The sequence below is a fragment of the Candidatus Hydrogenedentota bacterium genome, from assembly GCA_019695095.1.
In the GTDB taxonomy this organism is placed as follows: domain Bacteria; phylum Hydrogenedentota; class Hydrogenedentia; order Hydrogenedentales; family SLHB01; genus JAIBAQ01.
Window position 1 is genome coordinate 1 of the sequence record JAIBAQ010000015.1, and the last position, 57,671, is coordinate 57,671.

Below are 57,671 nucleotides of genomic sequence, written 5' to 3' on the forward strand. Positions count from 1 at the left end.
GCTTCGTCAATGCCGTCTCCCCATGAAACAAACAAGCCGTCAGGCCAAAACCCAACGGCTTGTTCTTAAACAACTTATATGGTGGGCGGTACTGGACTTGAACCAGTGACCCCTTGCATGTCAAGCAAGTACTCTAACCACCTGAGCTAACCGCCCTCGAAACAAAATGAGTGTAGCAAACGATGCGAAAGCTTGTCAAAGCGGCTGCGCCGGTTCACTCGCGGCAGGCGTCTCCCCACGCAGTGAAGTCATGAGGCCGCCAAAGAAATTGGAGAGCCAAACGCGAGCATCGTCCACCAGCGTATACGTGATCGGCACAATAAACAGCGTTAGGAAAGTCGCGGAGGTCAATCCGCCGATCAGGGCCCGGCCAAGACTGGTGAACGACACCTCCGTCTCGACTCCTCCACCGCCCATCGCCAAGGGAACGCAACCAAGAATCGTCGTCAAAGCGGTCATCATTACCGGGCGGAACCGATCGTGACCCGCGCTAAGCACGGCCTCCGCCCGTGGGACGCCCCGCGCCCGAAGTTGGTTGATATAGTCGACAAGCACAATCCCATTGTTGACGACCACGCCCACCATCAGAATCATACCGATCATCCCCACGATGTCGATCGGGGTATCGGTCAGGTACAGGAGCCACACGGTTCCAACTCCTGCGAGCGGCAAGGTGGAAAGTATTGAGATGGGCAGCAGGTACGACTCGAACAACGCCCCCATCACCAGATAGACCAGTATTGCCGCCATGACCAACGAGGTCAGGAAACTGCTCATATTGGTTTCAAGGTTCATGAGTTCGTCGCCAAACTCGATGCTGTACCCTTGAGGCAGTTGGAAACTCGCCAACAGCGCCTTCAGGCCGGTCATCGCGCGCCCCATGTCGGTGCCTCGGAGTTTCGCGTTCAGAGTCACAACGTTCTTGCCGTTCACGCGGCTAATAGCCTTGGGACTCCTTTCTTTCACGAAGTCGACCACCCGGTTGATGGGAAGCTGCTCACCGGTCTTGCCGAACAGGCTCACGTTCTCTAGATTGCTCTTGGACTTTCTGTCCTCTTCCTGAAACTGGGCCCACACCGGTATCTCCCGGCCTCCCTGTTTCAAGTACGAGAGGCGCACGCCACGCAAAGCGAAGTCAACGGTTTGCGCGATTGTCATAGGCGTAAGGCCATACACGTCTGCGAGCGTCGTGTTGACGTTCAACTGAATCTCGTGCTGCGTTATGCTGATGTCCGTATTGACTTCGGCCACTTGCGGGATATTGGATAGCATGAGAGACTTCAGATTCTCGGCGCATTTCTCTAGCACTTCGGAATCGCTGCCGCGCACCTGCAACGTAAACGATCGCGCAGCCGTTTCGTTGGCTTCGGCAACCGCATACCGAATCTCGCCACCCGGCAGCTTCTGGGGCAAACGCTGCCTAAGTATGTCCAACACTTGATCGGTCGTGTAGGGAAGGGTCTCGCCCGGCGCGAGGTCCTCTTGAGTGAGCAAATAGACATCGAAATCGCCGCCGCCGGACGAATAGCGCGAAAAAATGTTCTTGATACCCAATTCTTTGCGCATCGTATCAACCGCTTCGCGGATACTGTTGAATGTGGCTCGAGCTCCCTCAAGATTGAATCCCTGATCGAGGATAATCGAAACCTCTATGCGGCGGCTATCCACGGAAGGATCGCCCTGTCGATTCAATTTGTACATAGGTATCAGCGTAATGAGCGAAACGGCAACCACAATCGACATCGTTGCAAGACGCCAGCGCTGGGTCCAAGCCAGAGTGGCTCCGTACGCATGCACAATGGCACGTAATGGGTGCAAACGCGGAAGATGCATGTAGTTGGTGGATGTTCGCCGCGACGTAGTGTCTGCATCGCCACCGCTATCCACCGCATTCTTGCCTCGGAAAAGGCGCCGCCAGGCAGCCATCCGCCCGCCCCGGTGAAGATCCATCTTGCTGGCCGCAAGGGGAATCAACGTAAGCGCAATCAGCAGGCTCGCGAGAAGGGACACCGTGATCGGCCCAAAAAACTGCTTCATATATGTGGACATCTCGCCGGCGTCGAGATAAAACATCGGTATGCCTACCACGATCGTCGTCAGCGTGGAGGCCGTTATGGCCATGGCCACTTCCATCGTGCCAAGTTTTGCGCTCTCTGCCGGACTGTAGCCCAATTGCTGATGCCGGTAGATGTCCTCAATCACCACAATTGCATTGTCAACCAACATACCGAGCGCGACGATAAACGAGATCATCGTAACAAGGTTCAACGTCATTCCTGAGAGGAACAGGTAGACCAACCCGAAAACAACGGAAGTCGGAATCGACAACGCCACAATGATCGTCGGGCGTATGCGCCACATAAAGAGAAAGAGAATTATCACGGCTAGCGCAGCGCCCAATTCGCCGGATTGAACCAATCCATTCAGCGCGGCCACAATCGTGTCGGACTGATTGAAGAACGTGAACACCTGAGCACCCCCAAAATCGGGATCGTCCTTCAGCTTGTTCAGTTCCGCTTCCACCGCCTGGCATGTGCTGATGGTATTCGCTTCGGCTTCCTTCAGAATGACCAGCAACGTGCCCGGTTTGCCGTCAATGGAGTAATCGGATTCGCGTTCCCTCGCGCGATAACCTACGCGCGCTACGTCGCGCAGCCGCACGGCATTGGGACCAATCACCAATTCGCCCAATTCTTCAGGCGCGATGAACTCGCCCAGCGCTCGCACGATGTACTTGGAATCACCCTCGACCATGTTGCCAACGGTGAGATTCAGACTGCTTTGCCGCAGCGCGCTGACAATTTCGAATAGACTCAACGAACGGCTGCCCAGGGCATCCTGGTCAAACTCGATCAAGACTTCCTTTTCGGGAGTCCCGTAGACCGTTACGTCCGCGACGCCCTCCAAACGCTGAAGCCGAGGCCTCAGCAGCGTTCGCACCCGATAGACAAGCTCCTCGTCATCCATGCCGCCGTATATGGAGAAGACCATGATCGGCAACGTATTGGCATTGAAACGACGGATCGAGATTTGATCGATCTCCGATGGCAAGGTCAGCTTGAGACGCTCTATTCGGTCCCGCACTTCAGCCGTCGCCGCGGTCATATCGGCGTTCATTTCAAAAAGCAATTGCACCCGGCAACCATTCGAATCGCTCGTCGAACTGATCCGCTTCAGATGCGATACCGTGCGAAACTCTCCCTCCGCCGGGATCGCAACTTCCTTCTCCGCCTGCTCGGGCGAGGCACCGATGTAGGGAATCTGCACGAATATGAAGGGGAAATCGAGCGGAGGCAGGAACTCGATCGGAGTGCGATAGCGCGCAATCACCCCGAGCCCCATGACCGTTATCGCCACAACCCATACCGTGATTGGGCGGCGCAACGCAATTTCCGGGAGCGTCAACCTCATGCGATCGTGCTCCGCTTGCGGCTACCGAAGAGATAAAACACCATCGGGATAATTACCAGGGTAAGAATGGTTGAGCACGTCAGGCCCGCAATGATCGTGATCGCCATGGGCCTGCGAATTTCATCGCCCTCACCCGAAGCCATCGACATCGGCAACAGACCCAACACGGTGGTAAGCGTCGTCATGAGAATTGGGCGCATGCGCACACGGCCAGCCTCTACGATGGCCTCGATCCGCTCCATGCCCCGGCTCATCAGTAGATTCGTATAGTCCACCAAGACGATGGCATTGTTCACCACGATGCCCGCGAGACAGATTGCTCCGATGTACACCAGGATGCTCAAGTCCACATGCATGGCAACCAGCGTATAGATTACACCGATAGAACCAAGCGGAACGCTCACCATCACCAGGGCGGGATCGCGAATAGACTCAAACTGACATGCCATAACGGCGTAGACTAGAAACACTGCCAGCCACAGGGCAAATTCAAGGCTCTGGAGAGAAACCTGAAGCTCTCGATTCTGACCACCCGCTATGATTTGATAATCCGACGGCATTGCCACTTTCTGAGTGCGTGCAATCACATCGTCCATCACGGCTCCCAGATCCCGCCCTTCCACGTTACCGGTCACCACAGCGACTTGGCGCTGATCAATTCGCCGGATCTCACTTGGACCTGGCTGAACTTGGATGCTAGCCACCGCCTCGAGCGGAATAGGAGGCAGACCTTCGTTCACGGCCAGCTTGCGAAGGTCATCGACACTGTTCAGCAAGTTCTGATCCGCCTGAACACGAACTTTGATCTTTTCACCACGCCGGCTGAACTCCGTGGGCAAATCGCCCTGCAACTCTGCGCGAAGCCGCATTGCAACGGTCTCTGGCGTGATTCCCTTCGCCGCGAGCAAATCCCGGTCCATTTGAATGATGATCTCGGGGTACCCTTCGCGCATATTCAACTCAAGGTCCTTAATACCCGCAACATCCCGAATCGAATTGACGACTTCGTCTCCGATACGTTTCAATTCCCGATAGTCGTCTCCGCGAATCTGCAACTCAACGGCCGTCTTAAAGCTGAAAAGCGACGGCAAAGTGAATACGGCCTTGTCAGACGCGAGCAGGCGAGCATTGACCTGGGAACGCAAGCGCTCGGTAATCTCATCCTGCCGCGCAACGTCCTCCTTCGGGTTCTTCAACGTCAACGAAAACTCCGCGACATTTTCCCCTCTGTCGGCCGAAGTACTTGTATCTTCCTGCCCGATTTCAACGGAAACCGACCCTATCTCCGGAATCGCCATAGCGAGTTGCTCAATTTCGTTTGCGCGCCTCGCTGTTTCCTCCAAACGTGTTCCCGCGGGAGTGATTAACTGAATACCAAACTCGCCCTGCTTCATAGGCGGAATCAGTTCGCGACCCATGGTGGGCACTAAAGAAGCCGAATGCACTGCTAATATGGCGACGATAGCCAGCACGGCCGGACTGAATCGTAATGCGCGCCGCATGAAGACGGTGTAGGACCCGCGCATCAAATCGAATCCGCGATTGAAGAGCTCCAGCGGAATCCAGAACACAAAATGGAACACCTTGCCAACGAGCCACGACGTACCGACAACGATGATTGATACGAACAGCAGAAGCGTGGAAAAAAACTGCTGAGCAAAACCGAGCAGACACTGAATCACAAACAGCAGTGTCACCAGAATGAGCGGTACAATCGCAACCACCATCCTGACCGCCACGCCAATGCCTCCACCTGAACCAAATACCCACGTAGCGAGCGGTCCGTAGTTGTCCTTGGCCTGCTGCAACAGCCATTCGGCTACCCCGAGCGCAGAGTAGGGCACCATCATGATCAAAGCGGACAAGCCGCTCTGCCCGGTTTCGGCACAAGTCCGCCTGTACGCGTTCGTCACCCAGATGACGTTATTCTCACGCAAAAGCGTGGGCTTGGATCTTGATGCAATCATGGGTGTCAAATACAGCGCGACGAAGAGTGAAGCCATGAGCGAATAGGTTACAACCAGGGCATGGTCCTGAAAGAGCTGGCCGGCTACTCCTTGCACGAAAGCAATGGGCAGGAATACCGCCACGCTCGTCAAGGTCGAAGCCGTGACGGCGCCCGCAACTTCCCGCGCGCCGCGGTCAGCCGCATCCACGACTCCATCCCCTTCTTCTCCACACCGGAATATGCTCTCGAGCACAACGATAGAGTTGTCGACGAGCATGCCGACGCCCATCGCCAAACCACCCAACGACATGATGTTCAGGGTCATGTTCTGAACAAACATGGGGATGAAGGTTGCCACCACGGACAAAGGTATCGACAACCCAATAATCATCGTCGATTTGAGTTCGCGCAGAAAGAAGTACAGCACGATGATCGCCAGGAAACCGCCAGATACCGCGCTGCTCTGCACTTCACGGATTGCAGAAATAATGAAACGAGACTGATCGCTGATGGCATGCGCCGTGACTTCTTTCGGGAGCTTCTCAAGAAGCGTGCGCTTCTGCCTCATCTGCTGCGCAAACTGAATCGCTGCCAGTTCCGGCGGCAAATTAGAATCCGAAGGCGGCTTGTTCATCCACTCGGTGATCCTCTCGAGCATGTTCTTCTCGCGAGGAAAACCGAACAAGTCCTTCACCGTGTTGCACACGCGAACCGTGTTTGCATCGCCCCACTTGTAGATCTGAAGCTCGACCGCCTCGACGCCGTTGATTCGCACCACAGACTTCTGTTCGGTCTTGCCGATCGTAACATTGCCGATCTCTTTCAGCCGAATCTGTTTGCCCGTGGGAGTACTGAGGATACTACTCTCTATGTCCTGAAGGCTTTCCCACTCGTTGCGGGTGCGCACAAGGTATTCAGTCTTGCCTTCGCGCAGGCTGCCTCCGGAAAGATTGATGTTCTGCTGGCGCAATTGCTCCGCCACAAGTTCGACCGAAAGCCCCAGACTCTTCAGCCGATCGGCATCGATTTCTACTTTAACTTCTTCTTCTCGCCCGCCTTTCACGGAGACTTGTGCAATACCCGATTCCGCTTCGAGGTCTCCTTTGACATACCGCTCCGCCGCTTCGCGGATTTCGGTCAACTGCCGCTCATTCTCGATCGCACGTTGCTTCGGATCCTGGATTCCGCTCAGATCGCGCCCAACCAAACCAACACGAAACACGGGGTCGAGCGTCGGATCATACCGAAGAATAACGGGCTTCTCAGTGACTTCCCTCGGCGGATCGAACAAATCCAACCGGTCACGGACGTCCTGTTGCGCCAGGTTCATATCCGTGCCCCAGTTGAACTCCATCACGATTTCGGAAAGCCCAGGCGACGAAACGCTGCTCACCTCCACGAGTCCGCTGACAATGCTCAACGTTTCTTCAAGCGGCCGTGTGACGAGTTTCTCGATATCTTCGGGGGCCGCGCCTTCGTATTCCGTCCGTACCGTTAAAGTCGGATACGAAATATCCGGCATGAGGTTGATGGGAAGGTCCTGGAACGACTTCCAGCCGAATACAAGCGTGCTCACGAAAATCATCGCCATCGTAACGGGGCGGCGAATGGGCAAGCTGTAGTGTTTTGCTTCAGGAACGACGCTCGGGTCAGACATTCACATGCATCCCATTGTCGATTGGTTCTCAGACTTCCGCAATCGTTATTCGCACACGAACAAGGAGTGGCATCGCAAGTAGGCGGGAAAGGCGAGATTCATTCGTGCAAGACTTCAGCAGTCACGGTCCTCGGCTGCTTCGGCGCCATCTCCCCCGCGGTCTCAACAACTACTCGGCGCCGGCGTCCTTCTTCTCTTTCTCGGTCTTTCGCTCGGCCTCGGCTTCCTTGAGCGCCTCATCCGCGCTCAGCCCTGCTTTGGCCATCAACTCTCCATCCATCGTCGTGACTTTGACCTCGGAACCGGACTTGAGCGTCTGCTGGCCCAGTGTGACGATCATGGAATCGTCCTTCACGCCCGAAACGACTTCGATGAGATCCTTGTCTTCCAGCCCGGTTTCGATTTCCACTCGATTCGCCAGAAGCACGGGCTCGCCCTGAGCCGCCGCGGCGGCGGAAGCATCCTCTGCTTTCTTCTCAACGATAAACAGATACTTGCGCGCATTCTCTTCAACGACGGCGTCTTTGGGGACGCGCAACACGTTGGGACGCGTCTCCAAAACCAGCTGCACGCGCGCAAACGCGGCATCACGCAGTTTCGCCATCGTCGCCGAATCAAAGTCAAGGGTGACCTTCACGGTACCCGTCTCGGCTTCAACGCTCGGGTTAATGCGACGCACCTTCGCTTCAAACTCTTGGTCGCCCGCGGCATCCACCTCTACGCGCGCAACCTGCCCAACTTTAATGCGGCCCACATCCTTCTCAGGCGGCTGAATGGTCAGCATGTAGGAATTCGGATCCACCACTTCAAATGCCGGAGACCCTGACGAAACCAATTGACCGCGCTGTACAAGCTTCTTTGTAATGATTCCATTGATGGGCGACCGGATCGTCGTGTCGTCCAACTGCACCTGCAACTGGTTCACGCTTGCCAACTGCTGCTCATACGCATAACGCGCATTGTCGAATTCAACCGGAGCCGACAGCCCTTCGCTTACAAGTTGCTTCGAACGATCGTAATCACTCTTCAATTTCTGCAACTGCGCCTTGGCAGAACGCATCTGAGCGCTCAGTTCCGCTTTATCCAGTTCGGCCAACACGTCTCCCGCGCTAACCTTATCCCCCTCTTCAACGTTGACGCTAAGGCACTTGCCTACGCCTTCCGAGGTGACCTGGACACGCTTTTCGGCCTCTACGCGTGACGTCGTGTCGAAATACTGCGCCATGTCGCCTCGCGTCGGCGCGGACACCTCGACGGGAATAGCGACTTTGTTCTCCGAAGTCTCGGTCTTAGCCGCGGCCGTGCTCGACTCGGTATTGCCTGAACACCCCACAACTACAAATGCTGCCAGGACCACTCCAAGCACACTCAACGCTTGGAAAGGTCTCAGACAACTCAAATCCACCATAACGCGTTTCATATCAGCTCCTTACGCGAAAAAGCAGCAAGAGAATACACTACTTCTCAATGCCTTAGACTCTGTTCAGCTTGCGCAGGTTTCCACAAAAAAACAGTCCGCGAAAAAAATGGGCAATTACCCCGAATTCCGACTCGCAGCCAGCACCCCTGCCTCCTGGAGAAAGAGTACGCGCACAATAACGTTTCATCACAACCGAAGCCGCGCCCTGCCCCTCTCAAAAGGCCAATTGTACACAATACCCGATTTTCACGAAAAAGTCACATTGCGCCAACCCCTGCAACCTTGCGGCTCTGCTGCGCCGTGCTCGCTGGTGTGTACCCTCATTCGTCCTTGCTGTCCTTGCTGTCCTTGATGTCCTTGCTGTCCGTGCTAGTCCGTGTCGGTCCGTGTCGGTCCGTATCGGTCCGTGCAAAGCGCGAAGCGAAGCCGGCGACCAGATTGACCACGCCCCCAAAGAGTCGAATACCAAGTAGAAACGCGGCATTTCGCCGGAAGTACTGATGATGGTAGACGAGCGCGATGAACTCATGAAGGAGGTATACGCCCTGGGCGTCAAACGAAACGCGACCTACACGGGACCGCCGAGCCAGGCGCTCCCATCTACATACCCGAAACGGACTCCCGTGTCCTCAAAAACGATTCCCCTCCACCGGGATAACGCTCTCAACCGGCCGCCATGCCCAAGTGCTCGCAAAAAGCGGCCTCAAGATCCTGCCCCTGAGCAATTCGCGCCGGCACTCCGTTGCGCCAGTGCAAAGTTCGGACTCTTCATCGTGTGAATCCTGTTAATCATGTCCAACAATTCCGGCCATAAGAGCGCTCGTCAGCCAATTCGAGTTGCCCACCACGATACATTTCGCATAAGCTCTTCGCTTGCGCAACCGGACACGTGCACGACTTCGAGGTTATGCAAGGTGCATTTCTCACGAACACACTCTGTTCGCGGTGCATCGCTCTGTCTCTTACGGCTAGACTCGTTTTGCGCTGGTTACGAAACAGGTTTGTGTCTGTTCATGAGAAATCCAGACTATGCATAGGAACTCAATGGTTAAACCACGCGAAACGCGCAGGCAAAGCCCCACTTTAAACCTGGAGTTAAGATGAAACGTCCACTTATCGGTGTTACGAGCGATTACCTGGTTTCCGAGCGCGGAAGACCGTGGAGCAATTCGGCCTGTTTGGCGAGCTATGCAGACGCCCTTGACCTTGCCGGCGCCATACCAATGATTCTCCCCCTGGCGTCCAAGACATTCTGCGGAGACGCCTTGGCTCGATTGGATGGAATCATCCTATCCGGGGGCGACGACATTCCCGCCGAGGCGTTTGGGCAGACTGCGCACCCGAAATCGCATCCACTGCCCAAAGAACGCTGGGACAGTGAATGCATGTGGCTCAATGCCGCCCTCGACGCCAACAAACCGGTTCTGGGCATCTGTTTGGGAATGCAGACCATGTGTGTCGCAGCAGGGGCAGAGATTTTGCAGGACATCCCCGATCTGTGCCCGAACGCCTTCACGCACGGTACCCCTAGCCGAAAACACCCACATGAGATCGATCTCGTCAGCGGAACCATGCTGTCACGCTTTGCTCCAACGCCCCGCGTGTCCATCTGCTCCTCACACCACCAAGCCGTGAAGAGCGTCCCCGCACCCTATACGCTTGCCGCACTCAGCCCCGACGGCATAATAGAAGCCGTCGAGGATCCCACCCGTCCCTTCGTTGTGGGCGTGCAATGGCACCCGGAGCGAAACGACGCCCAACCCGATTGGCTCTTGACAGCCTTCGTGCAGCATTGCGCGGAAACACTCTGATTTGAAGTGCCGGTTTGTGTTTGCGGGCTGCGCTGGCCATAATGCTAAAAATGCTCTTCGCACTGAGGAACGCGTATACGTGAACAATCAAGGCCGAACCGCCCTGCGCTTCATCATTGCCTTTGGCGTGATGGTCTTCTGTGGTCTCATCCTATTTGCATATGGCCTGCGGCTTGCAACGAAGCGCGACGAAAATCAACGCGCGGCTGCCGGCGCCAAATCTCCATTTAACGGCCAGCGCGCCTATGAAGACCTGAAACGCATCGTCGCCATTGGCCCGCGCCCGCCGGGTTCGCCTCAAGCCGACCAATTGCGCGATTTTCTTCGAGAACAGCTTACGCAAATCGGCATTCCATATCGAGAACATCGTTTCGAAGCAGACACGCCCATCGGCAAAATCACGATGCTCAACCTGGTGGCCGAGATAAAAGGCTCAACACCCGGCACAATCCTGATAGGAAATCACTACGACACGAAGTACATGCCGGGCATAACGTTCGTGGGAGCCAATGACGGCGGTTCCACAACCGCATGGATGCTCGAAATGGCAAGAGCCATTGGACCTTCACGCAAAGGCCGTACGCTGTGGCTGGTGTGGTTCGACGGAGAAGAAGCCATCAAGGAATGGAGCGACACGGACGGACTCTACGGCAGCCGCGAGTTCGTGCGCGACCTCCGCCGCCGCAACGAACTCAAGTCCATCCACGCAATGATCAACGTCGACATGATTGGCGACGTCTATCTGGGAATTGTCCGAGATCCAGGTGCGCCACCCTGGCTAAGCACCCTCGTTTGGACCCAGGCCGCCGAGCTCGGGTACAGCAGCCATTTCCTGCCGACAAGCATGCCGGTCCAGGACGACCACATGCCTTTCAGGCTGGCGCAAATACCCGCCTTGGAGCTCATCGACTTTGAGTATGGGGGTTCCGCGCTGGAGCACCGCTCCAATTGGCACACGGAGCGTGACACCATCGATCGTGTGGATCCGCGCAGTTTGCAGGTCGTCGGAGACGTGCTCTATCATGCGCTTCCTACTATGGATCAACTGCTCGACGAAGGCGTGGCGGGACGATGAGTACGGGCTCAAATGCAAACACTCCTTGGCTGGAAGCCGTTTCGCCGGAGGATCTTCGGCGAATCGTCGACGCGCTCTACCGGGTTCACCGTTTTCTTGTCGTTATCACAGACCTCGACGTCTTGCTCGAACGCATCATGGAAGAAAGCAAGCACGTAGCCCAGGCCGAGGCCTGTTCCTTGCTCCTGTACGATTCCATCGCTGAAGAGCTCTACTTTGAAGTGGCCCTGGGCGAGTCCGGCGACCAACAGGCGCTGAAACGCATGGTGCGGCTCAAACTTGACCAGGGTATCGCGGGAGCCGCCGCCACGTCGCGTCAGACTATCAACGTCCCCGACGTGTACTCGGACCCCCGCTTCTATGGAGATGCTGACGCAACAAGCCATTTCAGAACCCATTCGCTCTTGGCAGTGCCTCTGGTCGACAGGGACAAGCTGGTCGGGGTCCTCGAAGTCGTGAATAAGATTGGCGGCGGCCCATTCACGGGAATCGACAGCCGCATCATGGAAATGTTTGGAGGCCTCGTGGCTTCGGCGATAGCGAACGCCCGGCTCATTGAGGAAAATCTGCGAGCCGAACGTCTCGCCGCTATTGGTCAAGCCATCGCTGGTTTGTCGCACTACACCAAAAACATCATCACCGGCATGAGCGGCAGCGTGGACCTCATTGACCAAGGTCTGGAACGGGATAACCAGGAACTCGTGAAGCGTAGTTGGCCCGTATTCAAACGCACCACAAAGCGGATTGCCAACTTCGTGGAAGATATGCTCGCGTTCTCCAAGCCCCGAACACCGATTCTCGAAACGTGCCTGATTGGCGAAATCATCGACGACGCCGTGCAGACCTTTCAGGAGACTCTGGTTCGTAAAGAAGTCAGTCTCCAAGTGGACTATTCGCAGGCGCCAATTCCTGTCCAGGTCGAACCTCAGGGCATATACCGCGTGCTGCTCAATCTGATGATCAATTCGTCGGAGGCCGTACCCAAGAAAGATGGTATCCTTCGAATCGAAGCCAGGCAGTCCGAATCGGGAGATCTCTTGCTTGAGGTAGCCGACAACGGTCCCGGAGTGCCGGACAATTTGCGCCGCAAGATCTTCGAACCGTTCTTCTCCACAAAAGGCACCCAGGGCACGGGGCTTGGTCTCGCGGTCACGCGCAAGTTGATCCGCGAACACGGCGGCGAAATCGAGATCGACAGCAGTCCCGAAGGCGGAGCGCTATTCCGTATCCGCATACCTAAGACACCCAAACCCAGAGACGAAAGAAGTCATGGCAAAGAAGCAATCCAAGAAATTTGATGCCGTAGGGTGGAAATTCTGGGCAGTGGCATTTGTGGTGCTGTTGACGCCTTCCGTCTATGGCATGTCGCAAATTGTCCGGGAGAATACCAAGTACTTCGTGATCGTCTTTATGGCGGTTCTGGCGGCGGGCGCCGCGGCAGCCCTTGTCACCTGGGCCGTCAATTCAATCATTCAACTGGTGATCAGCAGCAATCGAAAGAAACAAAAGAAGACACACCGGTAACACCGGTTGAGAAAATGCAGGTTCGCGCGATGATGGCATTGCTCTCTCGTGAGCGCGAGATATCACGGAACGTATGTTCTTCGTTGAATCGGGCTTTTCAGACGCCATGCACACAAGAACGTCCGTAGTCCGGGTGTCTCACCGGCGAAGCAAAACGCCGGAGTGGAATGCGGAGTAGCACGTTGAGGGATCAAGGGTAGTCGGATGGCGCACCATACGAAGGATTCGAGCGACTCGATGGCAGATCTTGAAGAACTGTCTAAATACGTCGCCTCGCATCCCGACGACTACACCCAACGCTGGCGGCTCGCCAAAAAGTTGTACATGGCGTGGGAATACAACGATGCCATCAAGCACCTGCTCATTCTGAAAAAGAACTGGACCCGCCGCCTCAATGTGCTTCGCTATCTTGCGGCCACCTACTACCGGCTCGGCAAATACGAAGAATCCATCACAGAGTTGAAGGAAATCCTGCAGCAGTGGCCCTCCGAAACCGCCGTGTGGGAACAACTGGCGCGCGTCTACGAAATTGCTGACCAGCCCGAATCCGCGGCGCAGGCATGGGAGCACGTCTTGCTCCTGGAACCCAATCATCCGATCGCGGGACGCGCCGTCGCGAGGCTTCGCTCATCCAGGCCGGTGACTCCCAGAGAGAACCTCCGGCTCAACGACAGCGACAGTGGGATTCATATCAATCGAGGCGTCATCTGTCCCTCGTGCGGGGCTCAGAACAGCGCGGAATTCGAACGATGCTGGCAATGCCACGGCATCCTGCAAGAGTTCTCCATGGCCGATGATGCGCCCGCAATCGTGCCCGACGTTAAGCCGGCACATTGGGGTCTGACTTTGGTGGGCGGATTGGCAACCGTTGCTGTGCTTTCCCTGGCAGTCCATTTCACCGTTGCATACTTCAAGCAGTTGGACTCGGACACTGCTCCACTGACCGTCCATGCCGTGCTTGCAACGGCCTTCTTCGTTCCGCGTCTTGTTGTGTGCGGCGTGCTGTTGTTGGTGTGGCCCATCGTGTTGCGAATCGCCGTTCGCTTGGCGCGCGCCCCAAAACCGTCAGCCACAGGATTGCTGGGGACCGGCAGCTTCCTTGCCTGCGCCTGCTACGCACTCACGTGGATTCCCACCCAGTATCTGATTGCCGTGCCCGTTCCGATGGCTATCCTGTCCTTTGCCGCTGTGATGATGATGGGCAAGTTCTCGTTGGGACAGGGTATTCGGATCTGGTTGATTCAGGGTATCGGCGCGCTTGCCACAATAGCCGCAGTCTCTATCGCACAGTTGGGTCCAGCGCCGCTTGCGGAAATCTACAGAATTTCCGCTGCTGCCAAGGCCGTGGACTCAGACGTTTCGGCAAGTACGGTCGAAGCTGGCCAAGGCTCGACGCCCCTGGTCTGGACCATTACGTGGCAATCGACGGGGTCGCGTTGGCTTGATGCTCAGGCCGCGGATGTAACGTTTACGGTTACGCCGGAACCCCAAGGCGCCGCACTAAGCGTCGGCCTGCGAAAGGATGGTCAATTCTGTCACTACGCCGATGCCCCGCCCTATCGATTCACCACGGCGGTGTCGCCGGATTCAAGCTACCAACTTGCTATAAATGGAGCGCCCGGCTCCAAAGCCAGCGTCACACTTCAGGGAGTACTGCGCCCCCGCGTTGTCCCCTGATGACCGGTCTCTCTATCCAATCTCTGCACAGTCTCCTCATCCAGCCAACGACGCGCCGAATTCAGCGCAGTCTCTCTGGATTCACCCACACTGCCCGCGAGAATCCCTCGCCATGCAGTCTCATTCTGAGGCCAGCGCCATATTGCCGCGTCGAAGTGTCCAAAAGCTGTCTGCCCATCGTGGCGCTCCACCGCTAGCAATGCCAGCGCGAGATGCACCGCGCCCGTATCGATTCCTTTAAGCGCCCGCTCAAACTGGCGGCGCGCCTCCTCCTTTCGTCCCGCATTCAGCAACGCGATCCCGTAGTGCTCGTGGGCCGTAGGCCGTTGCAGCGGCCACGCCAACGCGCGCTCGTACGCGTCAAACGGTGGTGCGCCCGTTAGATGAACGTCTTGCGCGTAACGCAGCAGACAACTACCCGGAGAAACCAGGGCGACATACCCAGCCCCCAATCCCACCGAAATGACCCCAACAAGCGCCGCGCATGCACGGCTGGGAGTAGCATATCCTGGCTCTTGTCCTACCCCATTCGTTGAACGTCGTCGCGCCAATAGCATTCCCGCCAGCAGCAACGCCGCAAGCACATGGGGCGGGCTTCGAAACGGGAATGACACACAGGCGACCGCGCCAAGCGCAACCAGCGAACCCCACTCCGGGCCTCGACATCTCAACACAATGACAATCATTACCAGCCAGATGATCGCACCCACTGCCCCGGTTTCGGCAAGAATCAAAAGGGGCTCGCAATGGGGGTCTTCAACCAGCAGTTCATTGTGCGCCAAACGTTCGCCTCCCGGCGCCCATAGCGCCTCCCCCATGTAATACGGAGAGCGATACGCAAACGTGCCTGGACCAGTCCCTACGAGCCAATGGTCCCGAATCATCCGGCGGGTCCCATCCCAGAACCAAAGACGCAGGTTGCCCCCCGAGTCCTCACGCGACATGGAATGGGACAGCCGTTCAACCGTTCGGTCGGGCGCGGCATACACAGCGGCGAAGATTGCCAACGGCGCGACTAGCCCGACGACGAAGGCCCGCTTGGGTGTTACACCACGCGCGCCCAATGCCACAATCGTTCCGGCAAGAGCTGCGCCCCACGCTCCACGCGATCCTGTCAGACCCAGTATCAGTAGAAACAGCAGCAATACGATCGCATCGACAATCCACATTCCGATGCCGGATCGCTTCTCCTCGGAATCGCCGCATTCACGAAGACCTGATGCCATCCGCCAAACAAGCAGCGGGACCAGCACGGCAAGATAAGCCCCCAGCAAATTGGAATTTCCGAACACGGAGTAAAGAGGCTGGGCTTTGCCATCGTAGGTCGGAAACCAAGCGGGAAATGCGTCGGCAACCTGCACAATGGCCGCAAACGAGACCAAGATGCCCGAGAAGATAAGCATCGCCAAGAAACGCTTGCGCCATCTCGCCTCTTTTAAAAGATCGAACGCCGCTATGGCAAAAAGGACGGACAGCACCTGAGGCCACGTTTCATAGGGGAAATCGTGAAATCGCGAATCGTCGCGAAAGATGTGCAGCCCGGTGGCGACTGCAAAGAACAAGGCCAGCAGGCTGTAGGTGCGCACACCTTCCCAGGGCAGCCGTCCACGCAGAATCGTCAACAACCCCATGCATATCAGAAGCACCCCAAGGACGGCCGCCTTGGCATCCAGAAAAGTCTCCATATGCACCGAATACGCGCAGGCCGTTCCCGCAATCGCCAGACACACGACCGCGCCGCGCGCACCATCCAGGAAAACGTTTGCACTCTTTGTTTCGAGCGAAGGCTCCATCTTTGCGCCTATTCCCTCTTCCCACTGTCTCGGAAGTTGACACATACTACACCGGTCACTACGATACCTGAATCTTGGGAGCGGCGGCTTTACGCCCGCCGCGATTCATCGTAGGGGTAGTAAGCAATGATCAGTCACCGAGCCTTTCTGCTTGTTTTCTTGTCCATTTCGACCACTGCCATGGCCTGGGACAATCCCGATCTTCATCCCCGCCCCGACTGGTCCCGTCCGTACGTCAATCTCAATGGCTCCTGGCGATTCGATTTTGACTCCAACGACGCCGGGGTGAAAGAGGCATGGTTCGAGAAACACGACTACACAAAGACCATAAACGTGCCCTATCCATGGCAAAGCAAGCTTTCGGGCATCCAGGCCGTCGATTACAACGGTGTCGCGTGGTACGAGCGCGATATCACTATCCCGGCCGATGCTGGTCCCCGCGTCTTCGTCGTTTTTGGAGCAATCGACTGGAAGGCTACGGTCTACGCAAATGGCAAAGAACTCGTCACGCATGAAGGTGGGTACGTCCCCTTTGAAGTGGAACTGACCGACGTAGCAAAGCCCGGCGAGAACGTGCGGCTGACGGTCCGCGTGGAAGATCGCTCTGAGGCGGACCTGCCCACCGGGAAACAGGTTCATTGGTACACGCAGACCGGCGGCATATGGCAGACGGTATATCTTGAATCTCGCGGAACCGCATTCTTGAGACAGACACACGTCTATCCCGATATCGATAACGCGAAGGCAGGGTTTGAAGTATCCGTAATCGCGCCAAAGGATGGTTCCTATACGCTATCCGTCACGGCAAGCCGCGACGGTCAGACTCAGTCCGCGAAGCAGAAAATCGCGTGCAAGACCGGTGAAAACTTGGCCAATGTGACCCTCGCCATTGCGAATCCAGCCCTGTGGTCGCCGGACTCCCCCAACCTCTACGACGCCGTCATCGAGCTGCTTCAAAACGGCAAGGTCGTGGATTCCGCGAAGACCTACTTCGGCATGCGCAAAGTCTCGCGAGGTACCTACGGCGGCAGCGAGTACGAGTACATCCTGCTCAACAACAAGCCCATCTACCTTCGCGGGGCATTGCATCAGTCATTCAATCCCGATGGCATACACACACACCCCGACGATGCCTATATCCGGCGCGACTACGAGAAGACAAAGGATCTGGGTCTCAACTTCCTGCGTATTCACATCAAGACCGAAGAACCCCGCGCCCTCTACTGGGCCGATAAGCTTGGTGTGCTCATCATGAGCGATGTCCCCAATTGGTGGACCAAATCCGACCGCTCTCGAGGCGCGTGGGAAGCCACCATGCGAGGCCAGATTGCCCGCGATTTCAATCACCCCGCCGTATTTTCCTGGTGTCTATTTAATGAAACGTGGGGCATTGGAGACAAGGGGTACGACAAAGACACGCAGAATTGGGTGGCCGAGAAATACCACGAAGCCAAGAAGCTTGATCCAACCAGGCTGATTGAGGACAACTCGGCCTGCAATTACGACCACGTCATTTCCGACATCAACTCCTGGCACTTCTACACGGACAACGTGCAGGATGCAAAGGACAACATCGACCAAATTGTCGCGAAGACGTTCCCCGGCTCCGATTACAACTACGCCAAGGGTTGGAAGCAAGACACTGCGCCGCTTATCAACTCGGAATACGGCGGTGTCAGCGCAGGCTCCGGAGATCGGGATATTTCGTGGGTCTTTCTCTTCCTGACCAATCTGCTCCGCAAGCACAACAAGATCTGCGGTTATGTCTACACCGAACTCGAAGACATCGAGTGGGAACACAACGGGTACATGAACTACGACCGAAGCGATAAAGTCTTCGCGTATCCCGCAGGCATCAAGGTCGCCGATTTGCAGGGCGCCGAGTACCCGGTTCTCGATTGCCCGCCGTACCAAGCCGTGAACCCCGGCGACAAGGTGAGTGTCCCCATTCTGCTCAGCCATTGGTCCGAAGACACGGGGCTTACCCTTCGCATATCCGCGGCGGGCAAGTCGACCGACGGGCAGGAATGGTCCGCCAGCATTGCTCCCGTCGAACGGCCCGTGACAGACGCAAAACCGTTTACGGTTTCACCACAGGGCACGTTTGACTTCGTCGCGCCCAAAAACAACGGCCTGATAAGCGTCGTTGCCGAAGTCCTTAAAGATGGAAAACGCATTGGCGCGAACTACTGCGTTGTGCACGTTAAGAACAGCCCGATCTGGAATGCACCTGGGTTGTACTGCGCATCGTTCCCAGTCGACGCGTTCAGCGAATATACGTTCGCCGCGCCCGGCGCAATCCCACCCAAGAACACCAGCAAGACCTTCGGTTACAAGAACGGCTCCGTTGCCTATCGCCTCAAGATGCCTTCCGATCTCAAAGTTGATGCGATCCAAGAGTGCCGCCTTGTCGCGGAACTGGGCGCACAAGCGGAAGACGAGCGCAAAGACTGGCCGCAACGCAAGCATCCTCAAGACTATCCACAGACCGATGGCAAGGCGTGGCCAACCGATATCGCAATCACGGTAAATGGCGTGGAGATCAAGACCGTTTCCGTCGACAACGATTTCGCGGATGCGGAAGGCATTATGTCGCACGTCGCCGGATTCCACCACGGATCGCACGGCCAAGTTTTTGACATCCGCATCGAGGGAGCGGCACTGGATGCGTTGAAGGCATCGCTCAAGAAGAAGAAACCCGTCGAACTACGCTTCGAGGTAAAAAGCGATGCGGCGCACGTCGGCGGACTCGCCATCTACGGCGCGAATATGGGTTCCTACCCAGCCGATCCCGCCCTGCTCTTCCAGTTGAAGCCGGGCGCGACAGTCCCTTCCAAGCAGCCTGAAATCGTGGATTCGCAAGTGAATTCCGTGATTGAAATTGTCAAGCGCGGCCCGGACGGCCACGTCTGGCAATACACAACCACCGATCCCGGCGCAGACTGGAACCAGCCCAGTTTCGATGACAGGAATTGGCAAAGCGCCCCGGCCGGTTTTGGCACAAAAGGCACCCCGGGGGCCTTGGTCGGCACCGAATGGAACACGCCGAATATCTGGTTGCGCACAGAGGTCTCCATACCCAAAGACTTTGCCAATCGGCCCATATGGCTAGACCTGCACCATGACGAAGACGCGCAGGTCTACATCAACGGGCAACTGCTGGTTGAGCGAAAGGGCTATACCAGCTCGTACGAACGGATCGTGTTGTCCGAGGGCAAAAGAGCCCTCTTCAAGGCGGGGCAGAAGAACGTTATCGCCGTGCATTGCTCCCAGACCGCAGGCGGCCAGTTCGTCGATCTGTCGCTGAGCACCGTCGGCAAAGTACGCCGCAAATAATAGTCGCTATACGCATAGGAGCGCGATGAGCAACAAGGTACGTAAAGACGAAGGATTACAGCAGGCTCAGTTTCTTGCGGCAAAACTGGATCCCGATCCGGCGCACTCCGTTCACGTCTGCGCCCTTGCTTCGCAATTGTTCGATGCCACAACTTCGGTGCATGGCCTGAACCTGCGCGAGCGCCTGCTTCTTCAGGCCGCCGCGCTACTGCACGATACAGGGCACTCCGTCGATCCGTTGATACATCACAAGAAATCGCGTGACATTATCCTCGCGTCAAAGCTCACTGGGTATACAAAGAACGAAATGCGAATCGTGGCCTGTATCGCGCGGTATCATCGGAAAGCCCATCCCAAGCCAGACCACAAAATCTATCGAGATTTGGATCCAGAAGCTCAGGAAGTCGTGCGGCGTCTCGCGGCACTGTTGCGCATCGCGGATGGGCTTGATCGTTCACACACGTCCTCCGCGCGAAGTCTGCACTTCGAGACTACTGACCTTGGATTCCGCATCGTAGTCACGCAGTGTTCGCCAAACGATACCGACCTTGGCGGCGCAAACCGCAAGCGCGGCCTCTTCGAGGAAGTATTCGGCAAGCCCGTGGAAATCGCCGGCATCAGCGCAAAGGTCGAACTCAAAGTGATTTCATGATGCATCCTATACGACACATGGCGTTAACAGTCTTCATGCTCCTCGCGGGGCTAGGCTGCGCATCAATGCATAACACGCCGGGCACGGAATTCCAGCCGCAGCTCGGCGATCTGCTTTTTCAGGATCTCGATTGCGGGCCGCTGTGTGACGCGATCGAAACCGTAACGCAGGGAGTGGACGGCGCGCATTTCTCGCACGTTGGCATGGTCAGTCGCATAGAAGGCCGCCGCGTATGGGTCATCGAAGCCGTGGGCAAGGGAGTAGTCGAGACACCTCTGCGCTCGTTTCTCAGAAGAAGTGCCGTCAAATCCGGCGAATCCAAAGTGCTCGTCGGTAGACTGGATAGCGAAACAGCGAGACTCATACCTGACGCTATCGCCGCAGCGCGCACCTATCTCGGCCGGCCATACGACAACGTCTACGTAATGGACACGGAAACGTTCTATTGCTCGGAACTGGTCTATGAGGCATTTCTTGAGGCCAATGGCGGACAGCCCGTTTTCGATCTAGCACCCATGACGTTCAAAGACCCCGTTTCGGGCGAGACTTTTCCTGCGTGGAAAGACTATTATGCGGGCCTCAAAGCATCTGTCCCTGAAGGTCAACCCGGATTGAATCCCGGCGGGATATCACGCTCGCCGCATGTGCGCATTGTTCACGCCTACGGCTCGCCCGAAGGTTGGAATGGCCGGCTGCAATGAGTCACAAAAACAAAACGTGTTCACTCGCCCACGACGCTGCTTCGAGGCTCCTCACAAATTACACGTCCGAACTGCGCAAGCATGCGAAAGCGGCTGCTTCTCACGACGTTGAAGGTGTCCATGACTTGCGCGTGGCATCGCGCCGCCTTCGTGCCGCGCTTGCCGCGCACACTCACCTCTTCAAGAAGAAAAAGCGCAAAGAGTTTCAGGCCGCTATCCGGGACGTTACGCGCAGTCTCGGCAAGGCCCGCGAACTGGATGTCTCCATCGCTGCACTCACCAAGCGGCGCAACCGGCTGCACGGCCCATCGCGTGCCGCCGCGGGCGAAGTCCTTCGATACCTGCGCGGTCTGCGCAGTGCGGAGTGCCCGCAAGTCGACCACGCGGTCGAGGTCGTCTCCGCTTCAGGTTTCGCGGAGCTCTGCAAAGCGATGCTTGAACGTTCCAAACCCGCGCACACCTGCTATATCGTAGACGCGGAAAAGACCCTTCGCGAAGAGTTCGGTGAACTGCTGCGACGCTTCAGCGCGTGGCAGCTCGAACCCAACGAGGAATCCCTGCACCAAGTCCGCATCGCGTTCAAGAAACTGCGTTATCATTGCGAAATCTTGGGCAAGCTCTACGGCGCGCGCATGACGCATTTCATCGAGGATTTGAAGGCATCTCAGGAAGTCTTGGGCGACTGGAACGATATTCGCGTCCTTCGAGACTATGTCGCCGCGGCACCTGGCTGCGACACCGAGGAGATCCTTGCTGGCCGCGAGGAGTTGGTCGCGTCGCTCAACGCCGAAGTGAATTCCTACTTTCAAGCGTTCTCCACCACCGCGCTCGACTTCTTCTCTGAAGCAGGTTGCGAGCGCGCGTCGGAGTTGTTCGCGTCGCCCAAAGAGTCGTGTTGTACGCCGGCCTTGAGCCAAGGTACGTCCGGCTGACACAATTCCCACGAGCAAACCTATCCGGAGCCACACTATGCGTCTCACAGTCATCACACTCGTGCTTGTCCTCAGTATTGGCATAGCCACTGCGGCCGCCGAGGAAGTCAAGCTTACCGTCTTGTCCTTTAACGTGCGATACGGCACGGCCAAGGACGGTGAAAACGCTTGGGAGAAGCGCAAGGACATTCTCGTCGACACCATTCGGCAAGCCAACCCGGATATCATTGGCACGCAGGAGTGCCTCGATTTTCAGGCGGACTATATCGTCGATAAGCTTCCCGAATACCGTTGGTTTGGTGTAGGACGCGAGGCGGACGGCAACGGCGAGCGAATGGCCGTTCTCTATAAGAAGGATGTCGTGAGTCCACTAGACGTCGGCAATTTTTGGCTGTCGGAGACTCCCGAAGTTCCAGGCTCCCTTTCGTGGAATTCGTCATGCACTCGCATGGTTACCTGGGCGCGCTTCTACCACCACGCGAGCAAGCGCTTCTTCGTGCATTTCAACACGCACTTCGACCACAAGAGCGAACCAGCCCGGCAAGGAGCCGCCCGCGTGCTGCTTGAACGTATCAAGCAGCTTCCCGAAAACACCCCTGTCATCGTCACCGGCGACTACAATTCCGCGGCGGGAAAATCGGTCGCGTGGACCACACTCACGGAAGGCGGACTTGCCGATGCATGGTTGGTGGCAGCGAAGCATTCCGGCCCGACCATTACCTTTGGGAGTTTCGGCCCCCCCAAAGAAGGCGAGGATTCTCGCATCGACTGGATCATGTTGCGTGGCCCTGTTCGAGCCGACGAATGCGAAACAATCACCTACAACAAAGACGGCCGCTATCCCTCGGACCATTTTCCAGTTCGAGCAGCACTGACTATCACGGACTGACACCGTGCAAAGGGGCGCGAACCAAGCAAATCAACCACCGATAGACACCGATGAACACCCATGCGAGGAAGAATTAAGCTCGAATAAGCTCACACCACGGGGAGCACGGGTGCGGTGGAGCCTTCGGTCGCAAGAGTGGCGCGGTCAGGAGACCACGCCACAGCGTGATTAGAATCTGACCACGAATCAAAAGAATTACACGAAAAGAAGAACAATCAGCCATTAAGGACTTCAAGCCTCGGGGAACACGGGGTTATTCGTGAAACGGACACAGAGTATTTCAGAGAGTAACATGAATTCGAAACGATTCTTCATTTTGCTGATTCTTGCGGCCTGCTTCTCGGTGGGGCTGCACCTTGGCCACATGGACGTGGTTACGGACAACGAAGGCCAGCGGGCGACTCCACCCATGGAGATGCTGCGCGACCACAACATGCTCATCCCGACGATCAACGGCGTCGATTATCTGGTCAAGCCGCCGCTCCTCTACTGGGCGATTGCGTTCGTCTACAAGACCACGGGGGTCATCTCTCCGCTCACCGCGCGCATACCGACGGCGGCATGCGGCATCGCGCTTGTCCTCTGCGTGTACTTCCTGCTCCGCCGTGAGGGTGGTGAATTGCAGGCGCGTTGGGGCGCTCTGATCATGGCGGTCGCTCCCTACGCGCTCGACCGCATGCGATGGGCCGAACTCGATATCCCGCTGACACTCGGTGTTTTCCTCAGCATCGTTGCGCTGTGGAGGGCCGCTCGCGCCGAGCGTGCAGGCCGCGCCGCGTTTATAACCCTGGCAGGAGGCGTTGCATTCGGTGCGGCGATCATGTTGAAAGGTCCCGCCGCGTTCCTGTTTCTGTGGGCTGCCGCTGCCGCAACGCTCATCGTGAACGGAGACAAACCGAACCGGCGCCTGATCTCCTGCATCAAGTGGTGTGCGGGAGCGTTCGTGCTCGAAGTCCTTCTCAAATGCGCCGCAGCCGCGATACCGTCGCTGTCAAGGCCCCTCGGAACGCCAGTCGCCTTGGCCATCGTATTGCTCGCGTGCAGTCATCACGCGTGGTACGGCGCGCCACGGCTCCGCCTGCGCGTTCTCGCCTGCTGGCTCGGCATCATGCTTGTTGGCATTGCACTTGCCGCGCCGTGGGGCATCGCCGTGCTTCAGACCAAGGGCTGGGACTACATCAGCGCCATGCTGAACAATCAAGTGGTGGAGCGCACGTATACCGCGAGTAGTATCAATAGTGGCCCGCCTTGGTACTACTTCGTCGCCTTGCCGGTCATGCTCGCGCCATGGGGGCTCCTGCTCCCGCTACATCTGTCCCCCAATCGCTGGAACTCTGGAACGACTATGTACCGCTTCTCCGTGCTCATGGGCATGCTCAGCGTGCTTGTCTTCTCGCTCATCGCGGGCAAAGAATACGAATACGTCTTGCCCTGCGTACCGTTCATCGTCTTTGCCCTCGGGGTGCACCTCACCATTCTTCCGAAAAACCTGAGCCTAAGCTTCGGCCAAGCATGGACCATGTTCTGGATCAGAGCATGGACCTACTTCGCACCTGTGGCGGCGATTGGTGCCGCGATAGCTTTCACAACGCAGATGCAGGAGATACGCTTAAACTTGGCAATTCCCGAGTCTCAACTGCTCGTAACCATATGGATACTCGCGGTAATTGCTGCTGTGATACCTTTTGTCTTGCGAGGCGTAGCGGTCCGTCGCGTCATTTGTGCGTATATATTGGCCCTGTGTGCGGTTGGCATAAATTTCACGTTTCTCAGCTACAAAAACACCGGCAAGCGTTCCCCGAAGGAAATCGCCACCCTGGCCGGCGAAATCCGGCGCGGCGGGTACGATATTGAGGCGGCAAAGGTCTACCCCGCCTTCGCCTTCTACGCGCGCACCCCAATTCCGTTAAACATTGATCCTGCGGCCATCCGTGCGAAACTCGCTTCCGACAAGCCATTCTTCTATGCGGTCCGGAAGCGCGATTTGAACTTCACCGTCCTTCAGAGCGGACCGATCGAGGGACTCCGGACCCTGGTTGAGTCGAAATACAAAAACGACATGCTCATCGTTGGGAACACGGATCTCCCAGAACTGCCTAAAGAACAATCTGACAAGGGTTTACGATGACGCTCCGTTCGTGCCTCCGCGTGTAACCTCTCCCCCGTTTGCGCCCACAATGAGGCGTAACAGAGTCACGAGGTCGAAACATGAGTTCCATCGCCCTGAGTTGGACCCACGCGATATTCACCGGCGGCGCGGGGTTGCTTCGCGAGCCGAATCCAGTCAAGCTGTCTGCCATGCATTCCGCGGAATCCTGTTCTCCTGGCAGCGTATCGATTGACGCCGACCGCGCCGACGTGGCCGCGTGTAAGGGTGGCGACGAATCGGCCCTACGGCGAATAATCGAACGCAACCAGAATCACGTGGCCTCGATTATGTGGCGGTTCACTCGCGACCGGAATCTCCACGCGGAACTCGTCCACGACGTATTCGTTCAAGCGTATCTGAGCCTGCACACCTACCGCGCGGAGGCTCCCTTCGCGCATTGGTTGTCTCGCGTCGCGTTGCGCGTCGGGTACCGATATTGGAGAAAAGCGCGCCGCGACACCGATCTGGAGCGCCGTGTCTCGGAGGAGTGGCGGCGAACGCCGGACTCCAACGATACGTCCCCCGGTGAGGCTGCGGAACTTATCCATCGCACGTTGGCCTTGCTTCCACCCCGCGACCGGCTGGTACTTACGCTGCGCTATCTGGAAGATAAGACCGTGGAGGAAACGGCCGACTTGCTAGGATGGACACGATCCATGGTGAAGGTACAAGTCTGGCGGGCTCGCGCGAAATTGCAGCGCATCATGTCCGAATTGGAGGCTGAGTCGTAGTCATGCCGTCTCTCAATGACCTGGAAAGACTGGCCCAACGCGCCAAACAGGACGTCGCACCGTCTGTGTCCGTTGCGGGTCACGTTATCGCGACACTTGCGGAAAACCGTTCCGCCCCATCGGTATTGCCGATTCTCGCGATGCGCTCCTTTGCGTTGGCTGCCTCCTTTTCGGCGGCCATTGCCGCGCCCGCGGCGTATCTGGTGTTTTACCTGGATTCCGTTGCCTCGGACCCGTGGATAGACCTGCTTTATGCCGTCACTGGAGGTGTCCTATGAACGAGCCGACCGTCACCGAATCCGCCGAGGCGTCTCCCGACACGATAGCGCCGCCTGTGCACAAGACTACTGTGCGTCGCCCGCGCTTCTTCCACTGGCCCACACTGCTCTTGGCGTTCGTGGTGTTGATTTGCGGCATTGTCATCGGTGCAGCCGGCACCACCGCGATCATAGGCAAGCGCATCGTCGACGCGGTCCAGCATCCCGAATCGAACGCGTCTCGTGCCGCCAACCGTCTCCGGCGCCAACTGGATCTTACCGATGACCAGACCCAGCAGGTTGAGAAGATCCTTGCGGAACGCACAAAGGCATTCGGCGCCATTTACCGCGATAACCTGCCCAGGATCGCCCAAGAGTTCGCCCTCACCAAGCAGCAAATTGCGGAGGTTCTCACGCCGGAGCAGCAACAAGAGTGGCAAGAGCGTATGGCCCGGCTCGAACGTATTGCCCAACTCCGAACTCCCCAATCGCCTTGATACGCGCAATCTCTTAAGACCTGTTTCCGCTTCTCGTCGTAGAGCCTCTCGTCTTCGCCTCCCGTATTTGCGCTATACTAATCGCATGTGAGCAGGCCGGGCGGTCGCGGCGCGCTTCGGTGCGTCGAGGAAAGTCCGAGCTCCACAGGGCAAGGTGCTTCGTAACGCGAAGGCGGGGCAACCCGACGGAAAGTGGCACAGAAACTACACCGCCTACGTCCCTTTGAGACCGGCAAGGGTGAAAAGGTGCGGTAAGAGCGCACCAGCGGATTGGCAACAGTCCGGCTGGCTAAACCCCACCTGGAGCAATTCCAAATAGGGGAGCGATGGAGTGGCCCGCTCTGCTCCCGGGTAGGAAGCTTGAGGCGTGCGGTGACGTACGTCCTAGAGGAATGGCCGCCTCGGGACGCTTCGGCGTCCTAGACAGGACTCGGCTTACAGGCCCGCTCACACGATTCCGGCGCCGCGGTGAACCAATGGGTTTGCCGCGGCGGCTTTTTCTCTCTACATGCTTACCGACTATCCCAGGTTGTCGTTTCCCACTTGGTTCGGTTGGTTCAGTCGGCTCATGGGACCTATGGGTCCCATAGGACTCCTAATTCCCTTCGGTTTCCGCCACCTTGGCTAACAACCTCAATGCCGCCGCTCGTATCTGTTCCTCGGCGTCCACGGCAAGAAAGCTCGCCGAACACCGCCACGTTTCATACCCGCCCAGTTCATGCTGTTCCCGAGTTGGCAAATAGCCGCCGTAGCCATTCGCCAACTCGATGGTAAACGTGGGCTTCAAGACGCTTTCACTTTTCAGCGCCAGTCCTGTCTCGCAAAACACCTCGCACGGAATGGCCGCAATGCCTACGTCTCCAATCCGCAACGCTTGCAGCACCACCCGCGCCGCCGCCGGGTAATTCGCCAGCCGCACCGTATCCAGCGCATACATATCCGCGATATCGGTCAACCCTTCTGCTGGTGCCTTCGCGAGCCTTGCTTTGGCATCTTCCACCTCTTCCAATGATGGCAGCCTAACCGCGACGTCCAACGTTTCCAGGGCCGCATTCAACGACACCCACGGTTTCCACTGAAGTCCCCGATACACCCGGTACACTTCCTTGGCCAGCTTGTCGCCCACCTGCTGCATCCGCGTATACGGCTCTTGCTCGGGTTTCTCCTTGGTCCTGTCTATGTTGTTGATGTCGCCGCTTGTCCCATTCGACAAGATGCCCACAAACGGAGGGTCTTGCCGCTCCGCTTTCAACAGAGTCTCAATACTCCGCGCGAAATATCCAAAGTAGTCCGCGGAAACGTGCGTCTCCTCTCCCTCTTCACCCACATAATGCAACGAATAATTCGCGAGCAGCGCGATCGGAGATCCACCCGGCTTCCGCACAGCGACAAACGCAACCTCCGGGTCCGTAGGCCCAGCCGGTTCCATCAAATTCGGATCGGCAACGCTTGGATTGGTCTTCACCAGATCCGTCGTTCCTCCAAACGGGTCGGGGGGAATCGTACCCGGCTTCATCCGCCAACGCCGGTTGAAGACTTCGTCCGCGACCGTCCCCGTCCCCCAGGCAATCTCCGCAGGTACCATGTTCTCCACGGCAATGCGCACCGCGTCGACGATTCGCGAAGTTTGAAATCGTACGTATTCGGGATCCGGTTTCGACTGCCGTCCCTCGATTGTGCACGGCCCCGTGTGCGTGTGCGTCGCTGCGATCAGGACTTGGGCGCCGGGAATTCCGACTGTCTCTTCGATGCGCTTCTTCGCGGGGTCAACAATGCTTGCGGGCATCTTGCACGAATCGACGATGACAATGGCAATCTGGATTGTTCCATCACTCAGCACCAGACAACGTGCGTGCAATTCGTCATGCACGTACGTCGCGATGCGGTTGTGAAGTTGTCCCGCCAAATCCACGCCTAAAGGCGGCGTGATGTTTGTTGTCGCCGCACCCGCCGTGAAGTGCTTTTCATTTTCTTCCCCCTCCGCGGCAAAGGCAGAGCATGCCAACGAAACGCATATAGCCCCAATCACAGACAATCGCACACCCGAATGCATAGGGAGTTCCTCGTTGGTTCGAATTCCGCGCGAATCCTAGCACGCGCGCGAAGCCATTGGCACGTGATGGATAAAGATGCTAGTGCTGCGCGGGGCTATCGAGCCACTTCAGATGTTGCTGACGAGTCTTTCGTGCAGTGAATAAATCGAGCACCTGTTGACGCTCTTCGTCTGACAGCCGCGCTATGCCTTTGTCGTCAAGCCAGCCGTTGCTTGTAGCGACCGGTGTATCGTAATGCTCCACCCCGAACTTCGTCCATTCGAAGTTCTTCACCGCACTCCAATTGCACGACCACAGCACATTGCGGTAATTCGGGAAGATGCCATACGGCCACACAGAGGGTCTGCTATGGCTATCCTGATACGTGCCGTGCGCGGCGATCGCGTAGGGAGGCACGTCAAGCCAACGTGTCTTGTCATCCGAAGTACCACCGATGCAATCACTCGTCAGAAAGGCCAGTTTGCTGTTGTACGTAGTCGTCATCTGCGTCAAATCACGCACAAGGCGCATGAATGTGGGTGCGATGTACTGCTTGGTTTCCGCCTTCTCAGACGCCACGGCCCCGTTGCGCACCATGAACGTCTCATCCCACACGAACGCATCGACTTCGTTTCCGTACTCCTCAAGCAACGCTTTCATGTAGTCGAGATACCAGGAATACACATCCCGATTCGACGGATCCTGTGAATAAGCCTTTCCGACCGTGTCAGGGCCATTCCACCCGCCCCACGACAGCAACCTGTCTTCGCTGAAACGTCCCGCGGCGTCGCATGCCGTCAATCCATCCGCGAAATAGATGGCAACACGCACGCCGCGATCCTTTGCGTACTTGATGCGCCGATGCATTTCCGCCTTCGACATCGGTAACGCTTCCGAGGTCGGGAAACGGTCCTTTACGGCGGCTGCATTCGGAAACGCTGTCCAGCTATCGTCGAGCTTGCCCTTCTCCGCATCGTAGGTATACCTTCCCAACACGTCATACCAACCGTGCAACGCAAAGATGACCTTGCCTCTGTCTTCACGCGCAACGTACTTGTCAACCGCATCGAGGTCCTCGAACCAGCCTTGTCCCCCGTGACTCAGGTAGTCGTAATGCTGCCACGCAATGTCGTGTAGCCAATCCGGGCCCGCAGGCACGTCCGCCAGCGCCGTCGCATACCACGCCTTCATCGCCTCTGCCGGTTCGCCCGAATGAATCACGGTCCAAAACGTCCGCGTAAGCTCATGGAAAGGAAGGTCGCTAGTAATGAGATAACCGGAACTGAAGGCGAGGTGCTCTATTCCTATGTGGAAGCCCGCCGACCAATATGGATCGGCCACGAAGGTAACGCGGTCCGAATTATCTTTGTTCGCAACACTCAACATTGGTATCGCGAGCGATTCGCCGGCGTCACCGTCGCGGAACGGCTTTGCCGTAAGGGGCCACGAGGCGCGCAGGTGATTGGAAAAGGGAATGTCCATGCCAACGCCATCTTGCCGCGGGATAAAGATGTGAGGCTTTCCCCCACGCGATGAGCAAAGCGGAAAGGTCAAATCCAAAGCACCTGTAAACGGGGGTTCCGAGGGATACAGTGTTACCGTCTGCCGCAAGACCGGCCATCCCAATATGGTCTCGGGCACCATCAGGCGCCGAATTCGCAGAGAACATTCGCTGGACAAGTCGTATTCAAGTTCGACACCGGAATCGACGAGCTTTGCGGATATCGGAGAATACAGCGAATAGGATTCCTTCACCTCGTCGCCATCGTAAAGCCGCAGCGTAAGAGCATCGGAGGCTATATGGGCGAGGTCGATCCCCTTACTGTTTCGCATACTGTCAATTCGCCCCTCGGGAGAGACCCGGATCGTCCAATCGCCGTTGACAGAAGTCTGCTCCTTATCGACCACTTGCGCTGCGACGCACCCGGCAAAGAACAAAAACACCACTATGTGCTTCATCGGTACTCGCCCCTCCATTCGCCCACCTCACGTCCAGGACCCGCATCCTTTTTACTATCATTGCCCTTGGTCTTCGCCAAATTCCACACGCTAAAGTCTCCGGCATACCCAATCCGCGGCTCCGGCCTTCCCTGCGTGGCCATGATGGTCCGGCACGTCCAACTTTCCATGGCGACCTTTAACCAACCGCGCTCCTCAGTCATATACCTCCATCATTCATCTGATTGACCGGTCCTATACAAGAGGTGTAAGATCTCACGGATCGGGTTTCCAACAGAATCGGGAGCAAGCGTCCGGGGAAGGGGCTTCTTTTCGTCTTTTGAGCGTGACGACGTGGCTCAAGGCGAACAATCGGGATGACAATGCCCCGCACAGGCGTTTCCACTTTGAACTTTGGGTGTACTATGAGCGTTTTTGGACTGGTAATCGAACCTTCAGCCGTCTGCATCTACCCGGATCAGATCTCCAAGCACGAAGCCTTGGACTCCGTGGTGGATGCGATCGCTTCCTCTGGCGTCGTTTCCGACCTGGATGAATTCCGCCGCGCGGTTCACGAACGCGAATCCGTTATGAGCACGGGCATCGGCTCCGGTGTGGCCATCCCCCACGTACGAATCGACGCGATTCGCCGGGCCACAGTCGGTGTGGGCATTTCTCACAGCGGCATCGACTTCAATACCCTCGACAATAACCCGGTGAATATCATTGTTTTGTTCGCAATGCCGTCGGGTTCCCAAAAGGAATACCTTACCCTGCTCGCTCAAGTGATGACCGCCATGAAGCAGGAAGGTTTCCGTCAGCAGCTTGCAACCTGCAAAACCCCGGAAGAAGTGGTTGCCCTGCTCAATACCGATAAGAGCCACTAGCCACTCGCAGTCCCGGCCGGGATTCTCTCAGGCTCACTGAGGCAGAGCAGAATCGTCATCAAGCGCAAATGATTGTCGATAAAGCACTTGCCTCAAAGTGCGACTCATCGTTCACTCGACAGCGAAGCGCGGAATGACTCTCAGTTCGACAGGCAAGTCATCCGGTCTTTCACAAGCATGCCGTTCGTCAAACTGTCAATTCTTCTACAGCGCTGGCAGACAGTCAAATATGGGAAGACGCGACGCCGGCAATAGTATGCCCGCGCTGCTAACTGTTTATTTCTGATGAAATCCAATTTGTCAACCAAGTCCATTAAAACAAAGTTCCAATATGGTTCAATTTGTGACATATGCCCTCATTCAGGCCACATACCTTTAACAAACTACTCCTTCTTCTTGCCACCCCTCTGTCACTTCCTTTGTCACCTATCGTCCGTTTGTCAGTTTTACGAATCCTCTCCGTCACTTCTCCACCCCATCCAACAGGAATCCCGAATCTACGTCGAGCAGACTGAACCAGCGCAACTGATCGCACATTGGGCTTTCGGTCATTTATGCACAGAGAACTACTTGGACGGGCGACAAAAGCACATCGTGCCGCAACCAGATAACCTTGTACCGCCCGACTCCAGCGCATAACTCATATGTGCCAGTGCCATAGCGATCAGTAGGGAATTGTTACGCCATGCGCAGCATCGTATACTGAAGGTCATCGGATGGAGGGACTGAGATGGATTCGTTGACCGCTGTCCTTCGCTCGCTGCGGTTCAGACTGACTGTTCGCCTGTGGCTAAGCTCGACGAGCACGGCTCTGCTCATCGCCTTCTCGCTCGCATGCATTTGGATGACCGTCACGAAACTATTTCCTATGCTGGGCGACTCGCTTCCCGTTGGCGGTAGTCTGACGGCTCTGGGTGTGCTTTGGGCCGTCGTCTACACCTACGTCAAGCGCCCAAGCCTGTTGCAGGCAGCCATCCTGGCAGACGAGAGACTTGGCCTGCAGGAGCGGCTTACGAGCTCGCTCGAACTGGCCGAAGTCCACACACCGATGGTGGACGCAGTTCACGAAGACGCCCGCGCGCATCTGGGCAAAATCATTCTCCATCGCGATTTCCCGGTAGGCATGCCGCGGCGCTTCCGCTACCTGACGGTTCCTATTCTGGTCTTCGCCCTGGGCTACGTGTTACTGCCTGAATTCGATCTCCTTGGTCAACGCGCCCGCGAAGCAGAGGCAAAACAGCATGAGCTTGCCATGAAAGAGCATGCTGAACGGCTTCGGTTGGCGGCGCAACCCGTGAAAGAAGCCGCCGCTCAGAATGACGAACAATTGCAGGAGCTGGCAGAGGAAGTCGAGCGAATCGCGGAGAAACTAGAGGGAGGCGAGCTTTCTCAGAAGCAGGCCACGGCTAAGCTGAGCAACGTCATGACGGAGTTGGCCGAGCGCCAGGAAAAGCTAGGCACGGAATCTAAGATTCCAAAGATGAAAGGCGATACCTCCCGCCTGGATTTGACCAAAGAACTGGCTCAGAACATACAGAAGGGCAATTTCGACAAGGCTGCGGAAGAAGCCCAGAAAATGCTGCAGAAGCTTCAGGCTGGCGAGATGGCCCCCGCCGACCAGGAGAAGCTCGCCGAAGAGCTCAAGGAGCTGTCCAAACTGGTCGGGGGAGAAAACTCGGAGTTGGGCAAAGCGCTGGCCAACATTTCAAGCGGGCTGAGCATGAAGGACATGCAGGATGCTCTCAAGAATCTTGAGAAGTTGGAGCTGTCTTTGGAAGACCTTAAAGCGCTTTCCGAACAAATGAAGAAGCTCCAGGCGTGCATGGGCAAGTTCGCGGACTGTCGCGCCAAAATGTGCGAAGGCGATTTCGAAAAGTTCTGTGCCTACTGCAACGGCAAGGGATGCGGCCAGTGCGGAAAGCAGGGGTTGGGGATGCGCGGTCCCGGTCAGGGTCAGGGCAATACGATCGGTGAGCTACCCGACGTCGACGCTCAGTACGATCCCAGCATGTTGTCCGGCGACATGACCAAGGGAAAGATTCTCGCCGATTTGATGCAGCGGGCCGCTCCCCAGAAAGAGGGAGATGCGGAGCGGAGCTTTACGTCCGAGGCGCTGATTCAGGTACAGCAACAGTCGGAACAAGCCCTGACGAAAGAAGAGATCCCTGTCGGGGCGCGCGAGTACGTACGCCAGTATTTCGGGTCGCTCGAACCGGATTCGGCAACCACACAGCAGTAAGAAGCCATTATTTATTCAATGACGAAGACGCCGAGCCGGAGGAAACCGATCCGCGTGACTCGCCGAACGTTTCTTGTGTCTACCCTGCTTACAGCCGTGTTGGGTTGTGCCAAAGGAGGAGTGCCGAAGACCCGCGTACATACGTGGGGGCATTCCGGCAAACGCGAAGGCACATTCCAACGGCCTCGTGCTTTGATGGCGACCAGCACCGAGTTGTATGTGGCGGACACGACCGGAAGGATTCAGGTCTTCGATCACGAGGGGATCTTCAAGCGTAAGTGGTCCATGCCATCCGCCGAGAATGGCACGCCGACCAGCATCACACTTGCCGCTGACGGGCGAGTGATAATCCCGGACACGCATTACAGCCGCATCATGGAATACTCGCCTGAGGGAACGCTGCAGCGCCAGTGGGGTTCCAGCGGAACGGGCAACGGCGAGTTCGTCTACCCCACTGACATCGTGGAAGCCCCCGACGGAACGCTTTACCTCTCCGAATATGGCACGGGCGCGGAACGTGTGCATATATTCGATGGCAAAGGAAACTTCCTGCGTCAATGGGGAAAACACGGAGAGAACCCGGGCGAGTTCTCGCGGCCCATGGCCATTACGTTTGCAAAAGACACCGTGTATGTATGCGATACGGCAAATCACCGCGTTCAATGCTTCTCCCCCGACGGCAAGCACCTCCATACCATAAGCGAAGCAGGCGACGAACCGGGGCGCTTGAAGTTCCCACACGACCTTGCCTTGGCGCCCGGGGACTCTCTGATTGTTTGCGAGTATGGAAACAATAGGCTTTCCATCTTTGGCCTTGACGGAACGTTTCGCTCGTGCGTCGGCGGGCCCGGACGCGAACCGGGGCTATTCGCCGCGCCGCGCGGGGTTGCCGTTTCCCCCAACGGTTATGTGTTTATTGCCGATACGGACAACGACCGCATCCAACGTCTCTTGTGGGAGGATGTCGCATGAGCCGAATCATCGACCTCCTCGGCACGCTCGACTTGAAGTACATTCGCTTTACGTTTCCGCTCGGATTGGCCTTTTTGATCCTGGTTCCTTGGACTATCGGGCTAGGCTCGAAGCTTCGTTCCTTGTCCGCAACCCGCAAGTGGACGGCAATCACAATACGCGTCATTGTCTTGCTCTGCATGATATTTGCGCTTGCCGGAGCGGAACTGGTCAAGATAAACGACAAATTGGCCGTGTTCTTCCTGCTTGACCGTTCATACAGTATTCCGGAGGCCACACGTCTCGCCGCGGAACAGACTGTGAAAACGATGACTCAGGCCAACATGACTTCGAAGGACGAAGCGGGAATCGTGGCCTTCGGCGAGAACCCGAGTATCGAGCTGAGCATGGGTCCCACGCTGGAACTCGACACGGTGCAGTCATACGTCGGCGGCGAGCAGACGGATATCGCCGCCGCGATTCGGCTCGCGATGGCGGCATTTCCGCAGGGATGCATGCGCCGCATTGTGATCATGAGCGATGGCAACGAAACGTATGGTTCACTGCTTGAGGAAGCGAAGCTGGCACAGGCGGCGGGCGTGGGAGTCGACGTGCTTCCCATCGTGCTTGGTCAGCAACCGGAAGTGCGGATGCGGGAAGTTGCGTCGCCAAACCGCGTCAACGCGGATGAACCGTTTAAGCTCCGCGTTGTAGTGGAGGCCGACCAGGATAGTCAGGCCACCTTGCGTTTGTACCAACGAGGCCGTGAAGGGCGTCAGTTGATGCAGACGGCTCCGGTCACCCTGCAGAAAGGAGACAATGCCTTTCTGTTGCCGCTCGAACTGAGCAATTCCGGTTTCTACGAATATGAAGCCGTCGTGGAATCGGAGTCGGACACCACGTATGCGAATAACGAGGGCCGTTCGTTCACGGTTGTCTACGGCGAACCCAACGTGCTGTACGTGGACGCGGATTGGGAGCACAGCCAGCGTTTGCTGCCGGCGCTTCAGTCAGAAGGCGTTCGTGTCACCCAGGCCAAACTGGGAGATCTGCCAACTTCCCTCGCGCAATTCCAGAACTATGACTCGGTTGTATTGGCCGACGTAAGCGCGACGGACCTAAGCACCGATCAGCTCAATGCGCTCGAAGCCATGGTTCGCGACTTGGGGATTGGACTCGTCATGATAGGCGGTCCGAACTCGTTTGGCGCAGGCGGATACCACCAAACGCCTGTGGAGCGAGCGCTCCCAGTAAACATGGATCTCACGCAGCGCAAGGTGTTACCGCAGGGAGCGCTGGTCTGCGTACTGCACACGTGCGAATTTCAGGATGGCAATGCATGGGCGCGAGCCATCGCGCTCTCGGCGCTGGACGTATTGTCGTCGCAAGATCTGATGGGTGCGCTCGCCTACGATTGGGAAAGAGGAGAAGCGTGGCTGTTCAATCTTCAACCAGTCGGCGACAAGTCCGCGATGCGCTCCGCATTGAATACGACGACCATTGGAGATATGCCCAGCGTCGATCCGACTCTCGAAATGGCCTACGAAGCGCTGGCCAACTGCTCGGCATCCGTCAAACGCGTCATTGTCATTTCAGACGGCGATCCCGCCGCGCCTCAAGCCAGCCTTCTGAACAAGATCAAAGATGCGAAAATCTCCGTGAGCACAATTTGCATCAACCCACACAGGCAATCCGACCAAGACATGCTGCGCTGGGTGGCGTATCAGACGGGCGGCAACTACTACTATGTGACCGACCCACGCAAGTTGCCGCAGATCTTCACCAAGGAGGCGGCGGTCGTAAAGCGCGGCCTCGTGGTGGAAAAACCGTTTGTACCCAAAGTTACGTATGACTCCGAGATTGTACGCGGGATAGATCCGAATTCCTTTCCGTCTCTACTCGGGTACGTGGCAACCACGCCCAAGGACAGCGCCATTGTGTCGATGATTTCACAGGACAGCGATCCTGTTCTGGCGCAATGGCGTTATGGCCTGGGCAAGTCCGTTGCTTTTACTTCCGATGTCACGACCCGCTGGGCGCCCGATTGGCTCAAGTGGGAAGGCTTCAACCAATTCTGGTCGCAGGCGACGCGCTGGTCGTTGCGCGAGACCAGCCCCGCAAGCTTCTCCGTGGATACGCGTGTGAAAGACGGCAAAGGGCACATCCGGATTGACGCCGTGGACGACCAGGGACGGTTTGTGAACTTCTTGCGGCCCGAAGGCGTGGTGACAGGCCCATCGCCACAATTCACGCGAGGCGCATTGGAGCTAATCCAGACCGCTCCGGGGATCTATGAAGGGACCTTTCCACTCGAAGGTTCCGGTACCTACATGGTCAACTTAACGTATGAACGTGAGGACGGTTCCAGGGGCATGATGGTGACGGGCCTGTCGATGAACTACTCGAAGGAGTACGAATACAACACAACCAACATCGCAATGTTGGAACAGGCTGCCTCTGTAGGAGGCGGGCGCATTCTGGAGCCCACCTCCAATCCTTTCGAGCACAATCTCACGACGACCCCCGCCATAACGCCCATTTGGCCCTATCTGCTTGCGGTGGCGGCGTGCATGTTCCCCTTTGACGTGTTTGTGCGGCGTGTCGTAATCGACTTCACCATCGTGTTCCGTTGGCTGCTGGCGTTCCTGCGCATCTTGCCCGGCGTGAAGCGTCTACTGCCGAAACCGAAGCCAAAGCGCGCGCCACTCACTGGAGTGTATGGAGCTGGGACCAAGGCTGCCACGACACTCTCGTACAGCCGTGTTGGGGGAGACTTGCCGAGAAGCTTGCAGGACATGCCTGCCCCTCCGCCAGGGCAGCCGTCTGCACTTGAAGACATGCCTGCAGAAGACACCGAAAAACAAGCACCGCGGAGCGAATACACCCAGCAGCTTCTCGCGGCAAAGGAACGCGCGCTTGATAAACGTATGCGACGCGGCAAGCAAGATAGCGACCGATAACATGAACTCAATCAGAGAATGCGGAATTACAGTGCAACCTGAAAACGAGAGGAGCGAGGCTCATGGATGTGCATAAGGAAGCGGAAGAATTCCGTCAGGACTTCCAGAAACTGCACGACGAGATTGCCAAGGTAATCGTCGGCGGAGAATCCGTCATTGACGGGGTACTCACGTGCCTGTTCGCCGGCGGGCATTGTCTTCTGGAGGGTGTGCCTGGACTCGGCAAGACACTTCTCATTCGAACGCTGAGCGAAGCACTGAGCCTCCAGTTCTCGCGTATACAGTTCACTCCCGACTTGATGCCCGCCGACATTATCGGGACCAACATCATCGCGGAGAACGAGGAAGGCGGCGGACGTGAGTTTCGATTCCGGCCAGGCCCCATCTTTTCGAACATCGTCCTGGCAGACGAAATCAACCGCGCGACGCCAAAAACACAGTCGGCTTTGCTTGAAGCCATGCAGGAACACACGGTCTCGGTAGCTCGCCAAATTCACAAGCTGGAAGAACCCTTCTTTGTGATGGCGACACAAAACCCAATCGAAATGGAAGGCACGTACACACTTCCGGAGGCCCAGCTTGACCGGTTCTTCTTCAAGCTGCTTGTCGAATATCCGTCTCAGGAACATCTCACGACCATTCTTGAGCGCACAACGCAGAGAGACATTCCTCACGGCGAACGCGTGATGGATGCTGTTCGCATCAAGCAGTGGCAGGAATTTGTCAGGGACGTCGTGTCTGCACCGCAGGTGACCGACTACGCAGTTCGACTTGTCATGGCCACGCAGCCGCGCAGTCCGTTCAGCACGGAGTTGGTTAACAAGTATGTGCGCTTCGGTTCGAGTCCGCGAGGAGCGCAAGCATTGCAGTTGAGCGGCAAAGTCAACGCGCTGCGATCGGGACGCTACAACGTCAGCTTCGATGATATCCGGGCGTCTGCGTTGCCCGCGCTGCGCCACAGGATCATTCTCAACTTCGAGGCAGAGGCCGATGCAGTCACGGCGGACGCTATTGTCGAAGATTTGCTGGCGAGAGTGGAGACAAGCGCCAAGGTGGCGTAAGGAATCCAAACCGTGTCTGAGAATGTGACAGCCGAAACGCTCCTTGATGCCGAGTTTCTGCGAAAGCTTGAGCGCCTTGCCATTTCCGCGCGCAAGGTTCAGTTGGGCTTGGCTAAAGGCGAGCGCAAGAGCAAGCGCAAAGGAAGCAGCGTTGAATTCGCGGACTATCGCGACTACGTGCAGGGCGACGATCTGCGCCACGTCGACTGGAACATCTATGGGCGTTTGAACGCGCTCTACCTCAAGCTCTTTCAGGAAAGCGAGGACCTGACCGTACATCTACTCATCGATGCCAGCCGCTCCATGGCCTACGGCACGCCTTCGAAGATTGGTTTCGCTACACGACTTGCCGCCGCTATTGGCTATGTGGGACTCATTGGTTACGACCGCGTAAGCGCCGAGGCCTTTTCACAATCGGGCACGTCGCGGCTAATCCCGTGCCGCGGCAAGGCCAAAGCCAGACTGTTGCTGTCGTTTCTCGCTTCGATCACCCCCGAAGGGGCAACACACCTTGCGCAATCGACCCACACATACGTCCTGCGCAATCGGGCCAAAGGTGTGGCCGTGTTGTTTTCCGATCTCATGGATCCCGACGGTTTTGAGCCGTGCTTGCGCAAGCTCCAACAATCGGGGTCGGACTGCTATGTCGTCCACGTCTTATCGCCCGATGAAATCGACCCGCCCATCGTAGGGGATTTGCGCCTCGTCGACAGCGAAACCGGCGAATTCATCGAGATATCGTCGAGCCCGATGCTTCTCAAACGATACAAGGACAATTTGACCGGATTCTGCGAGGCCGTTCGCAAATTCTGCCTGGCCCGTGGTATTGGATACATTTTTGCGCCGAGCGACACCTCCTTTGAACGACTCACGCTTGAAGTCATGCGCAGAGGAGGTCTGTTCCGATGAACGCCATGTGGACAAACTTCGTAACAAGCGTAGACAAGGCGTTGAATGCGGCCTTCCTCGCACCGCCTTTCCTATGGCTGTTGAGCCTGATACCGATTATTATTCTTCTGTACTTCCTGAAGCTCCGTCGCACACCGGTGGTGATATCGAGCACCCTGCTTTGGATGAAAAGCCTGCAGGACATCACGGCCAACGCTCCATTTCAGAGGTTACGTCGCAATCTACTCCTTTTGCTTCAAATACTCGTGCTGCTTCTGGCAGTACTTGCATTGGCGCGCCCGTTCGTTAAAGCCGAAGGGAGCGCGGGACGCAACCTGTGCCTTCTCGTGGATCGATCGGCAAGCATGAAGACAAACGAGAATGGACGGCCTCGAATGGATCTCGCCAAACAGGAAGCCCTTCGCATCGTGGACGAGATGCAGCGGGGCGACAAGGTGATGCTGGTGTCCTTCGCTGACAAGGCGGATGTCTTGTGCGAATTGACCGATGATCGACCTCGATTGCGTGCCGCCATCGAAGACATTCAGCCCACCGACACGCAAACGAAAGTGCGCGACGCTTACTTCGTCGCTTATTCGCTTCAGCTTACAACGCGCGACCTCCACTCGGTAATCATCAGCGATGGAGACATCTCGGACCTTGACGAGATTGTTCCCCGCAACTTTGGTCCTGTTCGTCAAGTGTCCGAGCAGTCCACGGAGGCCAGGGCGCGTTTCTACGATCTGAGTTTCGTGAAAGTAGGCTCAAGCGTAAAGAATGCCGGAATCGTTGTGTTCAGTCTCCGGGAGCCATCCGAAGGGACCACGGGGGACCGCCAAGTCCTGGTTCTGGTGCACAACGCAGACACCGAGCCGTTATCGACCACGGTAACATTGTCCTTTGAGGACACGACTCTGGCGGTTGAGGAAGTGTCCGTTGAACCTGGACAAGACGCGGAGTTGGTCTTTCGGTTGCCGGAGATTGGGGAAGGCATCTTGAAAGCAGAACTGGACCACCAGGACGATTTTCCCACCGACAACGTAGCCTGGCTATCATTGCATCCCGCTGCGAAGATACGCACACTCGTCGTTGCTGAACCAACCGCTACGGGTACCTATTTCCTTCAGAGGGTTCTCACTCCCGATCCGCGAGTCGAGTTGAGTACGATCGCGCCCGCTTCGTACTCGAACTCAGACGACTATGACCTAACCATCTTCTACGGTTTCGCTCCTGAGCAACTGCCCGCCGGTACGCTGCTATTCATAAACACGCTGCCCAAACTGGAAGGCTTAGGCTCCGAATCGGCGATCGAGGGTCCCCCAATCTTGTCGTTGGATGCCGAGCATCCGCTCTTGCGCTTCAATGTCAACCCGTCAAATGTGTCGATACGAAGCGCGATGAAAGTCGTGCTCCCCGACTGGGCCCGGCCTGTAGTCTCGACGACCAGCGGGGCACTCATTGGCGACATCTCGCGCGGCGCCCAGCATATGGCATTCATTGGGTTTGATATCGCCGAATCGGATTGGCCGCTCAATCTTTCGTTTCCTCTCTTCTTCCAGAACGTGCTCGCGTGGACGACACGCGCTGCTCTGAGCGCGGATGTCTCGATCCCGGCGGGAAAACCGCTGACGCTGGTTGGGGAACCGGACGTCGCCAACGCAACGATAACGCTACCGGATGCATCGAAAGAGCAAGTAGCACTCGACCCGATGCGTCCGGTCTATTTCAGCAACACCAATCAGATTGGCATTTACACCGTTGCATATGGAGAGCGCAAAGAGCGGTTCGCAGTCAATCTTCTCGATAAGGTCGAGTCTTCAATAGGGCCGTCCGATAAGCTGGCAATTGGCCAGGGTGAATTCGAAGCAGAACGTGGACGGATACGCCAGAATCGCGAGCTGTGGCGGTATTTGCTGGCTGGGGCATTGTGTGTAATCGCCTTGGAATGGTGGTTATTCAGCAGGAGGGCGTGGATGTGAGGGGACGGGGCTTGTTCGGATGGCTTGTGTGTGCATTCGCGTGCGCTGCCGCATGGACACAAGATGACGCATCCATGCGGGAAGGCGAATTCACCGTTGAGATTCCGCCACGTTTTGTCACGGCCTACCGTGACGGCACATGGGTGCCCGTGGATGTCATCGTTAACAACAACCGCAAAGATGTCTCCGGCTACGTCCAGGTTGAGCTTCTGTCTGCGATGGGCGTTCAGAGCCCTGTTTACGCAGTGCCTGCGGAGACTCCGAAGGCGTCGCGGAAACGGTTTCGCGTTTACTGCAACTTCACAGGCACGAGTGAGGTTCAAGCTGGCGTCTTTCAGAAAAAGTGGCGATCGGTGGACATGCCCACGCGCATCGCATTGCGCCCAATTGACCCCCAAGATTTGCTGGTCCTGGTTATTGATGACGATGCGCCTTCGTACGGGTTTCTCTACAATGCGCTTCAGTCTGGCGCAACACAGCGCGCGGTGCACCGCATCGAGATCCGCAGCAACGAACTTGACCTCCTTCCGGAACAATACGCCTGCTATGATGCCTACGATGCAATTATCATGGGCAAGACCGAGCCAGCGGCGCTTACTGCCAATCACCGCAGTCTCATGGAACGCTATGTGCAGGATGGCGGCGTCTTAATCATCTGTACCGGCGAATATGGCAATCGCTATCAGGGGACGTGGCTGGAGGAACTTGCTGGCGTTCGAATCTCCGGTCAGACCAGTCTCTCGGAGAAGGCGCTTGCCGATGCCGCGCTCCCCGCAGGTCAGCAGATAGGCGCACGAGACGACAAGCAAGTCGTACTTGCTCAGTTGACTCCACAGTTGCCTGAAGTCGTCGTTCGCAGCAAGAATCCCGTTCTTGCCACCAGACGACCGATCGGCAGCGGATTCGTAGCCGTAATCGGAGTCGATGCACCAAGCAAGTCGCTGCAGGATAGTCCGGGATATCTGGCACTTTGGCAGGAGCTTTGTGAGTGGCGGCCCCGTGTTTCCCAGCCCAATGTCGACGCCGTGATTCAGCATTTTACCTATTCCATGCCTTCGCGCATCGGCATTCGCATCGTGCCTCGGTCCACGGTCATCGCGTTTCTTGGCCTGTATATTTTGGTTGGGGTCATTGGAAACTGGGTGTTCTGGAGTCTGCTGAAAAAACGCGAAATGGCGTGGGTCTGCCTCGTCGTGTTCAGTTTCGGATTCACGGGTTACGCATTGGTGTTTGGAACCGCGGGCCGAGCGAAATCCACCGAACTGCACGAGATTGGTATTGCGAGGTTTCCCCTCCACGGAGATACGGTTCACCAGAATGCCGTGACGGGCATCATCTCCGCGCGTTCCGCGCAATATTCGTTCGACCTTGCCAATCCCGATTCTCTCGTCACCGAAATGACGCCCCTGCAAAACACAGTCTACGGCGGGCCGTCATTCGCAGGTTCAATTCGGCCAAGCCGCTTAGTACAAGGACAACCTCCGCGTCTTGAGGACTTTCAGGTGGGCGCAAGCGTGTTTCGCGTGTGTAATGTCGAGTCTGAAGCGGTTATGTCCGGCGGAATACAAGGCGTCATTACCGCCGACAAGAGCGGATTGCACGGAACGCTCACCAATTCCACCGGCTGGGCTATCGAATCTGCTGCGATTCTCTATAAGGGTCACCTAATCAATTTGAAGGGCAGCGGACCTGAATGGCATGTCGAGACATCTACGGACGTGTTTGGCCCGCCATCCTCGAGTTCAATTCGAGATACGATGCCAGCTTATTTCCGACCGATGCGTCCTGGAGACGCGAAACTGGAATCGATGCGGCCTGAGATTACCGAGGCGCTCCTGCAGAATCCGAAAGTGCCTGGAATACTCGACACATCCCTTCCCCCGCTCTTCTGCGGGTGGACCTCGCAGGCGAACCTTCAGGGAATCATACCCGCTCAGGGAATGGCAAGGACCTCGACTCAGACATTGGTAGTGGCCGATCTGGAAGTCCTCTACGATGGGCTTGCCGAAGTGACGGCCACACCACTTTCTCCTGACTATGGCGCCGCCGGTTCCCAAATGAACCAGAGCGGAATGTTCCCCCCGGGTTACATCAACAATGGCTCCATCTACAACCTGATGCCCATTGACCAAAGCGGATCGACTCCTTACAGCATCCGGATTCCAGCTGCCTTTACGGAAATACCGGAAGCCGTGGTGTATGTGGACGTGTATTGGCAATCCGAAGCTTCAAGTATCTTCTACAAACCCGATGCGGCGGAGGCGGCTTGGCCGATGACGCATACCATCGAGACTCGGCAAGTCACTCCCAACGGCAATCGAATGAACCTGACGACGTATCGCGTAGAAGATTGGAAAAAGTACTACGACAGCACCAGGCAATCTCTGGCCGGTACAGTCAACATGGCGCGGACCTCTGAAGGGAGAGGGAGGAGCTGGTGGGGCAGTTTTTACGCCACCGCGCGCGTTGAGATGCCAGCAGAAACGCAAGATAGGGGATGGACATCATGGCAATAGTTGAGACGGTCGGCCTAACCAAACGTTACAACGACTTTACGGCCCTCAGCGATTTCAATCTCGAAATCGAAGAAGGCGACCTATTTGGGTTTATCGGTCCCAACGGCGCAGGAAAAACCACGACTATTCGTATTCTGTCCACGCTTCTTGAACCGACATCCGGGCTCGCGAAAATCGACGGCATTGATGTCACTCAGAAGCCGTACGAGATTAAGAAGATTCTTGGTTACATGCCCGACTCCTTCGGCGTCTACGATGGGATGCGGCTTCGCGAGTATCTCGATTTTTTTGGGGCCGCGTACAAGATTCCCAGCAAGAAGCGAAAGGTCATCATCGACGACGTGCTTGAGTTAACGGACCTCACCGGCAAGGCCGACGACTTTGTCAGCGCGTTCTCGCGCGGAATGAAGCAGCGATGCTGTCTTGCCAAAACCCTGCTTCACGATCCCAAGGTCCTTCTCCTGGATGAACCGGCCAGCGGACTGGACCCGCGCGCCCGCATCGAGATGCGTGAACTCCTCAAGACGCTCCAGCGCATGGGAAAGACCGTTTTGATTTCTTCGCATATCCTCTCGGAACTCGGAGACATGTGCAATAAGATTGGCATCATCGAGCACGGCAAACTTCTCGCGGCCGGAGAATTTCGCGCGATTCTCAATGGGATGAAGCAAGAACGCGAGGTACGAATCGACGTACTTGATGGCGCGACAACGACCATGCGAATCCTCGAGGAAACACCGGGGATCTTCAATATCGAACAATCCGGAAACGAGTTCCATATGAACTCCAACCTAGACCGCGCCGAATTGGCAGGACTCAACACCAGATTGATTCAGGCTGGCATCCCCGTGCTTACCTTCGCCCAGGAGGAAGGTTCGCTGGAGGATGTGTTCTTGCAGATCACAAAAGGGGGCCTGTGATTTCATGTTCGTGTTTCCCACAATCGCGATACTACGGCGCGAGTTCGCCGCCAACCTGCGCCGTACACGGACTTTCTATTTTGTCCTGCTGTTGCTGTCTCTGGCAGTCTTGGTGACTACAACGTACTGGCCAAGCGAGCGGCTTACCATCCGCATGGCCGCATCCACCTCCGAACAGATCGTCACGCTGATCACACTCTTGCTCTTCTACGGATGCGCACTGGTGGTGCCAGCACTGGGAGCAGCCAGCATAACCGTAGAGCGCGAGCAGGATACGTTCGACATGCTGTACCTCTCTCTGATCCGCCCGAAATCTATCCTGCTGGGGAAACTGCTGAATACATGCGGCGTCTATCTGGTTGTCGTGCTTGCTGCCTTACCGGTCTTTGCCAGCGCACTCTTCGCGGTCGGTCTGGACACGCGCCAGCTACTGTATGCCTTCGTGATTCTCATTATGCTGGCCCTTTATTGCGGGACCATCGGCATACTGATGTCGACCCTTTTCACTCGCGGCATAGTCGCGCTTGTCGCTTCATATATCCTCGTTGCTATTCTCATGGGCGGTCCGCGCTTTCTTATCGCAGCCATCTTCAGCCTTCTCAATATTGGCTTCTACAGCGGCAGACTAGCGGGCGGGTTTGGACCGGCAGGTTCGTACTCCCTCTTCACGTTCTACTCGCCTGCGGGTACGACGTTTTCCCTGCTCAACGGCACATTGACTGCGTCCGCATTTGTCGCCGCAATTTCCGTTCAGCTCGGATTCGTTTACCTCGGCTTGAGCATTGCATCCCGAAGGCTGCGGCGGCAGTCTTCGCCCAAGTTGGTGCGTAACGAGGTCATCATCGATGATGCCGAAATACTCGAAGCGCGCCGGAAGCAATTCCCCTACTACTTGATCGATCCTTCGCGGCGGCGGGCGACGATTGAGGATGGGCGGAATCCGATGATGGTGCGTGAAATACGTTGGGGACTCTTTGCGCGCGGGTCAACACTTATACGCGTCTTCTACGTTACAGCCACGGTGTTTGGCTTCATCTTCATCGCCATCACCATGTTCGCAGACCCCTCCGATTATGCGGGAACGTTTGCGTGGGCGATTAGCCTCGAACTGCTGACTTTAGTGAGTTTCGCGCCGGTCATCATGGCGAATTCCTTCACGAAAGAGCGAGAACTCGGGAATATCGACATGCTCCGAATGACCTTGCTGCAACCCAGCGATATTGTGCGAGGTAAAGCGGTGGCCGGCGTGTTCGTCCTGTTGCCAGTCATCGCGGCCATTGCTATCGCAGCGATTCCGATGATACTCGTGGATTTCAGCTTTTCGGGGATGGTGCTTGCTTTCTATGCGACCATGCCCATTTGCGCATTGATGGCCGTGAGCCTTGGACTTCTTGTTTCGCTTCAGTCCCAGCGCACGAACAGCGCCATTGCCGGCGGAATTATTCTGAACGCCATATTCTTCCTTGGCATAGGCCTCCTGTACTTCCTTTACCTTGCGTTTTCTCAGAGTCAGTCACGTCAAGCTCTCTACCCAATGGACTTGATGCCTTACATCTCTCTTGTCGGGGGATACTACGTCGCATTTGCCTCGTCGAGAGGTCCACTCACAGGCTGGATACTCAGTCAGGTTCAGTTTCTTGTCTTGGCGCTGGTTCTGTTGAAGCTGGCGGAGCGAATCTTCCACGCGCGTCACATGAGAGATGTCTAGACGATGAAGTATGAACTGGAATTGCCGTTCATGGCACTGGTTCGCCGCGAGCTACTGCGCAGTATGCGAGCTCGCTACCTTGCGGGCGTGTTTATGCTCCTGTGCGGCCTGGGTTCGGTTCTCCTCATCCCTCTGTGGCCCGATGGAGACCTTCCTCTCATTGCGCTAGGCGCAGTTTCCGTTTCTGTAACGGGGGTCTTCGCCGTTATAGCAGCGGCGGCCGCTGTCCTCCTGCTCCCCGGCCTTGCCGCAGGAACGTTGGCAGAGGAGCGCGATCAAGAGACCTACGACCTCATGCGCATGACATTGATCCGTCCAGTGGGAATTCTTGCGGGGAAATTCCTCAATTGCATCGGCGCCTTCCTTCTACTGCTTATTGGGGCAATGCCGCTCTTGGCGACCACGTATTTTCTGGTTGGCACAAATTGGGATGTCCTCCTGCGTATCTTCTTCATTGTGGCGACATCATCCATCACCTGTGTGGCCATTGGGCTGGCATGTTCGGCGCGTTACCGTTCCCCACTCCCGTCCATCATCGCCTCCTATCTCTTGTGTGCCTTCATGATGGGTGGCTACGTACTCCTCTTCTATTTCTTTTTCCTGCTCTGGTTTCTTGTCGGTGATGCTGACTATGTCAACGTGCGTGCCGGGGCAACTTTGTCCTCTGTTTTCGCCACAACGCCGCTAGGCAATCTGATTTCCGTGTTGGCAGGCGGCGTAATCGTTCCGAAGCTCTGGGGAATGGCATGTATCCAGACTGTCGCTTCAATCATCGCCCTAATCGTGGCCTGGCGGGGCCTTTGTTCACCCCAAGGCGAGCAATCCGTTGCCTCTCCGCCGGCTTCCAGAGTCCGCAGACCCCTCCTCCCCATCTTCGCATGCCGCGAGTGGCCTCCTATACCCGATAGAGGCAATCCGATTTTTGTGCGCGAATGCCGGCACATTCGACTCCTTCAAAATGTCCCCAGGTGGCGCAGAGTGGTTGTCTACACCGCTCTAGTAATCGTGTCGCTCACCTTGCTTCTAGGTTTGATGTATGTTTCTCAGTATCCCAATTGGCAAGACGATTTAATTGGACTCTGTCTTCAAGTGACTTTTGTGACGGCTGTAGCGTTGATACCGCCAATCGCTGCCACTTCTTTCGTGCGCGAAGAGGAACGGAACACCAAAGACTTGCTTACGATGACGCTGCTCACGCATCAAGAGATCGTGAGCGGCAAGATAATGTACTCGGTTGTCGGGCTGTTTCGTGTACTCTCGCTGTTCCTGCTCGCAACCTGGCCATTCCTAAGTGTCTTTGCCTTCACTGCAAATCCGTCGAAAGCAACGCTATTCGCCGGGGTATACACCGTCATAACGGTTGCCTCGGCACTCTTTGTTTCTATGATTGCCTCCATGTCCGCGAAACGCACGGCAACTTCGGTTCCCCTGGCTTACGGCCTTTGTGCCGCGATGTTCTTTGGACCAACCTTCACAATCCTGGCAGTGGCCGATTACTTGCGAAGATACGGCGTACACACGGATTTCGAAGAGTTTGCATTGCTTCTATCGCCCATCGCATATGCGCTTGAGAACATTGACAGCGTAGCGTACGGGAAGGCGGCTGATGCCGAGTGGCCCGCAGTCACCCTTCTCCATACGCTTGTGGCCTTTGTACTATTTGCCACGGCTATACGTTTCGCAGGCACCTATTGGATGCGGCGCTCAAACAGGTTACATCTATAATGAAACGTATTGGGATTGCCTTGGCGACACCTCCATTGCCCTTTGTTGCCCTAATCCGGCGTGAGCTATTGCGCGGCATTCGCACGGTGCGGCTTTTTGTCGCCTTGCTTCTCCTCACTGCAATCGGCGCCATGGGCTTGATGGGGATGTGGCCCCGCGGATCCTTGCCCCTGGTTATGATTGGCAACGCGTCATACGAGATCATGATGTGGTTCGGTGCTTTGATGATTGGCGCGGCCTGTGTGCTGATACCCGGTTATGCGGGAAGCATGATCTTGGAGGAGCGGAATCAAGACACGTTCGATCTGCTTCGCACCTCGCTCATTCGCCCCATTGGCATCCTGTTCGGCAAATTCATCAATGTAATCGGTCTGTTTGTACTTCTAATGCTTGCTGCCATGCCCCTCTTGGCAACTACCTACTTTCTGGTTGGATTGAACACCGACGTTTTGATTGTACTTCTCTTCGTTCTTTCCCTCGTCACCGTGACGTGCACATCCATCGGAATCTCGTGCTCGGCCGTGCAGAAGAGCGCATTGCGCGCAATCCTGCATTCGTACATCTGGTCCGCCTTTGCTCTGGGCGGTTACGTGATTCTCGTGTATCTCGGTGTCCTTGCTTTTGCCATGTTCGTGGACCCGTACAACCTAAACCGAAGGGCCATAGAGAGGACGTTGGAATGGTTCGTTCGTGGGTCTCCTTTCTATCTTGCATTCAGAGGCTTTTCGGCAGGGGTGAAACTGAGCGACGTTCTCTTCGTGACCGCTTCACAGTCCATCTTCAGTCTATTTGCGTTGCTCGTGGCATGGAGAAGGCTTGTACGCCCCAAAGAGGAGACTGCCGCACGGCAGAAGTCCTTCTTTAAACTTCGCGAGCCTATCCGAAGACTTCACCCTCCAATGCCTACGTTCCGAAACCCTGTGTTCTTACGCGAATACAGGCACACCGGCGCATTTCGAGAGATGAACCGGTGGCGCAGGATGCTGCTAATCGCTATCGTTGTAAGCACGAATCTGTTTCTCGTTTATTTATTCTACATTTGGAAAGAGAAGCCCACCTCCTCCAGTGAATTCAGAGATGTTACCTATGGCTGGTCCGTCTTTGTGGGCCTCTTTGTCCTTTTTGCCGCGCCAGCCGTCCAGTCGGTCGCGTTTGTGCGTGAAAAGGAACAGGACACCCTCGATCTCCTTAAGTCATCGCTTCTCACGCCGATCGAGATCACTACAGGAAAGCTCAAAGCCGGGATCATGCAACTCGTTCAGTTGCTTCTCTTCGCGTATCTATGCTCTTTTCCGGTAATCGGAATTGTTCTTATGGCGCCAAAGGGACTTCAGATCACGTTCTGGTTTGCAGTCTGGACCCTGCTCTGCGCCGCGGGTTCAATTACCTTGGGAGCCATTGCGTCCATGCTGGTGCGGCGCACCTCCGTAGCCGTTCCATTGAGCTACGCCTTAAGTGTCTTCTATTTCGCCGGGCCTTCGGTGGGCATAGTCTTTCTGAGCGAGGTGCTTGGCAGTTCCTTTCCTCGTCGATTCGCGGAGGATGCTTTAATTGTAGTTTCGCCGATAGCCAGCGGCTTTCAGTTCATTGGGACCATAATTGGCAGCGGCTGGGAGTGGTCGAGCAATCTTCGTGCAGAGTCGTTCTACTTGTTGCTGCTGCATGTTCTCGTGATTGTCTTGTTTCTTGTCATTTCCGTCGTGATAGCCAATCGCCGCTGGTTAGGATATGAGAGAACGTCTTGATGGCAGGTCATGTCACGTTCCAAAATGCCGCGCACTCGGGCACAATGACCAAAGTTGCCGACGGCCGGTTTCCTTGAAGTCCACGTCTTACACCTGATAGAGGATTGCACTAAATGAGAAGTAGTAATTGGCCAAGCCAACGTGCATTACTGTTCTGGTGCGTCACACTATTTACCGCTGTTGTTGTCAGCACCGCAATTGCGTCCGGCTGCAGTAGCCGGACTCAACCTGAAGTCGTCGTATATACGGCTCTCGACGAAATGTTCTCCAAACCGATACTTGACGCGTTCGAGAAGAAGACGGGAATCAAGGCGTTGCCGGTATTTGACACGGAAGCATCAAAGACCACGGGGCTCGTGAGCCGTATCATCGCCGAGAAGGACCGCCCGCGCGCTGATGTTTTCTGGAACAACGAGATTGTTCAGACGATCATGCTTAAGCAGAAGGGACTTCTTGCACCGTATCATTCTCCGTCTTCGGACGCCATTCCCAGCGGATTCAAGGACCCCGAATTCTTTTGGACGGGTTTCGCGGCGCGTGGCCGCGTGATTATCTTCAACCCGGAAACGACAACAACTCCGCCCACGTCCATTCGCGATCTTCTTAAACCGGAGTGGAGCGGTAGGGCAGCCATCGCAAAACCTATTTTCGGAACGACTGCCGCGCATGCCGCCGTTCTTTTCGCCGCTTGGGGCGAAGAAGAAGCCAAGACCTATTTCCGCGGACTACTCCAGAACAATGTGGCTGTGCTTGCGGGCAATGCCACGGTGCGGGACATGGTTGCCAACGGAGAATATGCGGCGGGGATGACAGACACCGATGATGCCAACGGGGCAGTCCTAGATGGAAGACCGGCGAAGTGGCTTTTCCCCGATCAGGAAGAGGGCGGCATGGGCGCTCTCATAATTCCGAATACCGTCGCCCTTGTGAAAGACGCGCCGCACCCGGATGCCGCGCAGAAGCTAATTGACTATTTGCTCAGCCCGGATGTGGAAGAGGCGCTTGCGAAATCGCGCTCGCTGCAAATCCCGCTCAACCCGGCAGTACGCGTGCCGGATGGCGTACCCACGCTATCAAGCATCCGCGCGATGGCCGTCGATTTCGAGAAAGCTGCCTCTCTGTTCGAGAAAGCGGCCGACTTCATCCGTTCCGAGTTTCTGAAATGATCTCTCGTTCGCGATTGGAGCGCGGCGTATTCGCATTCTTCTCCGTGGCAGCCTTTTCTGTGCTTGTCGTCGTTCCGGTCGTGTGCGTTGTGTTCAAGGCTGTGGACATTGAACCGAAGTCCGCGTCGAACGTCTTCTTGGACGCGCGCCAATGGGGTCTTTTGCGAAACAGCCTCATACTTGCGGTTGGCACTTCGGCGGTGGCCGGGCTTGCCGGCGTCATGTCCGCCTTCGCCATCGCAAACGTTTCCTCTAGTCTGCGGGGAGTATTGCTCGGGCTGCTTGCTGTGCCTCTACTCATCCCACCGCACATCTCCGCCATTGCATGGGTGGATCTGCTTGGACGCAACGGTATTTTCGTCGTTCAGTTCACTGGATTGAACACCAAAGCCCTCACGTGGCCGGGCATGTTTCACATGAGCGGTGTGGTGTGGTCGCTTGGCCTTGCGTCTTACCCGATTGTGATGGTCGCAACGCTTGCGGCCCTGCACCGATTCGATTCGCGATTGCTGGAAGCCGCACGCATGGGCGGCCAACGCTGGCGCGCATTTTCCGGAGTGCAACTGCCTCTTGTACTGCCTGGGGTCATTGCGGGAATGCTTCTGGTATTCGTATACACGCTGGTAAGTTTTGCGGTCCCGTCGCTTTTGCAGGTCAACACGTATCCCGTCGAGATTAACGCGCTAAGCGCTGTCTTCGATTACACCGGTGCTACGTTACAGGCCCTGCCACTGGCCGTTCTTTGCGGCCTGGCCGGTCTCGTATGGATCCTATACGTACGTCCGCGGCACGCGTGGCTTACTGGACATGTCCGCCCGGCTAACGTCGTTGCAGATCCTGTTGTTCGATCTGTTTCAACTCTCGTCTGTCTTGCGCTCATCGTGGTCGCGGTCTTCCTTCCTCTTGGAGTGACTTTGGCGCGCGCATTACCGTTGCGGACCTTTCACGATGTGTGGGCAACGGCACGTCATGAGATGCTTACCAGTCTCTTCGTCTCGATGATGTCCGCGACCCTTGCAACGACCCTGGCTTTCCTGATGACCACGGCGTTGCGCAGGTGGACACAGGGATTTTCAGTGGCGTTGAGCGCGCTCCCTCTGGGCATCACGGGCGGTGCCTTCGGACTTGGACTCATCACGCTGTGGAATCATCGCGGCCCTGCCGGATTGGTCTATGACTCGCTTGCTGTTGTCATCGTTGCCTGCACGGCTCGCTTCTTTGTCTTTGCTTTGGCGGGAGCTTTGTCGGGAGCGCGGCGGATGGATGCACGTCTCGACGAAGCCGCGGCTGTAGCGGGCGTCACGTGGATTCGCCGCGCAGGCGCTATCTGGTTGCCGCTGCTCTCTCCGCATCTCGCCGCGACATGGGGACTGATATTTGTGTTGACGATGGCGGAGGTCGACACGAGTGTACTTGTCTGCCCACCCGGTCAGACCACGTTGGCCATTCGCCTGTTCAGCCTCATGCATTATGGCCCCGACTCGTATGTTGCCGCACTGAGCCTGCTAACATGCGTTTTAGTGATGACCATTGCAGCGTGCGTCGCTTTCGGCTACGCGAAACTTCGGAATTGGACCCATGCCGGATATTGAATTTCGCACTGTATCCAAGCGCTTCGGCGATACGCTCGTCCTCGAGCGTATATCACTGCGCGTGGAACATGGCAAAGGACTCGGGCTGTTTGGACCTTCGGGTTCGGGCAAGACTACCGTTCTACGCTTGATTGCGGGTCTGGAACGCGCGGATTTCGGCGAAATCGTTATCAACGGCAAGTCTGTAATACAGGGTTGGTGCGAGGCGCGCCTGAAAGGTCTCGAAGTTGGCATGGTCTTCCAAGACCTTGCCCTATGGCCTCATATGAACATGGAGCGACACCTGGAGTTTGTGCTTCGCGGGCGAGGGTTGTCGAGAAAAGAGCGATTGCATCGTGCCCATGCTTTGCTGGAGTTCTGTGGGCTTGATGGGAAGCGCCGTGCATACCCTGCATCGCTTTCGGGGGGTGAGCAGCAGCGGTTGGCCATCGCCCGCGCTCTCGTGACTGAACCCGACGTGCTGTTGCTTGACGAGCCGTTTGCCAACCTCGACGAGACGTTGCGGGAACGGTTTGTTGAGGAGTTCAATTCACGCAAGACGAAGAAGATGACGACACTGGTGATTTCGTCTCACGACCGCGGGGATTTCGCGCGACTTGCCGATCAGGTAGTTGAGATGAGCCGGCCATCACTTGCGGATACTGAGCGCGAGACTACGTAAAGACTGAACGCGGCAGTGTGCAGGGCAGCAGGGGCGCAACCAACGTGTCTCATCCACCGATGAACTCCGATGAATTCTCAGAGCGCCGCGATCGCCGAGCGCGGCGTGAGTTGTTGTGGTGGTGGGGAGACTCTCGATAGCCAAGAGTGGTCCGCCGCGGCGGACTAGGAGACCCTGCCATAACACAATAAACCGCGGACTAAAAAGACTCTCCCCTATTCTGCCTTCGCCACTCTTGGAGTTGGGCCAGGCCGCTCGTTTCTGTTCACGTAGTCCGGCCACAACGGGCAGTTGAGGTCGATCCACGTTTTTACGCGGAGCACTTCATCACGGGTAAGCGTCACGTCGTGGTGTCCTGCATTGAGGACTTCCCACAGCTTGCTCTTCAGCGTACCGAGCGACAGCGGCTCAATCTTCTCGCAGCCGCCCGCGTTCCATTGCATATCGGCGTAGTGGACGTAGCCCTTCGATATGAGTGTCCGGTAAGAGGCAGGGATTCTGTCGGCGTCTATATCTCCGCGCAGGTCCACCCCCAACTTATTTGTTGCATCGTGGCATCGTACGCACTTGGCGTCAAAGACAGGCTGTACCACCTTCTCGAAGGAGAACGGTTGCCCCTCCCACTCCGCCAGCGTAGGCTGCACCGGCTGTTGGGCTACATAACGGCCCTTGTTTGCAGGGGCCATCTCGCGGTGTTCGTGACACCCGATACAACTTCTCCGTTCGCCGGGCTGCAGTTGAACAACACTGCGCATGCGTTGCAGCTCGTTGAAGTTTTCGTCGAGCACTTCGAAGTAGAGCACCTTGCCCGCGGGAGCCTTGAAACTCGCGGAGCCGTCTTCCGCCACAGGCACCAGACCGTGCGGAGCCTTGGCAACGTAGGTGGGCCATCCGTAGGGCCCCCAGACGATGTGAACCGGAGATGCATACCAATCCTGGAATTGGGGATCGTGGTCCGCCCGATACTTGCCGTCTGGCATTACTTCGAGATTGGCGCGCACTTCTTCGCACACACGAAGGTACTTCACTTTCCCGCGCTCAACGGGTGGCGATATCCCTTCATATACGTCACGCACGATAAACTCGCCGTACTCTTCGGCAATTTGTGTCGTATCCTGGGGCGCAATAATCGGAGGCGGTGCCTGGGCTTTGAATACAGTCGGGCACATGCTGGAAATGGCCGGGTCTCCGTAGATGAGTTCGCGATTACCGAAGCGGTCGATTACAAACAACTCGAAACGGTATTGCGGCGCGTGCGAACACACGAAATAATCTCGCGCAATGGGATACGCGTCGCGGAAACACTCCTCGCTCGGCCACATCCCCGGCCAAGGAACTTCGGGCGTCAGACAGGTAATCGCTTTGGGATTGAAACGGCCTTTGTCGATATCGACCAATGCGATTGGACCATTGAGATCACCGAAGTGAGAAATGAGTGTGCAGCATATCTCATTGGTTCCAGGCACTTCCCTGCCGTTGGCGTAACCATTGGGTTGGATGATGGTATTGCCGAAGACCAATTCCGGTTTGCTGCCATCCGGATGAATCGACCAGAGCGTATGACCAAAGTCGGCGCCTTTGTCCTGATACTCGGAACGGGTCCAGATGATGCGGCCGTCGCGCATGACCGAAGGAGCCCACTCGCTCAGGTTCGCGAACGACAAGGGGGTGAATTCCTTCCCCTCCGCGTCCATGCGAAACATGACATAGGCTTGAGGACGCCAGCACAGGAAACGCATGTGACACCGCGTACTGATAACCGCAAGCCCGCCGTCCGGTAACGGACATGGCCAGAAATCGTGGAACGGGCCATCGGTGAGTTGCGTCAGATTGCTGCCGTCGGCGTTCATGCGCATGATGTGGAAATAGCCGTCTTCCGAAGGACGGTAGGCAAAGTAGATCTTGCTGCAGTCAAAAGTCGCGGCTGGCGTGCGCGCAATGCCGCCGCCAGACTCGAAGAGGTGCTTCACCTCCGCTTGCTCGGGTACAAGCCGGTCGCCGTCTCGCGGGATGTGCAGCGTCGCAACCGCGCCGCCGGGCCGATACGGGGCATCCAGCAAGTCACTGTAATTGTGCGACGGTTCAAACGGCATGCGCTTCGCAAACAGGAGGTCTTCCATCGGCGCGAGTTCAGGTTCACGCATGAACAGATCGCGCTTCGCCGTGCGCGCCTCGAAGAACGTCTCACGCTCGCGTGTCACGTCCGGTTTAAGCGAGTCCGACAATTGCCGTTGCCGCTCGCGGAATGACGTTAGTTGCTCGCGCTCTTTGGTTACGTCGATTCCTTTGGCAGCGAAGCGATCGACCATCGCGCTCATGAGATTCAAGGTACGTTCCAACGGATCGTATCTGAGCAGGCTCAGTGAATACTCGTGGCCCTGATCGTCGGCGAACTCAAGATTGCATTCGGGTCCGATGTCATTCTTGGTGGCTTTGAACGAGATGACTCGCGATTCACCCGGCGCAAGCGTGATCCCGTCGCCCAACTCGAGTGCGTTGCCGGAAAGTTTGATCGGAGTGGAATCGTTCGATTGCTTGGATTCGGCCATCGCAAAACGCACGGGGAATGTCCCCTCGGAGCAAGGACCTGCCTGCGCGATGCTCACGTTGGAGAACGTGAACTGCACGGGACGCCCAAACCGATCCGTGTGTTGCCCTCCCATACCGAGTCCAACGCGCAAGCCCTTCTCTTGACACGCAGGAAAGAGCGAGAAGGGCAAACGGACTTCCCAGCGTGTCATTGAGTCATTGCATGCGCATTCCACTGGCGTGGAAGAGGACTCCTTCCCGCCTTCGTACTGCTTGAAGGCAAGGGCCTTCCCGTCGCACACAAGTACACCGCAACCTTGTCCGTCCGCGGTCGACAACACCGCAATGTGACTGCTCAGAAGCTGGCTGAAGTCGAAAGCGAGACAGAGGTCGCTCTCGAACCAACCTGCCGTGACGGCAATTTCTACGAGCGGACCCGCCTCGAAATCGTAGGGATACGCCACTCGGGCGACACCACGTGACGCTTCGTTCCAGCAGTCGTCGTTGAGTCGGCCGTCGATCTTTGGCTCGCGCGAGAGCGGCGGGAGCGGAAGTCGGTCATCAAGCACGTGGCGCGGATACTGCTTGACGCGGCCATTGTACGGTACCAGACGCGGGCTCAGGTCCGCGCGTCCGTAGGTCTTCAACCATGCATGCTCTTCGCCCAAGTAGGCCAGCTTAAGTTGTTCGGCATAGTCGCGGGGAGGCTGCGAGAGCACCGTCTCTTTGTCCCGGCCGCGCTGAAGCGGCGGGGGTGGATTGGGCACATCGCCCGAAAAACCGGACGCGTTTTGCTGACGAATAACGACTGCTCCCGCCGTTGCCGTCACGTCGGAGACGGTAGTCCACGTCTGGCCGTCCATGGACAACTGCACGGAGAACACGATGGGCATGCGGTCGGCATAGTTGCGGTTACGGTCGCGCGAAAACACGACGCGCGCGACCGAGACGGCGGCTGGCAATTGAATCTGCGCCCATTCGTCCGCCATGGCAACGGGAATCCAACTGTTGTCGTTGCCGTAGAGTCCGTCATTGAGATGTTCAATCCGGTGTGCCGCGTACCCGTTCAGGCTGGAGGAGGCCGACGCTTTTGCGCCCTTCGAGGCGAGCGCCAAGTTCTGTTCCGCGTCCGTGCCGTAGACTTCGAGTTCATCGATACACGGTTGCGAACCATCGCTCGTAGCCTTCACCAAGAAACGCACATACTGCGCCTCCTGCGGCGGAAATTCGACGGCGTTGGGTTTGTCCGAGAAGACGACCGTCTCGGCAAAGGCTAGAGGTGGGGCAAACCACACGAAGCACACACCAGCGGTACAAAGCAGCAAAAGCGCCGTGCTTACCGGACAACGTTTCCACACAGAGCCTGCGATACGTCTCATGTCAACGCTCCTGTCTCAGCTATTCGCGCGCGTCATCGCGACAAACGGCCGGACACCTGACAGAAGTCCCCCTTAAGTTGCTACTCGCGCACCGAATTACGGTGCCTTGTCTATTCTATATGGAAACAGGGTCCCGGCCAACCTTTATTGACCGGACATACGGATGCTGGTAGAACACGTAAGTCAGCAACGCATACGGAGATAGGGGAAGACAGTGAACATGGTTGCCGAGTAACGCCGTGATCGCCAAGCGCGGCGTGGTGTGGTCCGAGGGTTGCGAAGCGGATTTGGGGGACTGACCCAAGCGAAGCGAACGTAGTGAGCGCAGACGGGT

General features: G+C 56.7%; 36 protein-coding genes, 1 tRNA gene and 1 other RNA gene. 30 read left to right on the forward strand and 8 right to left on the reverse strand.

Translation table 11 applies throughout. From position 1 onward, the window contains the following. Positions 1-79: 79 nt before the first annotated feature. The 4 genes from K1Y02_04335 to K1Y02_04350 all read right to left on the reverse strand — a co-directional run bounded on the left by K1Y02_04335 (position 80) and on the right by K1Y02_04350 (position 8,436). Positions 80-156: transfer RNA gene (locus tag K1Y02_04335), tRNA-Val, on the reverse strand. Between the two features lie 39 nt (positions 157-195). Beyond that, entirely contained in the window at positions 196-3,411 is a 3,216-nt protein-coding gene (locus K1Y02_04340; protein MBX7255572.1) for an efflux RND transporter permease subunit, read from the reverse strand. Continuing rightward, on the reverse strand, positions 3,408-7,016 hold the full coding sequence (locus K1Y02_04345) for an efflux RND transporter permease subunit (protein MBX7255573.1): 3,609 nt from the start codon (positions 7,014-7,016) through the stop codon (positions 3,408-3,410). Before K1Y02_04345 ends, K1Y02_04340 begins: the two co-directional genes overlap by 4 nt. Positions 7,017-7,185: 169 nt before the next feature. Then, positions 7,186-8,436, reverse strand: a complete 1,251-nt coding sequence (locus K1Y02_04350; GenBank protein ID MBX7255574.1) for an efflux RND transporter periplasmic adaptor subunit — start codon at positions 8,434-8,436, stop codon at positions 7,186-7,188. Between the two features lie 1,100 nt (positions 8,437-9,536). On the opposite strand from K1Y02_04350, the gene K1Y02_04355 reads away from it, so the two are divergent. From K1Y02_04355 to K1Y02_04375, 5 genes are all read left to right on the forward strand, one after another. Continuing rightward, positions 9,537-10,247 carry a gamma-glutamyl-gamma-aminobutyrate hydrolase family protein gene (locus tag K1Y02_04355; GenBank protein ID MBX7255575.1) on the forward strand — a complete coding sequence of 237 codons (711 nt, stop codon included), beginning with the start codon at positions 9,537-9,539 and terminating at the stop codon, positions 10,245-10,247. Between the two features lie 79 nt (positions 10,248-10,326). Then, complete coding sequence (locus K1Y02_04360; GenBank protein MBX7255576.1) at positions 10,327-11,322, forward strand: M28 family peptidase; 996 nt, start codon at positions 10,327-10,329, stop codon at positions 11,320-11,322. After that, positions 11,319-12,620: a GAF domain-containing protein gene (locus K1Y02_04365; protein MBX7255577.1), complete on the forward strand. Its 1,302-nt coding sequence runs from the start codon at positions 11,319-11,321 to the stop codon at positions 12,618-12,620. The genes K1Y02_04360 and K1Y02_04365 overlap by 4 nt, the downstream gene beginning before the upstream one ends. Beyond that, the gene (locus K1Y02_04370; protein MBX7255578.1) at positions 12,592-12,846 is read left to right on the forward strand and encodes a hypothetical protein; all 255 of its coding nucleotides are present in this window, start codon (positions 12,592-12,594) and stop codon (positions 12,844-12,846) included. The genes K1Y02_04365 and K1Y02_04370 overlap by 29 nt, the downstream gene beginning before the upstream one ends. A gap of 204 nt (positions 12,847-13,050) precedes the next feature. Further along, positions 13,051-14,523 (forward strand): tetratricopeptide repeat protein, encoded by a 1,473-nt coding sequence (locus K1Y02_04375; protein MBX7255579.1) that lies wholly within the window; start codon positions 13,051-13,053, stop codon positions 14,521-14,523. Here the strand turns inward: K1Y02_04375 and K1Y02_04380 are convergent. Further along, positions 14,490-16,316 (reverse strand): O-antigen ligase family protein, encoded by a 1,827-nt coding sequence (locus tag K1Y02_04380; protein ID MBX7255580.1) that lies wholly within the window; start codon positions 16,314-16,316, stop codon positions 14,490-14,492. The two genes, K1Y02_04375 and K1Y02_04380, sit on opposite strands and share 34 nt — an antisense overlap. Before the next feature lie 126 nt (positions 16,317-16,442). Between K1Y02_04380 and K1Y02_04385 the strand changes: the two genes are divergently transcribed. From K1Y02_04385 to rnpB, 10 genes are all read left to right on the forward strand, one after another. Continuing rightward, on the forward strand, positions 16,443-19,652 hold the full coding sequence (locus K1Y02_04385; protein ID MBX7255581.1) for a hypothetical protein: 3,210 nt from the start codon (positions 16,443-16,445) through the stop codon (positions 19,650-19,652). A 25-nt stretch (positions 19,653-19,677) separates the two neighbouring features. Further along, positions 19,678-20,304 (forward strand): HD domain-containing protein, encoded by a 627-nt coding sequence (locus K1Y02_04390; protein ID MBX7255582.1) that lies wholly within the window; start codon positions 19,678-19,680, stop codon positions 20,302-20,304. Between the two features lie 35 nt (positions 20,305-20,339). Next, positions 20,340-21,005: a hypothetical protein gene (locus K1Y02_04395; protein ID MBX7255583.1), complete on the forward strand. Its 666-nt coding sequence runs from the start codon at positions 20,340-20,342 to the stop codon at positions 21,003-21,005. Continuing rightward, positions 21,002-21,937 carry a CHAD domain-containing protein gene (locus K1Y02_04400; protein ID MBX7255584.1) on the forward strand — a complete coding sequence of 312 codons (936 nt, stop codon included), beginning with the start codon at positions 21,002-21,004 and terminating at the stop codon, positions 21,935-21,937. The genes K1Y02_04395 and K1Y02_04400 overlap by 4 nt, the downstream gene beginning before the upstream one ends. 37 nt (positions 21,938-21,974) lie before the next feature. Then, positions 21,975-22,826: an endonuclease/exonuclease/phosphatase family protein gene (locus K1Y02_04405; GenBank protein ID MBX7255585.1), complete on the forward strand. Its 852-nt coding sequence runs from the start codon at positions 21,975-21,977 to the stop codon at positions 22,824-22,826. 292 nt (positions 22,827-23,118) lie between these two features. Next, entirely contained in the window at positions 23,119-24,954 is a 1,836-nt protein-coding gene (locus K1Y02_04410; GenBank protein MBX7255586.1) for a glycosyltransferase family 39 protein, read from the forward strand. Between the two features lie 80 nt (positions 24,955-25,034). After that, positions 25,035-25,706 (forward strand): RNA polymerase sigma factor, encoded by a 672-nt coding sequence (locus K1Y02_04415; protein MBX7255587.1) that lies wholly within the window; start codon positions 25,035-25,037, stop codon positions 25,704-25,706. A gap of 2 nt (positions 25,707-25,708) precedes the next feature. Next, the gene (locus tag K1Y02_04420) at positions 25,709-25,984 is read left to right on the forward strand and encodes a hypothetical protein (GenBank protein ID MBX7255588.1); all 276 of its coding nucleotides are present in this window, start codon (positions 25,709-25,711) and stop codon (positions 25,982-25,984) included. Continuing rightward, on the forward strand, positions 25,981-26,460 hold the full coding sequence (locus tag K1Y02_04425; protein ID MBX7255589.1) for a hypothetical protein: 480 nt from the start codon (positions 25,981-25,983) through the stop codon (positions 26,458-26,460). Before K1Y02_04420 ends, K1Y02_04425 begins: the two co-directional genes overlap by 4 nt. An 88-nt stretch (positions 26,461-26,548) precedes the next feature. Beyond that, positions 26,549-26,914: RNase P RNA component class A (gene rnpB / locus K1Y02_04430), an RNA gene on the forward strand. Between the two features lie 141 nt (positions 26,915-27,055). Here rnpB and K1Y02_04435 read toward each other — a convergent pair. Both K1Y02_04435 and K1Y02_04440 read right to left on the reverse strand, forming a co-directional pair. After that, positions 27,056-28,513, reverse strand: coding sequence for a hypothetical protein (locus K1Y02_04435; GenBank protein MBX7255590.1), 1,458 nt, complete (start codon positions 28,511-28,513; stop codon positions 27,056-27,058). Between the two features lie 79 nt (positions 28,514-28,592). Continuing rightward, positions 28,593-30,452 carry a hypothetical protein gene (locus K1Y02_04440; protein ID MBX7255591.1) on the reverse strand — a complete coding sequence of 620 codons (1,860 nt, stop codon included), beginning with the start codon at positions 30,450-30,452 and terminating at the stop codon, positions 28,593-28,595. A gap of 404 nt (positions 30,453-30,856) precedes the next feature. On the opposite strand from K1Y02_04440, the gene K1Y02_04445 reads away from it, so the two are divergent. From K1Y02_04445 to K1Y02_04515, 15 genes are all read left to right on the forward strand, one after another. After that, on the forward strand, positions 30,857-31,318 hold the full coding sequence (locus tag K1Y02_04445) for a PTS sugar transporter subunit IIA (GenBank protein MBX7255592.1): 462 nt from the start codon (positions 30,857-30,859) through the stop codon (positions 31,316-31,318). A 730-nt stretch (positions 31,319-32,048) separates the two neighbouring features. Further along, a complete protein-coding gene (locus K1Y02_04450; GenBank protein ID MBX7255593.1) occupies positions 32,049-33,557 on the forward strand; it encodes a hypothetical protein in 1,509 nt (502 codons plus the stop codon). A gap of 54 nt (positions 33,558-33,611) precedes the next feature. Next, positions 33,612-34,529: a hypothetical protein gene (locus K1Y02_04455; GenBank protein MBX7255594.1), complete on the forward strand. Its 918-nt coding sequence runs from the start codon at positions 33,612-33,614 to the stop codon at positions 34,527-34,529. Continuing rightward, positions 34,526-37,468 (forward strand): glutamine amidotransferase, encoded by a 2,943-nt coding sequence (locus K1Y02_04460; protein MBX7255595.1) that lies wholly within the window; start codon positions 34,526-34,528, stop codon positions 37,466-37,468. The genes K1Y02_04455 and K1Y02_04460 overlap by 4 nt, the downstream gene beginning before the upstream one ends. Before the next feature lie 62 nt (positions 37,469-37,530). Next, positions 37,531-38,529, forward strand: a complete 999-nt coding sequence (locus tag K1Y02_04465; GenBank protein ID MBX7255596.1) for an AAA family ATPase — start codon at positions 37,531-37,533, stop codon at positions 38,527-38,529. A 12-nt stretch (positions 38,530-38,541) separates the two neighbouring features. Then, the gene (locus tag K1Y02_04470) at positions 38,542-39,438 is read left to right on the forward strand and encodes a DUF58 domain-containing protein (GenBank protein ID MBX7255597.1); all 897 of its coding nucleotides are present in this window, start codon (positions 38,542-38,544) and stop codon (positions 39,436-39,438) included. Continuing rightward, positions 39,435-41,396: a VWA domain-containing protein gene (locus tag K1Y02_04475; GenBank protein MBX7255598.1), complete on the forward strand. Its 1,962-nt coding sequence runs from the start codon at positions 39,435-39,437 to the stop codon at positions 41,394-41,396. The genes K1Y02_04470 and K1Y02_04475 overlap by 4 nt, the downstream gene beginning before the upstream one ends. Next, positions 41,393-43,912 (forward strand): hypothetical protein, encoded by a 2,520-nt coding sequence (locus K1Y02_04480; protein MBX7255599.1) that lies wholly within the window; start codon positions 41,393-41,395, stop codon positions 43,910-43,912. The genes K1Y02_04475 and K1Y02_04480 overlap by 4 nt, the downstream gene beginning before the upstream one ends. Next, positions 43,909-44,832, forward strand: a complete 924-nt coding sequence (locus tag K1Y02_04485; protein ID MBX7255600.1) for an ABC transporter ATP-binding protein — start codon at positions 43,909-43,911, stop codon at positions 44,830-44,832. The genes K1Y02_04480 and K1Y02_04485 overlap by 4 nt, the downstream gene beginning before the upstream one ends. Positions 44,833-44,836: 4 nt before the next feature. Further along, positions 44,837-46,540 carry an ABC transporter permease gene (locus tag K1Y02_04490; GenBank protein ID MBX7255601.1) on the forward strand — a complete coding sequence of 568 codons (1,704 nt, stop codon included), beginning with the start codon at positions 44,837-44,839 and terminating at the stop codon, positions 46,538-46,540. 3 nt (positions 46,541-46,543) lie between these two features. Further along, positions 46,544-48,265 (forward strand): hypothetical protein, encoded by a 1,722-nt coding sequence (locus K1Y02_04495; GenBank protein ID MBX7255602.1) that lies wholly within the window; start codon positions 46,544-46,546, stop codon positions 48,263-48,265. Beyond that, positions 48,265-50,010: an ABC transporter permease gene (locus K1Y02_04500; GenBank protein MBX7255603.1), complete on the forward strand. Its 1,746-nt coding sequence runs from the start codon at positions 48,265-48,267 to the stop codon at positions 50,008-50,010. Before K1Y02_04495 ends, K1Y02_04500 begins: the two co-directional genes overlap by 1 nt. Before the next feature lie 113 nt (positions 50,011-50,123). Then, complete coding sequence (locus K1Y02_04505; GenBank protein MBX7255604.1) at positions 50,124-51,176, forward strand: extracellular solute-binding protein; 1,053 nt, start codon at positions 50,124-50,126, stop codon at positions 51,174-51,176. Then, positions 51,173-52,768, forward strand: a complete 1,596-nt coding sequence (locus tag K1Y02_04510; GenBank protein MBX7255605.1) for an ABC transporter permease subunit — start codon at positions 51,173-51,175, stop codon at positions 52,766-52,768. Before K1Y02_04505 ends, K1Y02_04510 begins: the two co-directional genes overlap by 4 nt. Next, the gene (locus tag K1Y02_04515; protein MBX7255606.1) at positions 52,755-53,429 is read left to right on the forward strand and encodes an ATP-binding cassette domain-containing protein; all 675 of its coding nucleotides are present in this window, start codon (positions 52,755-52,757) and stop codon (positions 53,427-53,429) included. Before K1Y02_04510 ends, K1Y02_04515 begins: the two co-directional genes overlap by 14 nt. Before the next feature lie 215 nt (positions 53,430-53,644). On the opposite strand, the gene K1Y02_04520 is transcribed toward K1Y02_04515, so the two are convergent. Further along, on the reverse strand, positions 53,645-57,337 hold the full coding sequence (locus tag K1Y02_04520; GenBank protein ID MBX7255607.1) for a discoidin domain-containing protein: 3,693 nt from the start codon (positions 57,335-57,337) through the stop codon (positions 53,645-53,647). Positions 57,338-57,671 lie beyond the last annotated feature (334 nt).

Bases quoted from the DNA above. Each gene is read 5' to 3' on its own strand.
- K1Y02_04340 (MBX7255572.1), bottom strand. From the start codon at position 3,411: ATGAGGTTGACGCTCCCGGAAATTGCGTTGCGCCGCCCAATCACGGTA.
- K1Y02_04345 (MBX7255573.1), bottom strand. From the start codon at position 7,016: ATGTCTGACCCGAGCGTCGTTCCTGAAGCAAAACACTACAGCTTGCCC.
- K1Y02_04350 (MBX7255574.1), bottom strand. From the start codon at position 8,436: ATGAAACGCGTTATGGTGGATTTGAGTTGTCTGAGACCTTTCCAAGCG.
- K1Y02_04355 (MBX7255575.1), top strand. From the start codon at position 9,537: ATGAAACGTCCACTTATCGGTGTTACGAGCGATTACCTGGTTTCCGAG.
- K1Y02_04365 (MBX7255577.1), top strand. From the start codon at position 11,319: ATGAGTACGGGCTCAAATGCAAACACTCCTTGGCTGGAAGCCGTTTCG.
- K1Y02_04370 (MBX7255578.1), top strand. From the start codon at position 12,592: ATGGCAAAGAAGCAATCCAAGAAATTTGATGCCGTAGGGTGGAAATTC.
- K1Y02_04375 (MBX7255579.1), top strand. From the start codon at position 13,051: ATGGCGCACCATACGAAGGATTCGAGCGACTCGATGGCAGATCTTGAA.
- K1Y02_04380 (MBX7255580.1), bottom strand. From the start codon at position 16,316: ATGGAGCCTTCGCTCGAAACAAAGAGTGCAAACGTTTTCCTGGATGGT.
- K1Y02_04385 (MBX7255581.1), top strand. From the start codon at position 16,443: ATGATCAGTCACCGAGCCTTTCTGCTTGTTTTCTTGTCCATTTCGACC.
- K1Y02_04390 (MBX7255582.1), top strand. From the start codon at position 19,678: ATGAGCAACAAGGTACGTAAAGACGAAGGATTACAGCAGGCTCAGTTT.
- K1Y02_04395 (MBX7255583.1), top strand. From the start codon at position 20,340: ATGCTCCTCGCGGGGCTAGGCTGCGCATCAATGCATAACACGCCGGGC.
- K1Y02_04400 (MBX7255584.1), top strand. From the start codon at position 21,002: ATGAGTCACAAAAACAAAACGTGTTCACTCGCCCACGACGCTGCTTCG.
- K1Y02_04405 (MBX7255585.1), top strand. From the start codon at position 21,975: ATGCGTCTCACAGTCATCACACTCGTGCTTGTCCTCAGTATTGGCATA.
- K1Y02_04410 (MBX7255586.1), top strand. From the start codon at position 23,119: ATGAATTCGAAACGATTCTTCATTTTGCTGATTCTTGCGGCCTGCTTC.
- K1Y02_04415 (MBX7255587.1), top strand. From the start codon at position 25,035: ATGAGTTCCATCGCCCTGAGTTGGACCCACGCGATATTCACCGGCGGC.
- K1Y02_04420 (MBX7255588.1), top strand. From the start codon at position 25,709: ATGCCGTCTCTCAATGACCTGGAAAGACTGGCCCAACGCGCCAAACAG.
- K1Y02_04425 (MBX7255589.1), top strand. From the start codon at position 25,981: ATGAACGAGCCGACCGTCACCGAATCCGCCGAGGCGTCTCCCGACACG.
- K1Y02_04435 (MBX7255590.1), bottom strand. From the start codon at position 28,513: ATGCATTCGGGTGTGCGATTGTCTGTGATTGGGGCTATATGCGTTTCG.
- K1Y02_04440 (MBX7255591.1), bottom strand. From the start codon at position 30,452: ATGAAGCACATAGTGGTGTTTTTGTTCTTTGCCGGGTGCGTCGCAGCG.
- K1Y02_04445 (MBX7255592.1), top strand. From the start codon at position 30,857: ATGAGCGTTTTTGGACTGGTAATCGAACCTTCAGCCGTCTGCATCTAC.
- K1Y02_04450 (MBX7255593.1), top strand. From the start codon at position 32,049: ATGGATTCGTTGACCGCTGTCCTTCGCTCGCTGCGGTTCAGACTGACT.
- K1Y02_04460 (MBX7255595.1), top strand. From the start codon at position 34,526: ATGAGCCGAATCATCGACCTCCTCGGCACGCTCGACTTGAAGTACATT.
- K1Y02_04465 (MBX7255596.1), top strand. From the start codon at position 37,531: ATGGATGTGCATAAGGAAGCGGAAGAATTCCGTCAGGACTTCCAGAAA.
- K1Y02_04475 (MBX7255598.1), top strand. From the start codon at position 39,435: ATGAACGCCATGTGGACAAACTTCGTAACAAGCGTAGACAAGGCGTTG.
- K1Y02_04490 (MBX7255601.1), top strand. From the start codon at position 44,837: ATGTTCGTGTTTCCCACAATCGCGATACTACGGCGCGAGTTCGCCGCC.
- K1Y02_04495 (MBX7255602.1), top strand. From the start codon at position 46,544: ATGAAGTATGAACTGGAATTGCCGTTCATGGCACTGGTTCGCCGCGAG.
- K1Y02_04500 (MBX7255603.1), top strand. From the start codon at position 48,265: ATGAAACGTATTGGGATTGCCTTGGCGACACCTCCATTGCCCTTTGTT.
- K1Y02_04505 (MBX7255604.1), top strand. From the start codon at position 50,124: ATGAGAAGTAGTAATTGGCCAAGCCAACGTGCATTACTGTTCTGGTGC.
- K1Y02_04510 (MBX7255605.1), top strand. From the start codon at position 51,173: ATGATCTCTCGTTCGCGATTGGAGCGCGGCGTATTCGCATTCTTCTCC.
- K1Y02_04515 (MBX7255606.1), top strand. From the start codon at position 52,755: ATGCCGGATATTGAATTTCGCACTGTATCCAAGCGCTTCGGCGATACG.
- K1Y02_04520 (MBX7255607.1), bottom strand. From the start codon at position 57,337: ATGAGACGTATCGCAGGCTCTGTGTGGAAACGTTGTCCGGTAAGCACG.